This window comes from Plantactinospora mayteni (genome assembly GCF_016862935.1).
Lineage (GTDB): Bacteria > Actinomycetota > Actinomycetes > Mycobacteriales > Micromonosporaceae > Plantactinospora > Plantactinospora mayteni.
In genome coordinates this window covers 1-57,671 of the sequence record NZ_BONX01000019.1, presented here as the reverse complement: position 1 = coordinate 57,671, position 57,671 = coordinate 1, and the positions used below count along the sequence as shown (strand labels likewise).

General features: G+C 70.9%; 51 protein-coding genes and 1 tRNA gene (1 of these 52 running past the window's edge). 20 read left to right on the top strand and 32 right to left on the bottom strand.

Annotation, left to right across the window (positions count from 1 at the left end):
* The 3 genes from Pma05_RS15560 to trpS all read right to left on the bottom strand — a co-directional run.
* A protein-coding gene (locus tag Pma05_RS15560; RefSeq protein ID WP_275414694.1) for a YihY/virulence factor BrkB family protein crosses the window boundary here: on the bottom strand, positions 1-150 show its 5' portion. It extends 759 nt beyond the left edge of the window; 150 of the gene's 909 nt are visible here — the first part of the coding sequence; its start codon is at positions 148-150; its stop codon lies off the left edge, out of view.
* Between the two features lie 225 nt (positions 151-375).
* Positions 376-930, bottom strand: coding sequence for a 2'-5' RNA ligase family protein (locus Pma05_RS15555; protein WP_239312432.1), 555 nt, complete (start codon positions 928-930; stop codon positions 376-378).
* 97 nt (positions 931-1,027) lie between these two features.
* Positions 1,028-2,053 (bottom strand): tryptophan--tRNA ligase, encoded by a 1,026-nt coding sequence (trpS, locus tag Pma05_RS15550; RefSeq protein WP_203858124.1) that lies wholly within the window; start codon positions 2,051-2,053, stop codon positions 1,028-1,030.
* A 206-nt stretch (positions 2,054-2,259) separates the two neighbouring features.
* Between trpS and Pma05_RS15545 the strand changes: the two genes are divergently transcribed.
* Together Pma05_RS15545 and Pma05_RS15540 are read left to right on the top strand one after the other, a co-directional pair.
* A complete protein-coding gene (locus tag Pma05_RS15545; protein ID WP_239312430.1) occupies positions 2,260-3,075 on the top strand; it encodes an RNA polymerase sigma factor in 816 nt (271 codons plus the stop codon).
* Positions 3,068-4,336: a beta propeller repeat protein gene (locus tag Pma05_RS15540; RefSeq protein WP_203858122.1), complete on the top strand. Its 1,269-nt coding sequence runs from the start codon at positions 3,068-3,070 to the stop codon at positions 4,334-4,336. Before Pma05_RS15545 ends, Pma05_RS15540 begins: the two co-directional genes overlap by 8 nt.
* 128 nt (positions 4,337-4,464) lie before the next feature.
* Here the strand turns inward: Pma05_RS15540 and Pma05_RS15535 are convergent, their stop codons facing one another.
* Positions 4,465-5,556 (bottom strand): hemolysin family protein, encoded by a 1,092-nt coding sequence (locus Pma05_RS15535; RefSeq protein ID WP_203858121.1) that lies wholly within the window; start codon positions 5,554-5,556, stop codon positions 4,465-4,467.
* A 213-nt stretch (positions 5,557-5,769) separates the two neighbouring features.
* Here Pma05_RS15535 and galE point away from each other — a divergent pair, with 213 nt between their 5' ends.
* Positions 5,770-6,777, top strand: a complete 1,008-nt coding sequence (gene galE, locus Pma05_RS15530) for a UDP-glucose 4-epimerase GalE (protein WP_203858120.1) — start codon at positions 5,770-5,772, stop codon at positions 6,775-6,777.
* Positions 6,774-7,991 (top strand): galactokinase, encoded by a 1,218-nt coding sequence (gene galK / locus Pma05_RS15525; RefSeq protein WP_203858119.1) that lies wholly within the window; start codon positions 6,774-6,776, stop codon positions 7,989-7,991. Before galE ends, galK begins: the two co-directional genes overlap by 4 nt.
* 23 nt (positions 7,992-8,014) lie before the next feature.
* Here galK and Pma05_RS15520 read toward each other — a convergent pair whose 3' ends face one another.
* Genes Pma05_RS15520 through Pma05_RS15510 form a run of 3 tightly spaced genes read right to left on the bottom strand, consistent with a single transcriptional unit; the run spans position 8,015 to position 9,464 of the window.
* Entirely contained in the window at positions 8,015-8,377 is a 363-nt protein-coding gene (locus tag Pma05_RS15520; protein ID WP_203858118.1) for a YbaB/EbfC family nucleoid-associated protein, read from the bottom strand.
* 47 nt (positions 8,378-8,424) lie between these two features.
* Complete coding sequence (locus Pma05_RS15515; RefSeq protein ID WP_203858117.1) at positions 8,425-9,129, bottom strand: WXG100 family type VII secretion target; 705 nt, start codon at positions 9,127-9,129, stop codon at positions 8,425-8,427.
* Positions 9,129-9,464: a hypothetical protein gene (locus Pma05_RS15510; RefSeq protein ID WP_203858116.1), complete on the bottom strand. Its 336-nt coding sequence runs from the start codon at positions 9,462-9,464 to the stop codon at positions 9,129-9,131. Before Pma05_RS15510 ends, Pma05_RS15515 begins: the two co-directional genes overlap by 1 nt.
* A 69-nt stretch (positions 9,465-9,533) precedes the next feature.
* Between Pma05_RS15510 and Pma05_RS15505 the strand changes: the two genes are divergently transcribed.
* Entirely contained in the window at positions 9,534-10,085 is a 552-nt protein-coding gene (locus tag Pma05_RS15505; protein ID WP_203858115.1) for a hypothetical protein, read from the top strand.
* 95 nt (positions 10,086-10,180) lie between these two features.
* Here Pma05_RS15505 and Pma05_RS15500 read toward each other — a convergent pair whose 3' ends face one another.
* From Pma05_RS15500 to Pma05_RS44405, 3 genes are read right to left on the bottom strand one after another with little or no spacing between them, the layout of a single operon-like run.
* Positions 10,181-12,388, bottom strand: a complete 2,208-nt coding sequence (locus Pma05_RS15500) for a DEAD/DEAH box helicase (RefSeq protein WP_203858114.1) — start codon at positions 12,386-12,388, stop codon at positions 10,181-10,183.
* On the bottom strand, positions 12,385-13,704 hold the full coding sequence (gene brxD, locus Pma05_RS15495; protein ID WP_203858113.1) for a BREX system ATP-binding protein BrxD: 1,320 nt from the start codon (positions 13,702-13,704) through the stop codon (positions 12,385-12,387). The genes Pma05_RS15500 and brxD overlap by 4 nt, the downstream gene beginning before the upstream one ends.
* Entirely contained in the window at positions 13,701-13,796 is a 96-nt protein-coding gene (locus Pma05_RS44405) for a hypothetical protein (protein ID WP_486357911.1), read from the bottom strand. Before Pma05_RS44405 ends, brxD begins: the two co-directional genes overlap by 4 nt.
* Before the next feature lie 14 nt (positions 13,797-13,810).
* Between Pma05_RS44405 and Pma05_RS15490 the strand changes: the two genes are divergently transcribed.
* From Pma05_RS15490 to Pma05_RS15470, 5 genes are all read left to right on the top strand, one after another.
* Positions 13,811-15,418 (top strand): DUF262 domain-containing protein, encoded by a 1,608-nt coding sequence (locus Pma05_RS15490; protein WP_203858112.1) that lies wholly within the window; start codon positions 13,811-13,813, stop codon positions 15,416-15,418.
* Between the two features lie 126 nt (positions 15,419-15,544).
* Entirely contained in the window at positions 15,545-16,042 is a 498-nt protein-coding gene (locus Pma05_RS15485) for a hypothetical protein (RefSeq protein WP_203858111.1), read from the top strand.
* A gap of 21 nt (positions 16,043-16,063) precedes the next feature.
* A complete protein-coding gene (locus Pma05_RS15480) occupies positions 16,064-17,176 on the top strand; it encodes a hypothetical protein (RefSeq protein WP_203858110.1) in 1,113 nt (370 codons plus the stop codon).
* A complete protein-coding gene (locus tag Pma05_RS15475) occupies positions 17,173-17,907 on the top strand; it encodes a hypothetical protein (protein ID WP_203858109.1) in 735 nt (244 codons plus the stop codon). Before Pma05_RS15480 ends, Pma05_RS15475 begins: the two co-directional genes overlap by 4 nt.
* Before the next feature lie 6 nt (positions 17,908-17,913).
* Positions 17,914-18,300, top strand: coding sequence for a RidA family protein (locus Pma05_RS15470; RefSeq protein ID WP_203858108.1), 387 nt, complete (start codon positions 17,914-17,916; stop codon positions 18,298-18,300).
* Positions 18,301-18,320: 20 nt separating this feature from the next.
* Here Pma05_RS15470 and pglW read toward each other — a convergent pair whose 3' ends face one another.
* From pglW to Pma05_RS15410, 12 genes are all read right to left on the bottom strand, one after another.
* A complete protein-coding gene (gene pglW, locus Pma05_RS15465; RefSeq protein ID WP_203858107.1) occupies positions 18,321-22,727 on the bottom strand; it encodes a BREX system serine/threonine kinase PglW in 4,407 nt (1,468 codons plus the stop codon).
* Between the two features lie 360 nt (positions 22,728-23,087).
* A complete protein-coding gene (locus Pma05_RS15460) occupies positions 23,088-23,888 on the bottom strand; it encodes a peptidase (RefSeq protein ID WP_203858144.1) in 801 nt (266 codons plus the stop codon).
* On the bottom strand, positions 23,888-25,177 hold the full coding sequence (locus tag Pma05_RS15455) for a VWA domain-containing protein (protein WP_203858106.1): 1,290 nt from the start codon (positions 25,175-25,177) through the stop codon (positions 23,888-23,890). Before Pma05_RS15455 ends, Pma05_RS15460 begins: the two co-directional genes overlap by 1 nt.
* 83 nt (positions 25,178-25,260) lie before the next feature.
* Complete coding sequence (locus tag Pma05_RS15450) at positions 25,261-26,550, bottom strand: sulfate adenylyltransferase subunit 1 (RefSeq protein ID WP_203858105.1); 1,290 nt, start codon at positions 26,548-26,550, stop codon at positions 25,261-25,263.
* Positions 26,550-27,461 carry a sulfate adenylyltransferase subunit CysD gene (cysD, locus tag Pma05_RS15445; RefSeq protein WP_203858143.1) on the bottom strand — a complete coding sequence of 304 codons (912 nt, stop codon included), beginning with the start codon at positions 27,459-27,461 and terminating at the stop codon, positions 26,550-26,552. Before cysD ends, Pma05_RS15450 begins: the two co-directional genes overlap by 1 nt.
* 197 nt (positions 27,462-27,658) lie before the next feature.
* Positions 27,659-28,522 (bottom strand): inositol monophosphatase family protein, encoded by an 864-nt coding sequence (locus Pma05_RS15440; RefSeq protein ID WP_203858104.1) that lies wholly within the window; start codon positions 28,520-28,522, stop codon positions 27,659-27,661.
* 151 nt (positions 28,523-28,673) lie between these two features.
* Positions 28,674-29,264 (bottom strand): aminoacyl-tRNA hydrolase, encoded by a 591-nt coding sequence (pth, locus tag Pma05_RS15435; protein ID WP_203858103.1) that lies wholly within the window; start codon positions 29,262-29,264, stop codon positions 28,674-28,676.
* A 118-nt stretch (positions 29,265-29,382) separates the two neighbouring features.
* Entirely contained in the window at positions 29,383-30,072 is a 690-nt protein-coding gene (locus Pma05_RS15430; RefSeq protein WP_203858102.1) for a 50S ribosomal protein L25/general stress protein Ctc, read from the bottom strand.
* 303 nt (positions 30,073-30,375) lie between these two features.
* Positions 30,376-31,356, bottom strand: coding sequence for a ribose-phosphate diphosphokinase (locus Pma05_RS15425; RefSeq protein ID WP_203858101.1), 981 nt, complete (start codon positions 31,354-31,356; stop codon positions 30,376-30,378).
* A 51-nt stretch (positions 31,357-31,407) separates the two neighbouring features.
* The gene (glmU, locus tag Pma05_RS15420; protein WP_203858100.1) at positions 31,408-32,922 is read right to left on the bottom strand and encodes a bifunctional UDP-N-acetylglucosamine diphosphorylase/glucosamine-1-phosphate N-acetyltransferase GlmU; all 1,515 of its coding nucleotides are present in this window, start codon (positions 32,920-32,922) and stop codon (positions 31,408-31,410) included.
* Between the two features lie 113 nt (positions 32,923-33,035).
* Positions 33,036-33,107 (bottom strand) — tRNA-Gln (locus Pma05_RS15415).
* Positions 33,108-33,120: 13 nt separating this feature from the next.
* Positions 33,121-33,987 carry a helix-turn-helix domain-containing protein gene (locus Pma05_RS15410; protein ID WP_203858099.1) on the bottom strand — a complete coding sequence of 289 codons (867 nt, stop codon included), beginning with the start codon at positions 33,985-33,987 and terminating at the stop codon, positions 33,121-33,123.
* A gap of 149 nt (positions 33,988-34,136) precedes the next feature.
* Between Pma05_RS15410 and Pma05_RS15405 the strand changes: the two genes are divergently transcribed.
* Complete coding sequence (locus Pma05_RS15405; RefSeq protein ID WP_203858098.1) at positions 34,137-35,108, top strand: acyl-CoA desaturase; 972 nt, start codon at positions 34,137-34,139, stop codon at positions 35,106-35,108.
* A gap of 234 nt (positions 35,109-35,342) precedes the next feature.
* Positions 35,343-35,945, top strand: coding sequence for a TetR/AcrR family transcriptional regulator (locus Pma05_RS15400; RefSeq protein WP_203858142.1), 603 nt, complete (start codon positions 35,343-35,345; stop codon positions 35,943-35,945).
* Positions 35,946-35,993: 48 nt separating this feature from the next.
* Here Pma05_RS15400 and Pma05_RS15395 read toward each other — a convergent pair whose 3' ends face one another.
* From Pma05_RS15395 to Pma05_RS15365, 7 genes are all read right to left on the bottom strand, one after another.
* A complete protein-coding gene (locus Pma05_RS15395; protein ID WP_203858097.1) occupies positions 35,994-36,467 on the bottom strand; it encodes a DUF4383 domain-containing protein in 474 nt (157 codons plus the stop codon).
* A 103-nt stretch (positions 36,468-36,570) separates the two neighbouring features.
* Positions 36,571-37,026: a DUF4383 domain-containing protein gene (locus tag Pma05_RS15390; protein ID WP_203858096.1), complete on the bottom strand. Its 456-nt coding sequence runs from the start codon at positions 37,024-37,026 to the stop codon at positions 36,571-36,573.
* 265 nt (positions 37,027-37,291) lie between these two features.
* Positions 37,292-39,115: an ABC-F family ATP-binding cassette domain-containing protein gene (locus Pma05_RS15385; RefSeq protein ID WP_203858095.1), complete on the bottom strand. Its 1,824-nt coding sequence runs from the start codon at positions 39,113-39,115 to the stop codon at positions 37,292-37,294.
* 23 nt (positions 39,116-39,138) lie between these two features.
* Positions 39,139-40,095 (bottom strand): 4-(cytidine 5'-diphospho)-2-C-methyl-D-erythritol kinase, encoded by a 957-nt coding sequence (locus tag Pma05_RS15380; protein ID WP_203858094.1) that lies wholly within the window; start codon positions 40,093-40,095, stop codon positions 39,139-39,141.
* 148 nt (positions 40,096-40,243) lie between these two features.
* A complete protein-coding gene (gene rsmA / locus Pma05_RS15375; RefSeq protein WP_203858093.1) occupies positions 40,244-41,119 on the bottom strand; it encodes a 16S rRNA (adenine(1518)-N(6)/adenine(1519)-N(6))-dimethyltransferase RsmA in 876 nt (291 codons plus the stop codon).
* A 252-nt stretch (positions 41,120-41,371) separates the two neighbouring features.
* Positions 41,372-42,511 (bottom strand): ABC transporter ATP-binding protein, encoded by a 1,140-nt coding sequence (locus tag Pma05_RS15370; RefSeq protein ID WP_203858092.1) that lies wholly within the window; start codon positions 42,509-42,511, stop codon positions 41,372-41,374.
* Positions 42,498-43,616: an ABC transporter ATP-binding protein gene (locus tag Pma05_RS15365; RefSeq protein WP_203858091.1), complete on the bottom strand. Its 1,119-nt coding sequence runs from the start codon at positions 43,614-43,616 to the stop codon at positions 42,498-42,500. Before Pma05_RS15365 ends, Pma05_RS15370 begins: the two co-directional genes overlap by 14 nt.
* 131 nt (positions 43,617-43,747) lie before the next feature.
* On the opposite strand from Pma05_RS15365, the gene Pma05_RS15360 reads away from it, so the two are divergent.
* The 7 genes from Pma05_RS15360 to Pma05_RS15330 all read left to right on the top strand — a co-directional run bounded on the left by Pma05_RS15360 (position 43,748) and on the right by Pma05_RS15330 (position 51,694).
* On the top strand, positions 43,748-44,956 hold the full coding sequence (locus tag Pma05_RS15360; protein ID WP_203858090.1) for a dipeptidase: 1,209 nt from the start codon (positions 43,748-43,750) through the stop codon (positions 44,954-44,956).
* A complete protein-coding gene (locus tag Pma05_RS15355; protein WP_203858089.1) occupies positions 44,956-46,566 on the top strand; it encodes an ABC transporter substrate-binding protein in 1,611 nt (536 codons plus the stop codon). The genes Pma05_RS15360 and Pma05_RS15355 overlap by 1 nt, the downstream gene beginning before the upstream one ends.
* Before the next feature lie 84 nt (positions 46,567-46,650).
* Complete coding sequence (locus Pma05_RS15350; protein WP_203858088.1) at positions 46,651-47,616, top strand: ABC transporter permease; 966 nt, start codon at positions 46,651-46,653, stop codon at positions 47,614-47,616.
* Positions 47,613-48,533 carry an ABC transporter permease gene (locus tag Pma05_RS15345; protein ID WP_239312424.1) on the top strand — a complete coding sequence of 307 codons (921 nt, stop codon included), beginning with the start codon at positions 47,613-47,615 and terminating at the stop codon, positions 48,531-48,533. The genes Pma05_RS15350 and Pma05_RS15345 overlap by 4 nt, the downstream gene beginning before the upstream one ends.
* A 7-nt stretch (positions 48,534-48,540) precedes the next feature.
* On the top strand, positions 48,541-49,707 hold the full coding sequence (locus Pma05_RS15340; protein WP_203858087.1) for a M24 family metallopeptidase: 1,167 nt from the start codon (positions 48,541-48,543) through the stop codon (positions 49,705-49,707).
* Positions 49,708-49,709: 2 nt separating this feature from the next.
* Positions 49,710-50,600, top strand: a complete 891-nt coding sequence (locus Pma05_RS15335; RefSeq protein ID WP_239312422.1) for an alpha/beta fold hydrolase — start codon at positions 49,710-49,712, stop codon at positions 50,598-50,600.
* A complete protein-coding gene (locus Pma05_RS15330) occupies positions 50,597-51,694 on the top strand; it encodes an Lrp/AsnC family transcriptional regulator (RefSeq protein WP_203858086.1) in 1,098 nt (365 codons plus the stop codon). Before Pma05_RS15335 ends, Pma05_RS15330 begins: the two co-directional genes overlap by 4 nt.
* Positions 51,695-51,793: 99 nt before the next feature.
* Here the strand turns inward: Pma05_RS15330 and Pma05_RS15325 are convergent, their stop codons facing one another.
* Positions 51,794-52,696 carry a TatD family hydrolase gene (locus Pma05_RS15325; RefSeq protein WP_203858085.1) on the bottom strand — a complete coding sequence of 301 codons (903 nt, stop codon included), beginning with the start codon at positions 52,694-52,696 and terminating at the stop codon, positions 51,794-51,796.
* Between the two features lie 241 nt (positions 52,697-52,937).
* Here Pma05_RS15325 and Pma05_RS15320 point away from each other — a divergent pair, with 241 nt between their 5' ends.
* A complete protein-coding gene (locus Pma05_RS15320; protein WP_203858084.1) occupies positions 52,938-54,224 on the top strand; it encodes a hypothetical protein in 1,287 nt (428 codons plus the stop codon).
* A 205-nt stretch (positions 54,225-54,429) separates the two neighbouring features.
* On the opposite strand, the gene Pma05_RS15315 is transcribed toward Pma05_RS15320, so the two are convergent.
* Positions 54,430-55,290 carry an SAM-dependent methyltransferase gene (locus Pma05_RS15315; RefSeq protein ID WP_203858083.1) on the bottom strand — a complete coding sequence of 287 codons (861 nt, stop codon included), beginning with the start codon at positions 55,288-55,290 and terminating at the stop codon, positions 54,430-54,432.
* Between the two features lie 73 nt (positions 55,291-55,363).
* A complete protein-coding gene (gene metG / locus Pma05_RS15310; protein ID WP_203858082.1) occupies positions 55,364-57,196 on the bottom strand; it encodes a methionine--tRNA ligase in 1,833 nt (610 codons plus the stop codon).
* Positions 57,197-57,671: the final 475 nt, after the last annotated feature.

Sequence of the window (57,671 nt, the reverse complement as noted above, 5' to 3'; positions counted from 1 at the left end):
GTAGTAGGCGATCGCCGCCGCCAGCCGGGCGCCGAGCACGTCCGTGTAGCGGCCCACGGCCCGGGCGAGGTGGTCGAACCACGGCGACTGTCGGCGGTACGCCGTCAGCCGGGCGTCGATGCGCAGCACCACCCGCTCGAACGCGTTCACGCCGTCATCCTTGCCCATCGCCGCCCGGCGTGGGGCCCGCTCGACCCGCCACGCCGGATCGACCGTACCGTCGGCGGCTCCCCCGGCCGTGCTACCCGCCGACCGGCCGTGAGCGGCTCCCGACCGCCGGGCCGGACCTTCACCTTCGTGCTGAAGACCCTGCCCGCTGCCCAGGCTGCTGGGTCAACCCTGCTGAAGACCCCCGCCCGCCGCCCGGCTGCTGGCTCAGCCGCCGAGGGGGAAGTCGCGGCGGGGTTGCCAGCGGGCGTCGCCGTTGTGCGAGAAGAGGGTGAACTTCTCGACCTTGAAGAGTGCGGAGAAGTCGGCGAGGTCCTCGTATACCCGGTCCAGCGCCTCCGGTGCGACGTCCTGGGCGACGGTGACGTGCGGGTGGTAGGGAAAGCGGCTCTCCCGGCGCAGCTCGGGTGCCTGCCCGATCGCCGCGGCGAGCAGCTCGCACTCACTGATCCCGGCCGCCACCACCACGAAGACCACCTCGGTGATCGGCCGGAAGGTGCCGGTACCGCGCAGGTGCAGCAGGTAGGGCCGGTGCGCGGCGGCCACCTCGGCCAGGTGCCGCTCCACGGCCGGCAGGCTCGCCAGGGGTACGTCGGTCGGCCCGAGCAACGTCAGGTGTGCCGGCACGTACGCGGCCTGCGGGTCACCGGCCTCCGCCCGCCGGCGGGTGAGGAACCCGCACCACGGCTCCGGGACGTCCACGGCGATCCCGACCCGGGTCACCGGGGTTCCGGGATCCTGCGATCCGTCCGTGACAACCACACTCCGCTCCACTCACCCGCCGGCCGGCAGCGCGCCGCCCGGCGACCAGTTCCCGATGCCCGGCGGACCTGAGCCCCGCCCGGGACATCCGGCGGGCTCAGCCGTTCCGCGTGCCGGGCAGAAACCCCACCCGGTCGTACGCCTCGCGCAGCGTGACCGAGGCGACCGCGCGGGCCTTCTCGGCGCCGATCGCCAGCAGCTTGTCGAGCTGCGCCGGATCGTCGAGATAGCTCTGGGTACGCTGCTGGATCGGCCGGACGAACTCCGCCACCACCTCGGCCAGGTCCTTCTTCAGGTCCCCGTAGCCCTTGCCCTCGTACGCCTCGACCAGCTCGTCGATGCTCCGCCCGGTCAGCGCGGCGTAGATGACCAGCAGGTTCGAGACCCCCGGCTTCTGCTCGGGGTCGAAGAGGATGTCCCGGCCGGTGTCGGTGACCGCCGACCTGATCTTCTTGGCCGACTTCGCCGGGTCGTCCAGCAGCATGATGATCCCGGCCGGCGACGAGGACGACTTCGACATCTTTGCCGTCGGGTCCTGAAGATCGGTGATCTTCGCGGTGTCCCGGACGATGTACGGCGCCGGCACGGTGAACGTCCGGCCGAACCGGGTGTTGAAGCGCTGCGCCAGGTCCCGGGTCAGCTCCAGGTGCTGCCGCTGGTCCTCGCCGACCGGCACCGCGTCGGCCTGGTAGAGCAGGATGTCGGCGGCCTGGAGGATCGGGTACGTGAAGAGCCCGACGCTGGACCGGTCGGCGCCCTGCTTCACCGACTTGTCCTTGAACTGGGTCATCCGGCTCGCCTCACCGAACCCGGTGATGCAGCTCAGCACCCAGGCGAGCTGGGCGTGCTCCGGCACCTGGGACTGGACGAAGAGGGTGGTCCGCTCCGGGTCCAGCCCGACCGCGAAGAGCTGCGCCGCCGCGACCCGGGTGGAGTGCCGCAGCGCGACCGGATCGTGCCCGGCGGTGATCGCGTGCAGGTCGACCACGCTGTAGAAGGTGTCGTGCGTCTCCTGCATCGCCACCCAGTTGCGTACCGCACCGAGGTAGTTGCCCACGTGGAACGAGTCGGCGGTCGGCTGGATCCCGGAGAGCACCCGGGGCCGGGCAGGAGCGTCGGACATGCCGGCAATTCTGACAGCAACCGTGGGAACGTGTCCGCACGCCCCCGTGCCATTCCGCCCCGGTCACACCGTCCGGCCGGATCGCGGTCGAGCGGAAAACCGGGGAACCGGCCGGAACGGTGGCGGCTCGTACCCTGAAACCGGAGTCGGTCGGCGACTCCGGTGTACCCGGGTGCGGCATGCCGCCCGGCCGGGAGGGACAGCGCTTGGCACGGGATCGGGGCGGACGCGGGTCCGGCGGCGGGCAGGGCGCGGTGGACGAGGCGATGGGCGAGCTGTACCACGCCTGCTATCGGCGACTGGTCGCACAGGTCTACGCGTTCACCACGGACCTGACCGAGGCGCAGGACGTGGTGCAGGAGGCGTTCGCCCGGGCGATCGCCAGGCCACAGGGACTGGCCGACGTCGACAACCCCGAGGCGTGGCTGCGTACGGTCGCGGTCAACGTCGTACGGCGACGCTGGCGGCGACGCCAACTGCTGGACACCATCCTGCTGCGGGACCGTCCGGTGACCCGACTGGTCGAGGCCGCTCCCGGACCCGAGCGGACCGACCTGCGGGAGGCCCTGGCCGGCCTGCCGGTCAGCTATCGGGAGGTGATCGTGCTGCACTACTTCGCCGACCTGCCGGTCGAGGAGATCGCCACCGTGCTCGGGGTACCGACCGGCACGGTGAAGTCCCGGCTGTCCCGGGGGCGTACGGCGCTCGCCGCCCGACTCGGTGACTACCAGGGCACCGGCGAGCCCGCCCCGGCGCCGAAGCCGGCCGGCTGGCCGGGAGCAGCGCTCGACCGGACGGAAGCAGTGGTTGACAGGACGGAAGCAGTGGTTGACCGGACGGAAGCAGTGGTTGACCGGACGGGAACAGCGGCTGACCGGACGAAACCATCGGCTGACAGCGCGGACCGGCCGGCCGACAGCGCGGATCGGCCTGCCGGGCGGCGGTCGGATCCGATGGCGGCCAGGACGGGACCACCGGGCCGGGTACGGCCGGCGGTTCGCCCCGGGGTGCGAGATGCCTGACCGCGACCTGTCCGGCCCGGACCTCGACGTACACCTGGCACGTGGCCGGGCGGCCCTGCTGGACGGCATCGACCAGCCGCCACTGGCGCGGATCCGGGCCCGTTCGGCGACCCGGCGTCGTCGGCGGCACGCGGCCGGCGCAGCCGGGGGTGCGACCCTGCTCGGCCTGGCGGTCGTGGCGACCGTGGCGCTCCAGCCGTGGACGGCCGACGGCACCGACCCGACACCACCGCCGGCCGCCGACGCACCCCCCGGCGGACCGGTCTACACCGGGGCCGGGATCACGATCAACGGGCTCACCGCGTCCGCCGTCGCGCACGTACCGGGGGCGATCAGCGACGTCGAGTTCGTCGACCCCGACCACGGCTACCTGCTGGCCCGGTGCGACGCCGCCGAGCCCTGCCCGGCAAACCTGGCCCGTACCGCAGACGGCGGCGCGAGCTGGCAATACAGCGAACTGCCCGCCAGCAGCGCCGGGCAGCGGGACCTGGACCTGGCGGCCTTTCCCGGCGGACGGCTGCTGGTCAGCCACCCCGGCGGGACGTACGCCTCCACGGACGAGGGACGGAGCTGGCGGGAGGTCGGCGCCGGAGACGGTACCGGCCAGGTTCCGGCGGTCCGGGGCGACCTGCTCCGGGCCGGGCCGGGCGGCGGGCGGTGCGGCCTGGACGTGGAGGTCTGGCGGCCGGAGCGGGCCCGGGCCGGTGCTCCGGAGACCCCACCCGACCTTGACGTCTGCTGGGTGGCCCCGGCGGCCGGGGCCGACGGGGCGTGGTGGGTCGGCGGCTTCCGCAACGGCAGCGCCTCGGTCGCGGTGACCCGGGACCGGGGAGCACACTGGCGGACGGTGGAACTGCCGGACATCGGCACCCCGGCCGGTACGGTCGAGGTGGCCAGCCTGGGCAGCCAGGCGTACGCGGCAGTACTCGGCACCGACCGGACCCTGCTGGCCATCTTCCACTCCGCCGACGGTGGTCAGACCTTCACCCGGAGCCGGTCCGGCGGGTCGGCGCTGCCGGCGGGGCTCTCCGGTGCGCTGGTGCCGCTGCTGGACGGGCGGCTGTTGGTGACCGGCACCGACCGGCAGCTCTACCTGAGCGCCGACGACGGGGCGACCTTCCGGCAGGCCGGCGGGAGCCTGCCTCCGCTCGCCCGACTGGAGCGCACCGTCGCCGGCTACGTCGCCTACGACCTCTTCGGTTCCGGCTGGGCGGCCTACTCGGCCGACGGCGCCACCTGGCGCAAGCTCCAGATCATCTGACGGGTCCCGGTCCCCGGCGATCCGCCTCCCTCGCCGTTCCAGGTCGCCGACGGGGTCGAGTGCGTGTTGCTGACCCGCACCACCCCACCCGTCCCGTCGGCGACATTGCCCGAGGCGCCGAGGTCGGCTCAGCCGAGCGAGGGCTCGGGCGCCTCGTCGGGCTCCCCGTCGGTGCGTGCGGCCGGCACGCTGGCGCGCTGCTGCTCCGGCAGGCGGGCCACCGAGATGCCGACCCGGGCCACCCGGCGGCCCTCCACCGCCAGCACCCGCAGCAGCCAGCCCTCCTCGTCGGTACCGTCCTCCGGGTCAGCGCCGTTGCGGAACCCGCCAGCCGAGCGGCCCGGACCGGCACCGTTGCCGACCCCGGCCGGCTCTTCCGCGCTCGACACCGGCACCTCGTCACCGCGGACCGGCAGCCGGCCCAGGGCGGCCATCACGAACCCGCCGACCGTCTCGTAGGGGCCGGGTGGCAGGGCGAAGCCGACCCGTTCGGCGAAGTCGGCGAGGTTGAGCCGGCCGTCCACCTCGGTCGGCCCGCCGGTCGGCACCGGGTCGGGGGCGTTGTCGTACTCGTCGTGGATCTCGCCGACCAGCTCCTCGATCAGGTCCTCCAGGGTGACGATCCCGGCCGTGCCGCCGTACTCGTCGATCACGACCGCGAGGTGGTGCCGCTCGCGGCGCATCTCGGAGAGGGCGGCGAGTACCCGCTTGCTGCCCGGGATCTTCTTCACCTCCCGGGTCAGGTCCCCGATCGTGGTGCAGGCGTCGTCGTCCGGGCGGAGCAGTACGTCGCGCAGGTGCACGAAGCCGACCACGTCGTCGGAGGTGCCGTCGACCACCGGATACCGGGTGTGGGTCTCGACCCGGACGAGTTGGGCCGCCTCCTTCAGGGGCAGTCCGGCGGCCAGGAAGACCACCTCGGTCCGGGGCATCATCACCTCCCGGACCAGGCTGGCGCCGGCCACGAGTACCTCGTCGATGATCCGCCGTTCGACCGGGTCGAGCCGGGTGTTCGCGGCGACCAGGTCCCGGAGTTCCGCCTCGCTGATCTGCTCCCGACCCGCCGTCGGGCTGGCCCCGAGCAGAGCGGTGACCAACCGGGTCGAGCCGTCCGCCGCCCGTACGATGATCCGGGCCAGAGCCCGCGCGAGTGGGCCCGGTTCCCGTCGAGGACGCCCCGGCGATCGTCGCCGGGGCCCGGTACTGCCGCCGTCCCGCATGCCAAGGATGGTAGACACCGGAGGTGCCCGATGTGGGCACGTCCGGACCGCGTCATCCCAGCGGTCCGTGTTCGACTCTGTGCAGAATTGACAGAACATGGTGGAATGCTGGGACTCGGCACCGAACACGAAGACCGCACGGCATCGCCGACGGCGTCAGCACGGCGGTCGTGAGCCATCCAGCCGTCGTATCGAACCAGAAAGGGCACAGGCGTGAAACTGCTCGTCACCGGAGGCGCCGGTTACGTCGGCAGCGTCGTCACCCGGCTGCTGCTCGACGCCGGACACGACGTGGTGGTCCTGGACGACCTGCGTACCGGGCACGCCGAGGCGCTCGCCCCGGAGGTCACCTTCGTCCGGGCGGACATCGCCGACGTCGCCGGGGTGCTCACCCCGGATTCCGGTTTCGACGGCGTACTGCACTTCGCCGCGCTGATCGCGGCCGGCGAGTCGATGGTCAAGCCGGAGCTCTACTGGAAGGTGAACACCGTCGGCTCGCTGGCGCTGCTGGACGCCGCCCGGCTCGCCGGGGTACCCCGGATCGTCTTCTCCTCCACCGCCGCCGTCTACGGCAACCCGACCGAGTCGCCGATCAAGGAGACCAGCACCCCGCTGCCGACCAGCACGTACGGCGCCACCAAGCTCGCCGTCGACCTGGCGCTCACCTCGATGGCCACCGCGCACGGGCTGGCGGCGGTCTCGCTGCGCTACTTCAACGTCGCCGGGGCCTACCTGCGGGCACCCGCCGGGGACCGCCCCGGGGTGGCGCTCGGCGAGCGGCACGAGCCGGAGACGCACCTGATCCCGATCGCCCTCCAGGTCGCCGCCGGCCGCCGGGACAAGCTGCAACTCTTCGGGGACGACTACCCGACCGAGGACGGCACCTGCGTCCGGGACTACATCCACGTCGAGGACCTGGCCCGGGCCCACCTGCTCGCCCTGGAAGCGGCGAAGCCCGGCGCGCACCAGGTCTTCAACCTCGGCAACGGTTGCGGCTTCTCCAACCGGCAGGTGGTGCAGGCGGTCCGCGAGGTGACCGGGCACCCGGTGCCGGTCGAGACGGCCCCGCGCCGCTCCGGTGACCCGGCCGCGCTGGTCGCCTCCGCCGAACGGGCCCGGACCGACCTGGGCTGGATCCCGGCCAAGCCGACCCTGCCGGAGATCGTCGCCGACGCCTGGACGTTCTACCAGGAGCAGATCCTCGGCGGAGCGGCGTCGTGACCAGCCATCCCGACACCGGCCACCACCCGGCCACGACCAACCACCCCGACCGGCCGGTCGGGCCGGTCACCGACCGCGCCACCGCCGGCTTCTCCGGCGAGTACGGCGGACGTCCCGCCGGGGTATGGGCGGCACCCGGTCGGGTCAACCTGATCGGCGAACACACCGACTACAACGACGGTTTCGTGCTGCCGTTCGCGCTGCCGCAGCGCACCGTCGTCGCCGCAGCAGCGGAGAAGGGACGACGCTGGACGGTCTGGTCCGAGCAGGCCGGTGAACGGATCTCGTTCGGCCGGGCCGACGCCGCCGAACCGGGCCGGGTGACCGGCTGGGGGGCGTACGTCGCCGGAGTGGTCTGGGCGCTGCGCGAGGCCGGGCACGACGTACCGGTGGCCCGGCTGGCCATCGCCTCCGACGTACCACTCGGGGCCGGACTCTCCTCGTCGGCGGCGCTGGAGTCCGCGGTGCTGACCGCCCTGGCCGACCTCGGCGAACTGGAGCTGCCGCTCGCCGACCGGCCGGCGCTGGCCCAGCGGGCCGAGAACGGCTACGCCGGGATGCCCTGCGGGATCATGGACCAGTCCGCGTCGCTGCGCTGCCAGCCGGGGCACGCGCTCTTCCTGGACTGCCGGACCCTCGCCGTCGAGCAGGTGCCGTTCGACCTCGACGCCGCCGGGCTCGCCATCCTGGTGATCGACAGCCACGCGCCGCACCGGCACGTCGGCGGCGAGTACGCCGCCCGCCGCACCGCCTGCGAGTACGCCGCCGCCACGCTCGGGGTCACGGCGTTGCGGGACATCGCCGTCGACCAGCTCGACTCCGCACTGGCCCGGCTCGACGACGAGACGGTACGCCGCCGGGTGCGGCACGTCGTGACCGAGAACCAGCGGGTACTGGAGACCGTCGAACTGCTCCGCACCGGCCGGCTGGTCGAGATCGGGCCGCTGCTGACCGCCTCGCACCGGTCGATGCGGGACGACTTCGAGATCACCGTCCCGGAGGTGGACACCGCGGTCGAGGCGGCCCTGACCGCCGGGGCGTACGGGGCCCGGATGACCGGGGGCGGGTTCGGCGGCTGCGTACTCGCCCTGGTCGACACGGCAGCCGCCGAAACGGTGGCGTCGACGGTGACCGAGGCGTACGCGGCCGGCGGCTTCCGTCCCCCGACCGCCTTCACCGCGACCCCGGGCCCTGGTGCCGTACGCCTCGATTGACAACCCGAACCGGTCGTGCTCGGTCAGCCGCTGCCGAACAGATGGCGGGAGGTCTGCCGGATGCGTTCCTCGGCCTCCTCGCTGCCCGGCGTCGTGGCGATGTCCCTGATGTCGAAGCCCGGACCGAGCACCTCGCGGTAGCGCGCGTTCACCCGGTCGTTAAACGCCCCCTGCGCCCGCTCGATGGTTTCCACGATGAGGCGTGCCAGAGTTTGCGGGTCGTACCTCCGGTAGACGGCCGGGTCGAGCCACAACCTGGAGATCTTTCCGCCGGCCACCGTGACCCGCACCAGGCCGTCGACAGTCTCCGCCGAGGCGTCCGCCGCCGCCACCTCGGCCTGGATCTCGCCAAGCTGGTTTCGCACGTCGTGGAACCGTTCGAGCATCTCTTCGAGTCGATGGCCGTACTCGCCTCGAGACATCCGTCCCCCGCTCAGCTATACGGATCTTCGGTCCTGGGTTCCCAGGCAGTATGGTCACCCGGGAAGGCGCCCGGGATGTCGTCGCCGCCAAGTTCGTCGACCGCGGTCGCGGCATGGATGCGGGGACCGATGTTCTGCATCGCCTCGGTCATCGCCTCCAGTCGCGGCAGTATCGACGCGAAACCCGCGATGATCAGAGCGACCGCGCCGATTATGACGCCGACGATCCCGACGATCAGGCCGACCACCGCTCCGACTCCGGTGATGCCGGTGTACACGGCGATCACGGCGCCGACGATTCCCAGGATCAATCCGATGACTCCCAGGATGTATCCGACGATCTCGTACCAGCGGACTTCGAAACTCTCGGCAACATCGACCAACGCCGACCCGACGACCTGTAGCGCGGCAGCCTCGTCGTCGATCGCCCGCTCGATCGTCGCCATGTAGTTGACAAACTGCTCGTACGCCTCGCCCGTCCAGCGATCCTGCACGGATGACAGCAGCATCTCCGTCAAACGCTCCGCATGCTCTTCGAGCATCACCTGGGCGGCGACCTTCTCCCCGCCGGCTCCCCACACGTTCTCGCCTGCCGCCTTGAGCCGATCAGTATCGACCCAGGACAAGTCTTCGAGATATCGGAGCGGATCGTCACATCCCACCGCTCGCGCGATCGACGACAGTTCACGGACCTCGGCGGGAATGACCAGAGCCATCAGATGAACCGCCTGCGGGCGCTGCGGTCAGCCCAATCGTAAGATCGCGCGACCTCGTGCAGGTTGATGTCGGTGATCCGCAACTGCTGAACGATCTTGTTGTTCCGGACTGCTGTGGCCTGGCGGGCCGCATCGTAGACCTGACTGAGTCTCTCCAGATGCCAACCAAGCGCGACCAGATACATCATCTTGCCGCCCCAGACCCGATCTTCGAGCACGGCATCTCCGAGAAAGATCCGCCGATTGAGATCATCGAGATCGTCGGCGACGGCGGAACACCTGACGCCGTACCATCGGAGTGCGTCAGTGTCGGTCACAAAGCCGCTATCTGCCATTGACCCCCCTCACCATCAAGTACGAGTATTCCTCACAGTCAATGTCGATGGAACCCGACAGGAGTAGCTGTGACATCGGCCCGACCCGAACGCATCCCGGAGGACGTGCCGTTCGTCGTCCGAACCGACCGCCGGAAGTTCGCGCTCTGGTTCGGCGGCATCACCCTCGCCGGCTATCTGCTGCTGTGCTGCGTCGTCGGCTCGGTGCTCTACCTCGGTGCCCGCGACCTCGGCACGTCCCCCGGGGTCACCGTGGCACTGGTCGCGATCCCGCTGCTCGCCCTGGGCCTGCTGCTGACAGTTCCGGTGCTGGTAGGACACCACCGGTTCGTCGGGCGTGGTCCGCTGCTGGCCGCCGACCGTACCGGCCTCTGGGTGCGCAACGTCGGCTTCCTGTCGCGTCCACAGTGGCTGCCGTGGGAGGCGGTCCGCGCCGTGTATCCCAGACAACAGGGTCCGGAGAAGCTGATCTGGATCGAAGCCGACAGCCGCTATCCCGGCCTGCCGCCGGGCACCCGACTCGTGGTCACCACGCTGATGTCCGACCATGACGCCCGGCAGATTCTTGTCGCGCTCGCCGGACTGGCGGCCGGACGGACCGTCGTCCACCCACCCGGTTGACCGCCGGCGCGGCCCGAGGGCCATACCGGCGCTGACCACACCACAACCTGGACGCCTCGCTGCTCGACGCGCCGGACGCCTGAGGCCCGCTCAGGTCACGAGATCACGAATCGGCTGGGCTCACGCAGCACGTCGAGCGCGGCGGGCAGATCGGCCAGCCGGGTGGCAAGGGTGGCAAGCGCCAGCCGCTGTGGTAGGGCGGTGTTGAACTTGAGCCCGGTAAGTGCCTTCTCATCGACCTCCGGCAGGCACAGCCGGTCCACAGCGTCGACGACTCCACCACGCCACTGCGCCGGGGTGAGATCCCGGCGAAGCCGAAGGTAGAGATCGTTGTGCTCCTGCACCGGATCGGTAAGACCGGCCAGGGTGCTGGTCAGGGTGGCGTTGGTGCGGAAGCCCGCCCAGGTCCACCAGTGCACGTCACCGGAGGCGAGACGGGTGATCACCGTACCGCCCGGATGCACGGCCGGCAGGTGCAGCTCCCGAAGCTCCGCAAGCTGATCGGTGGCTCGTCGGGTGAGCGCCACGGGTGGGTCCGCACCGAGCACCACCTCGCGCATCGCGCGGCCCAGCTCGAACGAGAGCCCGGCCACTCCCGAGCCGGTCCATCGGGCCTTCCCGCCACTGTCGACAGGCTCGACGAAGCACCGGCGGCGCTTCCAGTCGATGTAGGTGACCTGCCAGCTACGGCCGGCGAGGAGAAGCCGACGTGGCCCATGTACCTGCTCGGTCAGCAGGCTTGGGTCGATCCAGCCAAGCTCGGTACGTCCGGCGAGCACCGTGAATTCGGGTGGTGCGGTGAAGACCGCGGTCATGGCCATGAAGTGACGGTGTCCGAATCGCAGCTCGGCCTCAGGGCCGATGAAGAGCATGTCTCCGTCACGTTGCAGGTACCCCTGTTCGACGAGGTACCTCATGATCACGTCGGCGGTCCTGGTGAAGGGCTCGAGCCCGTTCCACCAGTCGTGCCACACCTGTCCGCCGACCTGGCGCTCCTGGAGACACAGCGCCAGGATCTGCTGTGCGACGATGTGCCGTGGTTCGGGCGGCGCGACGACCGGCTCCACCCAACCCCGCCCCCAGAGCAGCAGCAGGCCGGCCGCTCGGAGCAGGCTTGGCCGGTCGGGCGCCAGGAAGAGGCAGTTGCGGGTCGTGCCAGCTCGCCGACCGGTACGGCCGAGGCGTTGCAGGAACGATGCGACGGATCGCGGTGCGCCCAACTGGATGACGCGGTCGAGGTCACCGACATCGACACCAAGCTCCAGAGTGCTGGTGGAGACGATGACACAGTCCCGGGCCTCGGAGAATGCCTGTTCCGAACGTCGCCGCTCGTCCAGCGCGAGGGAAGCGTGCGAGAGGAACGTGGTGACGCCCTTCATCCGGAGAAGCTGCCCGAGTTGCTCCACCTCCTGGCGGGACTCGCAGAAGACCAGCCGCTTCTCGCCGCGGTGCAGGGCCGCGATCACGGTCGCGGCGTTCTGGAGGGACCCCACGTAGTCCAGCTCGATCTGGCCAGTGGGAACTGTGGCGACAGGTTTAGCGGACGCCGTCACTGCTGAGTGAGGGGACGCCGAGTCGAGGTGGGGCGCCACGACCCGCCCCGGTCTACGCCCCGACCCCGCGCCCTGTAGCCAACCGAGCAGTTCCGGTGGATTGCCGACGGTCGCGGAGAGCCCGATCCGCTGCACCGGCCGGCCGATCGCGTGACTGAGTCGTTCGAGTACGGCGAGCAGATGCCAGCCCCGGTCGTCGCCGGCGAATGCATGGACCTCGTCGACGACGACCGCCCGCAGGTCCGCGAAGAGCCGTGCGTGATCGACGTTGACGCTCACCAGCATCGCCTCGATCGACTCCGGCGTGGTCAACAGGAGATCCGGCCGGTCGCGCAGGATGGCCTGACGGGCCGAGGCCGCCACGTCACCGTGCCACACCGCGACGCGGCGACCGAGCCACGAACTGTAGGTGGTCAACCGCGGTTCGAGGTTGTTCAGCAGCGCCTTGAGCGGGCAGACGTACAGCACCGAGAGGCCGGTCCACTGCTCGTCCGCCATCCTGGACAGCATCGGGAAGACGGCTGCTTCGGTCTTGCCGCTGGCGGTCGCGGCGAGCAGCACCGCGTCGTCACCAGCGAGCAGCGGAACCAGCGCGGCCTCCTGCAACTCGCGAAGTTGCCGCCAGCCGAGCGTGTTGACGATGTGGTGCAACAGCACCGGATGGAGACGCTCGGCTGCCGGACTGCCGTCCTCGCCCGGACCGTCCTCGCCGGATCCGTCGTCCGCCGGATGGCCGGCAGTCGCGGTCACGGCAGGTCCAGGGCGATTTCGTCGGCCCGGGTAGCGTTACGTTCCACCTCGGTCAGCTCCGCGTCGGCCACCGTGAGTGCGAAGTCCCGGCGCGGATCGAAGTCCGGGTGCAACTCGATCGGATCCAGTACCCCGGCCACGAGCTTCTTCAGGAACAGCCGGGGAGCGATCCCGACCTTGCCGCCGAGCCGACCGGCCAGCGCGGTGGCGAGGTCGGCCAGGTAGGCGTCGTCGGCGAGCCGGACCAACCGGTCCCGGGCCGAACTGCCGTCGGCGAAGAGGTCGCGCACCCGAGCGCCGAGTTCGACGAGCGCGTCAACGGTGAACCCGGGCAGGCGCAACTGCACGGCTCGGGGGTTGTCGAAGCGGGGGTCGGCGGGAAAGTCGGTGGCCAGCCGACCGGCGAGCGGCGCCAGCCGGGCCACTCCCTGCGGCCCGTCGTAGAAGGCCGGGGTACCGGTGATCACGAGATACAGGCCGGGGAAGCGGCCGGAGTGCACCTCGTCCACGAGTTGCCGGAGCGCGTTCAGCGCCTTGTCCCGAGCGTCCGAACGGACCCGTTGCAGGGTTTCCACCTCGTCCAGGACCAGCAGCAGGCCCGGATATCCGCAGTCGCGGAGCACCACGAGCAGCCCTTGCAGGAAGCCCAACGCGCCGAAATGGTCGAGATCGCCACGGATCCCGGCGTGTCGACGGGCCGCCGCCGAGACGTGCGGCTGCCCGCCCAGCCAGGCAAGCACGGCGTCCGCACCGGCCGCGTCACCGGCGGCGACGGCGGCCCGGTATCCACGGAGCGCGTTGGCGAACGTCGGCGCGGTCCGACCCACGACACCGAGCCGCTGACCGAGCAGTTCCTCGACGGCCCAGTCGACCGCCGCCTGGTCACCCGGGTCAACCGTCCCGCCGCCGAGGATGTCGTCCTCCAGCGCGTAGAACCAGGCGTCGACGACGGCCCGCAGCGCGCTGGGCGGGAACGTCGCGGTGGTCAGCCGCTCGGTGAGACGGCGGTAAACCGTCTCCAACCGGTGCAACGGAGTCTCGTTCTCCGAGATCTGCACCTCGGCGGTGGCGAGGTTGGCCCGCTTGGCCTGTTCGCCGAGCCAGCGGGCGAAGAAAGTCTTGCCGGAGCCGTACTCGCCCCGGATGGCCTTGAACACCGCGCCACCGGTACGGACCGTGTCGATCTCCTCGGCCACCGCGGCGGAGAACCGGTCCAGGCCGACCGCGAGCAGGTCCAGGCCGGATTCGGGTACGGCACCGCGCCGCAGCGCATCCAGCACCTGGCGACGCCGTGCGCTGCTCACCCGGGTACTCATGACCGCCTCCCCGGCCCCGGCAGTTGGAACTGCTCCCGCAACAACGCCAGGTCGAGCCGGACGGTACGTCCGTCGTCGACCAGGGACAGCACAGGGAAACATCAGGGTGGAGGTGCTACTGCTGGAACAGCTCCTCGACGAGGTCCGCGCCGGCCGGCTCCGGGTCCCCCGCTTCCAGCGCCCCTACGTGTGGCACCCCCACCAGATGCTCGACCTCTACGACAGCATCGAGCGCGGGTACCCGATCGGCAGCATCCTGGTCTGGGAGACCAGCCGGTCACTGCCCACCCTCGACCGGGTCGCCGGCATCGAGGTCCCGCCCGCCCCGGACGGTCCGGTCGCGTACCTGCTCGACGGGCACCAGCGGCTCTCCACCCTCTTCGGCACCCTCGTGCACCGCCCCGAGCCGGCCGGCACCGGCCGGGACCGACAATGGTGGATCTATCGGACCCTCGGCGCCCCGGACCAGCGCGACCTGCTGTTCCAGCACTGGGGCAAGCACGCCCCGCCCGCCGACCTGCTCCCCATGCAGGCGGTACTGCGCACCGTGGACTTCCTGGCCCACGCCCGCCGCCTCGCCCGCGACCCGACCACTGCCGGCAACTCCGACGCCCTCGTCGACGAGGCCGAGCAGGTCGCGCAGCGGATCAAGGCGTACAAGATTCCGGTGATCCGGCTCTTCGGCGGCGACCTGGAACACGCGGTCGAGGCGTTCTCCCGGGTCAACAGCAGCGGCCGGCAGATCAGCCCGGACCAGATGGTCTCCGCGCTGACCTACCAGGCCGAGCACGACGAAACTCTCACCGACCGCATCGCGTCGATCCGGGAGAGCATCGCCGACAGCGGATTCGGAGACGTCGCCGCGGAACCGGTCTTCCAGACCATCGTGGCGATCACCGGCGAGGACGACGTCCAGGGCGCCCGCTGGACCGCCCTCGCCGACCGGGTCGGGAAGACCCTCGACGGTGTCGTCGCGCAGGCAGAGGTCGCCCTGCACCGGGCGGTACGGTTCCTCAGGTACGAGGCGGGGGTGCCGGTGGCCTGGCTGGTGCCGTACCCGCAGCAGCTCGTTCTGCTCGGGCTCTTCTTCCACCACCGGCCCGACCCGGACGGCGCGCAGGGCCGGGCCCTGGTCCGCTGGTTCTGGAGCACCTCGTGGTCGACGGTCTTCGTCGGCGGCAACGCCTTCCAGCTCCGCCGCGCCCTGCACCAGATGCGGGCCTTCGCCAACGGCAAGGCGGAGCTGAGCCTCCAGGGCCAGTACGCCCAGCCACTGCCGGATCGGTTCGACACCGAAGACGGCCGGGTACGCGCCTTCCTGCTCTGGGAGCTGAACCACTTCGGTCAGCGCTATGGGCTCGACGGTGAACCGATCGAACTGGTCGACCTGCTGGCCCGCTCCGGACCCGCCGCCTACCGCCGGATCGTCACCGGGACACGGGACGCCGCCAACATCGCCAACCGAATCGTCCTGCCCACCCCACCCGGCGCCTCAGTACGCGACGCCCTGCGCAACCTTCCGTTGAAACTGCTGCGGCCGGTGACGGTCAGCCACGGCATCCCGCCGGCAGCGTTGGCTCAACTGCTCGCCGATCACCGCGACGGCTTCATCCGGGAGCGCACCGCCGCCCTGGTCGGCCTGGAGCAGGGCTTTATCCAAGAAATTGGCGGCGAGGATCTCACCTGGGACACCACCCCGGAAGACGGATCCTGATCGGAGGGCCGGGTGGTACGAGCATCGAGGTTATCCACAGGTTCCCGACTGTAGGGTGACGAGACAGTCGCGCATCGTGCTATAACCTCCGAGGCAATTTCACCTGTAATCGGGGGTAACGGGATCATGGAGACAACCGAGCCGGGATGGCGGCCGGAGTATCGCGGCGCGGACGGCAGCGTCGGCGATGTCGGCTCGGGTAGGGAACTCGGCGCCCACCTCTACTACCTCTACCGGTCCGGCCGCAACGAGCTACCCCAGATCGCCAAGACCTACGCCGACGTGGCCGTGATGGTGCATCGGACGGCCGGGGCGATGGAAGGACAGTTCGACCTGCCCGAGCGGGGCATCGGCCCGGCCCAGCAGCGTCTGCTGGAGTTGCGCGCCGAGGTGCAGGACGTGCTGCGGCTGACCTCGCTGCGGATGTCGGAGGTCGGCGCCGCGCTGGTCACGATCGCCGACCGGTACGCCGCCACGGACGAGGGGGCTGCCAAGGAGTTCAGCCGGCTCCTGGGCAACAACGCGTCGGACTACGAGCGTCCCGCCCTCGCCCCGCCCGATCCCCCGGCCCCCGGGGATCCACCCCTGGCAGATCCCCGCATTCCCCGCAACGTCGTTGACTGACCTGGCCAGACGGGAGACGCCATGGTCGACAACTCGATCCCCTTCGACTATCGCCAGATGCACCAATACCTGAACGAGATCGGCACCTACCTGGCCGAGTTGCACTACATCGACCAGGTGTTCGCGTACATGCAAGAGATCGAGTCCAGTTCGTTCGACATCTTCGCCGAGGTAGCCGCTCTCGGGAGCGCGCCCGGTTCCTGGATCAATGTGGAGTTCACCGGGACGGTCTCCTTCAGCCGTATGTGGCGCGTGCCGCCGCCGTTCCCGCCACGCCTGATCTGGCAGGATTCGATAGAGGAGGAGATCCAGAAGCAGGTCGAGGAGTACCAGACGAAGGCCGCAGGATGGGCTTCGGACAACATGGACTCGATCAGAACGATGGTCAAACCCCTGGCTCATCCCACCGGATCCGTCTATCTCAACGAGATCATACAACCGGTGCGGGACGCACTGGCACGGTTGGAGGACTTCGTGCCCCACGATTTCGGCAAGCTGCGGTTTAGCCTAGGCAACTGGTCCGGTGAGGCGGCCGAAGATTTTGCCAGCAACTTCTACGACCCGTTCGAGCACACCCTGGCAAGCCATCAACGGATGCTCGCCTCGCTCGTCGCCGGCCTGGAGGCCGCGCACACCACCGTCGGCCTCACCCAGCAGAGCCTGATGAACGTGCTGCACGCCACCCGCGAGGCGCTCCTGGAACAGTTGCACCGACGCCCCCAGCAGGCGGCAGCGCAGCAGCAGGAGCAGTCCACCAAGCACGTCATGATCATCGTCAGCGCGTTCGTACCCATGGCAAAAGGCCGGGATCTCTGGGCCAACAGCCTCGACATGGCCAGCGCCAGCGCCTCCGCAGTGACGAGCGCCGCAGCACCAAACCCCATGGATGAGCATGCCCTGACCGGAGGCACCGCCGAAGAACTACTCCACGCCTTGACCGATGCCATCACGCTGATCGATGAGAACTCGGAGAGGCAGTACTACGCCCTCAACGACGACGTGCAGACCGTCCTCTTCCGGATGGACGTGATCCGGGATGTCCCGGACGGCAAGGACGGACGTCTGGTGCCCCCACAGCCCCGGCTGCTCGACGGCACCAACAGCAGTGACTTCTATCTACCGCAGGCCCAATGAACGGAGTTGTCGGCATGCACGTGCGCCGTCGAACCCGCTATCCCATCGCTCGACGCTGGACAGCACTGGCCGCCGTGGCCGCCCTCGTGATGAGCGGATGCGATTCCGGCCCGGAGCCGACCAAGACCCAAGAGCCACGCGTAACGTATGGGCAGCCAGCCGCAGACATGTGCGAGGGCATGAAGATGGCAGAGGTCGCGGCGGAGTCCGGCCTGAAACTCAGATCCTCCGACGATCCGACAGTAACGTTCGACACGCGTGGTAGCGACGTCTACCTGAACTGCGGCGTCAGTGCCTATGACGAGAGTGATCGCTTCCGCACCGAGATCGGGAAGTTTGAACCGAGGGGTACCGTCAGTCTGCGGACCCACCCGACTCACGAGGATGCCGAACGCGACCACGAGTCGAAGGTGTTCTCGCTGAAGACTCACGAACGAGCCGGCCAGTTCAATGCGTCATCCCAGCAGATCAGTGGCTGGTGGGACGAAGGGGTCTACGTCCAGTTGATGCTCCCGATGGATCCGAAAGAGTACCCGAGCATTGAGAACCTCGACGCTGCTGCCGTAGAGGTGATCTACGAACTCCGGCATGGAAACCTTCTCGTCAACACGGATCTGCATGCTCGGGCACCTACCCCGCAGATCGAGCAGGTTCTCGCCTTCCTTCGTGAGTTCGCGGAAGCCATCACCAAGGAGGCGGTGTCCCACCTCTCCCGGACCGGACCGAACTGATTCGTGATGACAAGGTTCTACAACCCCTCGCCCAACCGGGTGCACCCGCCGATCGCCGGTTTCCACCACCAGGCCGAGGTTGGCTCACCGCGCTGGTTGGTGCTCTCCGGCCAGCTCGGGATCCGACCTGGCGGACATGTGCCGGACGACTCGATCGAACAACTGGTGATCGCGCTCGACAACGTCCGTTGGAACCTGTTCGCCGCTGGCCTGCAGGTCAAGGATGTCGTAAAGCTGACCATCTACCTTGTCGGCGACATCGACATGGATCGGCTGCGAGCAGAGCTCGCCCGCTGGCTCGTCCGCCACAAACCGACCCTGAGCATCCTGTTCGTCGCCGGGCTCGTCGGTCCCAGTTTCCGAGTGCAAGTAGACGCCCTGGCCGTCCACTGAATCGTCAGGGGCCGGCTCGGTCACCGGGGCGGTCGGCCGTTCCGGTGTTCGTTCGCCACCCAGGCGTCCGGCAGCGTGACCCACTCGTCCTGGGCCACCGGCACCACGGCAGCGTCGAGCCGAGGAAGCTGGCCCGGATCCTCCACCGGGCAGAGCAGCCACACCGCGCCCGCCCCGCCCCGGGCCAGGTCCGCCAACTCCTCCAGCAACTCCATCGCGCCGTACCGGGCCAGCGGCGCGGCGTCGAAGAGCAGCAGCGGCAGCCGGCGGTCCGGCAGGGCCAGCAGTTCCGGCCGGAGCTGCTGCCAGGTCCGGGCCGCGAACTCGGCGAGCTTCAACGCGTCCCGGGAGTTCGGGTCGGCCGCGTCGGCGGCGAGCACCGTCTCCCAGGTCGGCTTCGGTCGGGCCTCGACCAGGGTACGCAACTGCGCCAGGAACCGGCCCGCCACATTGCACGCGCGGGCGTTCAGCCGGTTGACCAGTTCCTGCTGGGCGTCCGGATACCGGTCGGTGCGCACCGTCAACGCCCTGAACCCGCCCTCCTCGCCGGTACGGACGAGTTGCTGCTCGGCCCGAAGCGCGGCGGCCAGCTCCGGGGAGGCCGCGTTCCATACCGTCATCCTGGTGTCGGTCGACCGCCGTCGGTGCGACGACATCCTGGTCGACGAGCCGGTCCCCGGTCGGGCGTGATAGGCCCTGTTCCGGTAGATCAGCGGGAACCCGGCCTCGGCAAGGAGATGATCCAACCGGGGATGACTCGGCAACGACGGCATCTCGGGAAACCGTGCCCGGACCCGCTCCTGGATGTCCTTCTCGCGCAGCTCGGCGGGCCGGTTACCGACCGACGGCGGCACCAGGCCGGCCTGGGTCAGCCGCAGCGCCCGTACCGGGTCGAGGTCGCGGGGATAGATCTCCAGCCGGGGTGAGGCCGCCGCCCGCGCCGAAGCCACCGCAGCTAACTGCACCATCCGCCGGTCGTCGAGCCGGAAGCCGCCGTCGCCGACGTTTCCGGTGACGGCGGCCAGCTCACGCAGCACCGTCGCCGGGCTCGGCAACACTTCCAGCTCGGCGAGCCGGTCCGCCGCCTTCCCGAGCGCGTCGGCGAGGTCGAGCAGGGCGGGTGCGGACGGCGTGTCCGGCGATTCGTCGGTCGCCACCTCCAGGGCGATCAGGAGACGGTTCCGATTCCGACTATCCGGCGCCGGATCGCCGTGCCGTCGTGCGGCAAACCTCGGCTCCGCCGACAGCGGGTCGATCTCGACCGCCGCCCGGACCACCGCCAGCGCGACCGCCCGGCGTACCGGCTCCGCCTGTTCTGCCGAACCTCGCCGCATCAACAATGCGGTGGCCAGCTCGGTCGCCTTCATCACCCGGCCGCTCTCGGCGAGCAGGGTGATCAACTCGGCGCGAACGCTGGCCAGCACCGGATCGGCGTACCAGCGCTTGCGCTCGGCCATCAGGTACTGCGCCACCCGGCCCGCGGTCACCTCGATCCGCTTCGCCACCTGGGCCTGCAACGGCCACGGTGGCAGGTCCGACAGGTGACCCGACTCGTCGGGCAGGCCGAGCAGCAGTCGTACCGCCTCTACCTGCTTCTGGTTCGGATGCTGCGGTACCAGGAAGGCAGTGACCGCGTCGAGCCCGACCCGGGCGAGGTCCGCTGACGACCTGCCGTCGTGGCCCGGCTCTGCCTCCCCCCGTATCGTCTCGGCGGCGATCTCAGCCTTTGCCTCCGTGCGGTTCCGCGACGGCAACGCCGTGGAATCCGGCTCGCCTAGTCGGGCGCGCCAGTCCCGCAGCCGTTGCTGCAACTCACCCCGGGTCTTGGCGCCGAGACCCGGCAAGGTGAACAACTGCTTCGAACCCAGCCCGAGCAGGTCGCCGACGGTGGTCGCGTCGAGCCGGTGCGCCGCCGACACCGCCCGAGGGGTGAGGCCGGAGGCTTCGAGTACGGTTGCCCGGGTAGCCTTGGCTGCCGCCTCGTCGCGGTCCGCGACCGTCGTCTCGACTTCGGCGTCCGGGTGGTCCGAGCCGACCGGGGCGGTGTGGTCGGACTGCCGGAACGCCTGCTGCCAGGCGTCCCGCATCTCCTTCAGCGACGCGTGCCGCCGCGTGGCGTCCCGATGCAGTGCCCGGTGGAAGAAGCCGACCAGTGCGTTGCGGATCGCCGGGTCGAACGCCTCGACCGCGAGTACCGGCGGCCCCTCGGTGTGTAGCGGGTTGGTGTGGTCGTCGCCCCAGACCGGAATCTCGCCAGAGGCCATCTCGTGCAGGGTGACCGCGACCGCGTACCGCTCGGCCTGCTCGTCGTAGACCGGCCGCGTGGTGGTGCCGAGGAAAGGGTCGATATACCGGGGCGTGCCCGCCTCGATCTCGTCGACCGGCAGTGCGGCGAGCGAGAAGTCGAAGAGGACGAGTTGCCGGGTACGGTTCGGCCGGATCCTGATCGCGATGTTGTCCGGTTTGATGTCCCGGTGGAAGATCCCCTCGCCCTGAAGGTGGTCGACCGCCCCGAACAGATAGTCGGAGTACGTCTCCAACTCATCGACGGTGAGCCGGCCGTCCTCACGAAGCTTCCGAGCCAGTGTCACCTCGCCAGCGTGCTCCAGCACGATCATCGTGCGTGGCGGCACAGGGATCGGATCCTCCCGGGCCAGCCGGATCACCCGGGAGTCCTTGTGCAGCCCTCGCAGCACCCGGGCCTCGTGCACCAGCCGGTTCGCTTTCTCGTCGGAGAGCGCGACCTTCAGCACCTCCAGGGCGCCGGTACGGGTGTTCTGCGCCAGGAAGGCCCGGGAGGTCGAACCGGTGCCGAGCTTTTTCTTGATCTGCCAGTCGGCTACCGTGTCTCCGATCTTCGCCTCGAGGACGTCGATCTCTTCCTCGGCGACGGACGGAGGTGCGGTGAACTCCTCCTCGACCAGTTGGAGCATCTCCAGCAGCTCGGCCACCGAGGAGAGCCGGCGAGCCGGTATCGGAGTGGTGGCCGCCTGCACCAGCTCGTCCATGAACTCCGAGACCGAGTCGACCATCGACGACGGGCGTAGACCGTCCTCCTTCGCCAGCCGGGCCAGCAGTTCGGCCCGGCTGGCTGCCGGCGGCTGACCAGACAGCAGGAGATAGGCGAGGGTGCCCAAACCGAAGACGTCCAGCGCCACCGGGTCCGGCAACGGTGCGCTCAACTCCGGCGCCAGGTACGCCTCTGCGGAACGTTCCAGGTGCGGCCCGAGCCGCGACGACTGGGAGATGCGCAGCGCGTCCGCGCTCCCGCCGACCGAGTCCGGTCCACGGGTGGCCGCCTGCCAGTCGCTGATCTGGAGGTGTGGGCGCAGCCACGCAGCCTCTTCCGGCTCTCCTCGCTGCCGCTGGCCCGGCATGACCAGCACTCCGCGGGCGGAGAGGCTCCGGTGGTGGAGACGCCGGCCGTGGGCGTAACCGATGGCCTCCACCAGTTGCCGGACCATCCCGATCCGGGTACCCACGTCGAGGCGCTCGCCGTGCTGCACCATGAAGTGGTCGAGCCGGACCGCGCGGGGATCGTGCCGAAAGATGAGTGCCGGGCCGCCCTCGTGCGGCTCCATCGTGTCGACCTGCACGATGCCGGGATGGCTGATCCCGTGCAGGGCGATCATCTCCCGCCGGGCGGCTCGCTCGATGCTGGCCCGTTCCGCCTTGGCGGAGTTGCGTTCCAACAGGTAGATCCGGATCCGGCGGTGCTCGTGCGCGAACTGGGCGTGCTCCGCCAGATGATCCTGCCAGGTCGGGCCGACATCGAACGGCTTGGCCTCGAGCTGCCACGAGCCGACCTGCTCGTACCGGCGGCTTCGCGCGATGCCCACCTCCTTGAGGAGCTTGGGCAGCGCCTTCGACAGGTCCGGCGTCACCTGGCGGCGCTCGTCGCGGGGTAACGCGCCGAGCAGCCCGGTCCAGATCCCCGGCAGTGGCCCGGCCGGCTGTCCTGGATTCGGCTCTGGGCCGTACACCCAGTGCAGCTGATGCTCGTCGAGCTGGACCTGGAGATCGGGTGCGGAGAGGAACACCGCGCCCTGGATGAACGGAAGCCTCACCTTGAGCTTCTGCTTCGCGGCCTGCCGGTCGAGCAGCGAGCGGAGCCGCTTGGCCTTGAGGTCGGCCAGGTGCAGCGGGTTGTCGAAGGTCCGGACGGACTTCTGGTTGTCCGCTATCCAGTTCGGACCGCTGTTGGTCAGCCGGCCGTGCAGGCTCTTGATCTCGATGAGGTAGAGGCCGCTCCGGGCTGCCACCAGCAGGTCGATCTCGTAGACATGACCGGTATCGGCGGTGAAGGTGAAGTTCGACCAGGCCCGGTATGGCTCGGCGTCGGGCAGATGCCGGCGGATGTACTCCAACGCCGCCCGTTCGTGGTCGAACTGCGACGGCGTTATCGTCGTCCACCGGCCGTCCTGCATCGGTGCACGCCCCCTGTCAGGTCCATGCCGCTGTTCCTGGCCCGGGCGGGGCAGCGGCAGGCATCCCAGCGTAGTCTGCGTGTCCATCCGCGCGCCCGGGTCACCGGCGTGTGGCGCTCGGTAGCTGGCTCGTCCGGCGGCCCTTGGGACTCGGCCCCGTGCTACAACCGGTCAGCCGGCCTCGACGATCATTCCGGCCCCGACCGTACGGTTGGTGGCCTTGTCGATCACGATGAAGCCGCCGGCCGGACGGTTGCGCCGGTATGTCGGGTGATGCCGGCGGCATCGCCCGACGGGCAGCGGTCGCCGTCCGTGCCGGGGGCCTTCCCGGGTCGGGGAGGGCCCCGGGCTGCGGACTGCTCAGCGGCGGCGCCAGGTCAGCGAGAAGCCGAACACTCCGGCCACCGCCGCCAGTACCCCACCGATCGTGGTCCAGATCCAACGGGTCGAGAACGCCGGTACCCAGTCGAAGGTGCCGCCGTCGGCGACCGCCGCCGGGCTGGGTGACGCACCGGACCCGTCCGCCGAGGTCAGCACCGCGCCGGGCCGGGCCGGCGGAGCCAGCGGCGCCCGCAGCTCGCCGTCGTCGGCGCTGGACCCAGCGTCCGTGGTTCCGAGCAGCAGGTCGACCTCGACCGGCAGACCGAGGTCCGCCTCCGGCAGCTCGACGACCGACAGCTTGGCGTAGTACGTCCCGGGCAGCGGGTCGCCGGACCACGGCTCGGCCCAGGACCGTACCCGGCGCAGTACGCAGCCGAGGCGTACCTCGGTGGCGTCCTTGGCGGCCGTCGGCGTCTGCGTGCCTGCCGTGCACGCCTGCCTGCGGCGCAGCCCGTCGAACACCTCGATGCTCCACGTCGACGGGCCGGACCGCTTCGCGTCCCCGGGAAAGCGGAGTGTCGCCGCGATCTCCGTCACGTCGCCGGCCTCCCCGGGGAACGACCAGTACAGGTAGTCGCCGGTCGAGGCGTCGAGGCGTACCGGTTGGCCGGCGGTGACCGGTGCGGCGCTGAGGAAGGACGTGCCGGCCCGATCCAGCGGAGTCGCTCCGGGTGACGGGGTGGGCTCGGCAAGTGCGGCGGCCGGGTACAGCACTCCGGCCAGGATGGCCGGTACCGCCAGGGCTGCCGCGACGGCGGCGGGTCGAATCCGGGTACGCATCAGTTCGTCCTCCAGGTCGCGATCCACCACCGGGTCAACCAGCCCACCAGTACGCCACTGACCAGGCCGGCCACGGTCAGCACGAGCAGCAGCAACCAGCCTCGGCCGAGCCCCGGCGCGTCGGGCGTACGCGAGTCGGCCACCACGTCCACGACCAGCTCGAACGGCATCCCGGGCTGGCCGTCCGCCCGGTCCACCGGTGCGAACGAGTTACTGATCACCAGGCAGACCTCGATGGTCCGAACCCCTTCGTCGTCGGCATCGGCGTCCGGCTCGGCGCTCGTCTCCTCTGGTTCGCTCGCCGACCAGCGCAGCCCGGTGGAGAGCACGTCGGTACGCCCGCTGCCCGCGTCCGTACCCCGGACGAGTTCCCGCCCGTCGGCGGCGGTGGCCCGCAGCAGCACCCCGTAGTCGCGGTGGACCGGGCGGTCCGGCGTGACGCTGACCGCCGCCCGCAGTTCCTGCCCCTCGGCCACCGGCACCCGGTACCACCGGTGCTCGGCGAACTTCTCCCGGTCGGTGTAGACGCCCGGCCCGAGCAGCGGCGCACCGGCGCATTCACGGCCACCGGCGACCGGCGCCGGGGCGGGGGTGTTGGTGTCTTCGGCCCGCCGCACCAGTTGTTTGATCCGGTCGGTGAGTTGCTCGGAACTCTGCGCCGCCGCGTAGGTTCCGCCGGTCGCGCCGGCGATGCACAGCAACTGCCGGCGTACCTTCTCGTCGGGTGCGAGGCCGAGGGTGTCGACCACCAGTTTGGTGCCCTGGGCTGCCAGTTCCCGGGCCACGTCGCAGGGGTCCGGTGGGGCGCAGGTGTCCTCGCCATCGGTGATCAGCACGATCCGCCGGTTGCCACCGTCGGTGCCGAGATCCTGGGCCGCCCCGCGCAGCGCGAGACCGATCGGCGTGTGCCCGGTGGGCCGCAGCGTGGCGATCGCCTCCTTGGCGGCGGCGCGGTCCACCGGCCCCACCGGTACGAGCTGCTGGGTGTCCCGGCAGGCCACGGTCTTGTTGTCGCCCTTGTACGTCGCGCCGAGGACCCGGATGCCGAGCTGCGTGCCGTCCGGCAGTGCGTCGACCACGTCGTTGAACGCCTGCTGGGCGACGGAGATCCGGCTCCGGCCGCCGATGTCAGCGGCCCGCATCGACCCGCTGACGTCGAGCACCAGCTCGACGCGGAACGGTTCGGCGGCGGGCTCGGGCTCGGCGGCCAAAGCTGGCGCTGTCGCAAGGGGACAGAGGACAGTGGATAGTCCTATGAGGACAAAGAAGGATCGTGGTCCGTTGATCACCGGGACATCCTAGTGATCAACGGTTGTCGCTGACCGCCGCTCCCCTCACCCGTCCCGCCGCCGGCACGGGCGGGGCCGAGCCGTCAGTCGGCCTCGACGATCATGCCGGCCCCGACCGTACGGTTCGTCGACTCGTCGATCACGATGAAGCCACCCGTCGTACGGTTGCGCCGGTATTCGTCGGCGAGCAGCGGCACCGTGGTACGCAGCCGTACCCGGCCGATCTCGTTGAGCCCCAGCTCGGTGGCGGACTCGTCCCGGTGCAGCGAGTTCACGTCGAGCCGGTACCGCAGGGTGCGGATCACCGCCCGCGCGGACCGGGTGGTGTGCTTGATGGCGTACTTGCCGCCGACCCGCAGCGGCTTCGTCTCGTCCATCCAGCAGATCATCGCCTCGATGTCCTGGGCCACCGCCGGAGCATTGGTCGGCCGGCAGATCAGGTCGCCCCGGGAGATGTCGATCTCGTCGGTCAGTCGCACCGTCACCGACATCGGCGGGAACGCCTGCTCGACCGGACCGTCGGCGGTCTCGATCGCGGCGATCCGGCTGGTGAACCCGGACGGCAGCACCATCACCTCGTCGCCCGGCTTCAACACGCCCGAGGCGACCTGCCCGGCGTACCCCCGGTAGTCGGTCACGGTCGTCGACTGCGGACGGATCACGTACTGCACCGGGAACCGTACGTCGACCAGGTTGCGGTCGCTGGCGATGTGCACGTGTTCGAGGTGGTGCAGCAGGGACGGGCCTTCATACCACGGGGTGTTCTCGGAGCGGGTGACGATGTTGTCGCCGTGCAGCGCCGAGATCGGCACCACGGTCAGGTCCGGCGCCTCCAGCTTCGCCGCGAACGCGGTGAACTCGTCGGCGATCCGCTCGAACACCTCCTGCGACCAGTCGACCAGGTCCATCTTGTTCACACACAACACCAGGTGCGGCACCCGCAGCAACGAACACAGGAAGGCGTGCCGGCGCGACTGCTCCACCAGCCCCTTACGCGCGTCCACCAGGATCAACGCCAGGTCGGCCGTCGACGCCCCGGTCACCATGTTCCGGGTGTACTGGATGTGCCCGGGGGTGTCGGCGATGATGAACTTCCGCCGGGGGGTGGCGAAGTACCGGTACGCCACGTCGATGGTGATGCCCTGCTCGCGCTCGGCCCGCAGCCCGTCGGTGAGCAGCGCCAGGTTGGTGTACTCGTCGCCCCGGGCCGCGCTGACCGCCTCGACCGCCTCCAACTGGTCGGTGAAGAGCGACTTGGTGTCGTAGAGCAGCCGGCCGATCAGGGTGGACTTGCCGTCGTCGACGCTGCCGGCGGTGGCGAACCGGAGCAGGTCCATCGCACGCGTCTCGGTCGGCACCACGGTCGTGGCCATCAGAAGTACCCTTCCCGCTTGCGGTCTTCCATCGCCGCCTCGCTGACCCGGTCGTCGCCCCGCGTGGCGCCGCGTTCGGTGATCCGGGTCGCGGCCACCTCCTCGATCACCAGCTCGACGGTGTCCGCCGCCGACCGGACGGCGGCGGTGCAGGAGGCGTCGCCGACGGTGCGGTAGCGCACCTGCTCGACGAAGGGCTTCTCCCCGGCCCGGGGCGAGATGAACTCGTTGACCGCGTAGAGCATGCCGTCCCGCTCGACGACCTCCCGCTGGTGGGCGTAGTAGATCGACGGCAGCGCGATCTTCTCCCGGGCGATGTAGTGCCAGACGTCCAGCTCGGTCCAGTTGGAGAGCGGGAAGATCCGGATCGACTCGCCCGGATGGTGCCGGCCGTTGTAGAGCGACCACAGCTCGGGGCGCTGGTTCTTCGGATCCCACTGGCCGAAGTCGTCGCGGAAGCTGAACACCCGCTCCTTGGCCCGGGCCTTCTCCTCGTCCCGCCGGGCGCCGCCGAAGAGCGCGTCGAAGCGGTACTTCTCCACCGCCTCCAGCAGCACCGGCGTCTGGATCCGGTTGCGTACGCCGTCGGCCGGCTCCTGCACCAGCCCGGACTCCAGCGCCTCCGGCACGCTGGCCACCACCAGGTGCAGCCCCAGCTCGGTCACCCGCCGGTCGCGGTAGTCCAGCACCTCGGGGAAGTTCTGCCCGGTGTCGACGTGCATCACCGGGAACGGGATCCGGGCCGGCGCGAACGCCTTCTCGGCCAGCCGGAGCATGACGATCGAGTCCTTGCCGCCGGAGAAGAGCAGCACCGGCCGCTCCAACTCGGCCACCACCTCGCGGAAGACGAAGACGCTCTCGGCTTCCAGCGCGTCGAGATGGGAGACCCGGTAGGCCGCCGGCGAGGTCATCCCGTCACCTCGCCGCGGGCGGACGGGCTCCGGCGCCCCGGCGCCGAGCTGGCCGATCCGCTCGCCGTGGCTACCCATGCCGGCACTCCGCACTGAACTGACTGACTCGCTCGCGTCGCTCATGCCGGCACTCGTTCGTGCTGCTCGCCCATGGGATTTCCGGACCCTCCCGGTCGGTTAAGTCGCCATGCCCCGGCTTAGGGTACCCGGAGGTGGCGCTGCAACGCTGCGAGCAGCCGAGGAGCGAGATCCTTTCGGCACACCACCAGATCCGGCAGGCGGGGATCGGCCTGGTTGTATTTCAGCGCGGATCCGTCGATTCGGGAAGCGAAAAGCCCGGTGGCCGTCGCCACAGCGACCGGAGCCGCCGAATCCCACTCGTACTGGCCGCCGGCGTGCACGTACCCGTCGACCTCACCACTGATCACGGCGGCGATCTTCGCGCCGGCCGAGCCCATCGGCACCAGCTCGGCGCCGAGTTCGGCGGCCAGGTCGGTGAGGAAGACCGGCGGTCGGCTCCGGCTCGCCGCCAGCCGGACCCGCCGGCCGATGCCGTCCGGGCCGCCTGATCCGGTGTGCCCGGTCGCCGCCGCCAGCGTCATCGGCGGGTACGCCGGCGGTTGGTCGGTGCCGAGCACCCGGTGCTGGGCGGGCAGCCCGACCGCGGCGCCGACCAGCCCGTGCCCGGTGCCGGCCCGGCGGGCCCAGAGCGCCACGTGCACCGCCCAGTCCGTCCGACCCTCCTCGGCGAACTCCCGGGTACCGTCCAGGGGATCGATGATCCAGACCCGGTCGGCGCCCAGCCGGGGCGCCACCTCCGGCTCGACCTCGGCGGCCCAGGCCAGCCGGGCGCCCTCGTCCTCCTCCGACAGCACCGCGTCGGAGGGTCGCCACCGGGCCAACTCGGTGCGGAGGAGGTCGTGCGAGACCTTGTCGCCGGCCGCCTTCAGCGCCCCCGGGTCGGAAAAGCCCAGTTCGGCCCGGAGTTCCAGCAGCGCCTGGCCAGCCCGACCGGCCAGCCAGCGGGCGAACTCACCGTCGATCACGGGCGGCGCGGCCATCAGCGCACCTCCACGGAGCCGGCGTCGCCGGCCGCCTGACACGGAATCATCATTGTCAGCCTCCTCACCCGCGGCGAAGACTACCGGTCGCGGTGCCGGCGACGGGTGCACCGCCGGCCCGCCACACCGGTCACGATCCGTCGATCGCCGGTCAGGTCCCGTGGTACGCGTTCTGCGCCCACTCCAGGCCACGGGTCACGATCGCCTCCGCCGTGTCGGCCGCCCGGTCCACCAGGAACTCCAACTCCTTGCGCTCCACCGAGGAGAAATCGGAGAGTACGAAGTCGGCCGGGTCCTGCCGCCCCGGTGGCCGCCCGATCCCGAACCGCACCCGCAGATAGTCCTTCGTCCCCAGCGACTTGGACATCGACCGCAGCCCGTTGTGCCCGCCCTCGCCGCCGCCCTGCTTCAGCCGGATCTGCCCGTACGGGATGTCCAGCTCGTCGTGTACGGCGACCACCTGGTCGACCGGCACCTTGTAGAACTGCGCCAGCGCCGCCACCGGGCCGCCCGAGAGGTTCATGTAGGTCATCGGCTTCGCCAGCACCAGCTTCGGCCCACCGAACCCGAGCCGCCCCTCGGCGACCTCGGCGACCGCCCGGCGGTGCCGGCCGAACTTGGCGCCGATCCGCTCGGCGAGCAGGTCGGCGACCAGGAAGCCGACGTTGTGCCGGTGCCGCGCGTACTCCTTGCCGGGGTTGCCGAGACCGACCAGCAACCACGGACGAAGCTCCTCCGTCACGCCGCTCTTCCCCCAGTTCTGCTTCCCGGCCCGGTGGGCGCCACAGTCCCGGTGGGCGTCACAGTACGGAAACAGGCGCCCCCGTACGTCCGGGGGCGCCTGTCAGGTCGGTTGTCGCTCAGCCCTGGGCGGCAGCCTGCGCGGGCGCGCCCTGGTTGTCGCCCTCGGCCTCGGCGGCCTCGGCACCGGGGCCCTCGGCTCCGGCCTCCTCCTCGGCCTCCTCGGTCGGCTCCTCGCCGGCCTCGGCGGCCATCTGCTCGGCGGTCGGCGCCTGGGTGACGAGCGCGAGGATCTGCTCCGGGTCGGCGGCCAGCTCCACACCCTCCGGCAGCCGTACGTCCGCCGCGGTCACCTGCGAACCGACCTCGAGCCCCTCGATGGACACCTCGAAGCTCTCCGGCAGCCGCGTCGCGTCGGCGCTCACCGACAGCGTGTTCTGCTCGTGCACGACCAGGGTGTTCCTGGCCGCCTCGCCGGCCAGGTGCACCGGCACGTCGACGGTGACCTTCTCGCCCCGGCGGACCAGGATCAGGTCGATGTGCTCGAGAGTGTCCTTGATCGGATCACGCTGGATGGCCTTCGGCAGCGCGAGCGCCTGGGTGCCGTCACTGATCTCGATCGCGAACAACTGGTTGGCGCCACCGTGCCGGATGGCGGCGGCGAACTCACGCGCGGGCAGCGCGATGTGCTTGGGCTTTTCGCCGTGGCCGTACAGCACGGCGGGCACCTTACCGGCCCGGCGGGTACGACGGGCACCACCCTTGCCGAACTCGGTGCGGGGCTCGGCGCTGATCTTTACCTCGGACACGGGAAGACTCCTGATACGGTCACTGCGGCGCTACGTCGGCTGGCGTTTGCGGTGCTAGGGCGAGGGGCTCGCTGGGGGCTTGCGTGTGTGGCCACTGCCCGGAGCACCGCGTCGATGACGGTGCATCCGTGCGGCGCTTGCTTCAGCGGCCCGCAGGGCACCCTCGCCGTGGCAACCGCACCAGTCTACCCGAGTCCCGATGCGGGTTCGCGGCGGTCCCCGCCCAGGCAGTTTGGCGCCATTCGCGATCCGCCAATTCCACCTCTGGACACGCCGCCCGGGATCACCCCGCTCGGGCGATCGTCAGCTCAGCCCGCCGAAGAGGGTGGTCACCGAGCCGTCGTCGAAGACCTCGCGGATCGCCCGGGCCAGCAGCGGCGCGATGGAGAGCACGGTGAGCTTGTCGAGCTGCTTCTCCGGCGGCAGCGGCAGGGTGTTGGTCACCACCACCTCGCTGATCCGGCTGTTCTTCAACCGCTCGGTCGCCGGGTCGGAGAGCAGGGCGTGGGTGGACGCCACCAGCACGTCCGCCGCCCTCGCCTCGTGCAGGATCTCGGCCGCCTTGCAGATGGTGCCACCCGTGTCGATCATGTCGTCGACGATCAGGCAGACCCGACCCTCGACGTCCCCGACGACCCGGTTCGCCACCACCTGGTTCGGCTTGGAGGGGTCCCGGGTCTTGTGGATGAACGCCAGCGGGCAGCCGCCGAGCCGGTCGGTCCAGCGCTCGGCCACGCGTACCCGGCCCGAGTCCGGGGCCACCACCGTCATCGGGCGGCCGGCGTACTTGCGCTGGACGTACTCGGCCAGGATGTCCATCGCGAAGAGGTGGTCCACCGGCCCGTCGAAGAAGCCCTGGATCTGCGCGGTGTGCAGGTCGACCGTGAGGATCCGGTTGGCGCCGGCCGTCCGGAGCAGGTCCGCGACCAGCCGGGCCGAGATCGGCTCCCGGCCGCGGTGCTTCTTGTCCTGCCGGGAGTACGGATAGAACGGCAACACGACGGTGATCCGCTTGGCCGAGCCGCGCTTCAACGCGTCGATCATGATCAGGGTCTCCATGACCCACTTGTTCACACCGTGCGTGACGGACTGCACCACGAAGGCGTCCGAACCACGCACCGACTCCTTGAACCGTACGAAGATCTCACCGTTGGCGAACTCGTAGGCGTCGGACGGTGTCGGCGCCACCCCGAGCACCTCACCGATTTCCGTTGCCAGCTCCGGAAATCCCCTCCCGGAGAAGAGCATCAGACTCTTGCGATTTTCGGCGACGATGCTGCCCATCGGCTCGTCTGCTCCCGTTTGTCGGTGGGTCACCCAGCGTTGGGCCAGAGACTATTCGGTTGCAGTATCTCCCGAGGCCGGACGACCTTCACCCGCTACGGAGCCCCCGTGCATTGGCTCACCTTCGCTTGCGCCGGGCGCCCCCTGTCCGGCACGCTCCGCCGCCGCCGCCGACTTCGTGCCGGGGCGACGGCGCAGCACCCAGCCGTCGACGTTGCGCTGCTGGGCCCGGGTGACCGCGAGCGCCCCGGGTGGTACGTCCACGGTCACCGCGCTACCCGCCGCCACGTACGCCCCGGCGCCCACCTCGACCGGCGCGACCAGACTCGTGTCACAGCCGACGAACGCCGCCTCACCGACCACGGTGTGGTTCTTGTTGACCCCGTCGTAGTTCACGAAGAGCGTCCCCGCGCCGATGTTGGCCCGCGGCCCGATGGTGGCGTCGCCGACGTAGCTGAGATGGGGCACCTTCGCCCCCTCGCCGATCTCCGACTTCTTCACCTCGACGAAGGTGCCGACCTTCGCCTTCTCCCGCAGCGTCGCCTCCGGCCGCAGGTACGCGTACGGCCCCACGCTCGCGCCCGGGCCGACCACCGCGCCGACCGCGTGCGCGCGCAGCACAGTGGCCCCGGCACCGACGGTGGTGTCGATCAGCGTCGTGTCCGGGCCGACGGCGGCGTCCGGGCCGATCGTGGTGGCCCCACAGAGCTGCGTGTTCTGGTCGACCACCGCGTCCCGCCCGAGGGTGACCGTGACGTCGATCCAGGTGCTCGCCGGGTCCAGCAGGGTCACTCCGCCGCGCATCCAGCCCTCGTTGACCCGGTCCCGCAGCAGCCGGCGCAGCGCCGCCAACTCGACCCGGTCGTTGCAGCCCAGCGTCTCGGTCGCATCCGCCGCCACGTGTACCGCCACCGTCTCGCCGGTCGCCGCGAACTGGCCGAACACGTCGGTCAGGTATTCCTCGCCCTGGTCGTTGTCGGTGGAGAGTTTGCCCAGCGCATCCCGCAGCAGTACGGCGTCGAAGGCGTAGATCCCGGCGTTGATCTCCCGGATCGCCCGCTGGGCCGGGCTGGCGTCGCGCTCCTCGACGATCTGCTCCAGCCCGCCGTCGGCGCCCCGGACGATCCGGCCCAGACCGGTCGGGTCGGCAACCTCGGCGGCAAGTACGGTCGCCGCCGCCGAAGCGGCCTCGTGCGCGGCGACCAGCTCGGTGACGGTCTCCGGTCGCAGCAACGGCACGTCCCCGTTGAGTACCACCACGGTGCCGCCGGCGTCCGGCGCGCTCTCCAGGGCGATCCGGACGGCGTGCCCGGTGCCGTGCTGCTCGGCCTGGAGCACCGGCTCGGCGTACGGGGCGACCTCGTTCAGGTGCGCGGTGACCTGGTCGGCGCCGTGGCCGACCACCACCAGGGTACGGTCCGCCGACACCGGGAGGGCCGCCGACAGTACGTGCCCGAGCAGGGTACGGCCGAGGATCGGATGGAGCACCTTGGGTAGCGCCGACTTCATCCGCTTGCCCTCACCGGCGGCGAGGACGACAACGGTGCGGAGGCGGGGCTGGGACACGAGAATGCTCCCGTCGTACGACTGGCAGTTTGCGGCCTCATGCTAGCCGCACTCCGCGGAGCGGTTCGGGCGTTCCCGGCCCGACAAACCGCCCAGAGGGGCTGAAGTAGGAGCTCGGCCGCCAGGACTCGAACCTGAAACACAAGAACCAAAATCTTGGGTGTTGCCAATTACACCACGGCCGAAGGTGTAGCGGCCTTAGCCTAGCGCCTCGCCCTCGGCTGACCCCACCCCCTCGGCGCCGCCGCCGAGCGCGGCCACCACGCCCTCAATCCGCCAGTAGAGCTCCCGGCTGCCCGGGACGTCGATGATCAGGCACCCGTGATAGCCCTCGCCGGTGTTGTAGCGGACCGTCTTCGGTCGGTGACGCTTGAGCGTGGGTCGCCGGAACCGGTCGGCCGGCAATCCCAGCGCCGCCTGCCACCACCGGGCCGCCGCTTCGACGTCCGCCGACTCGTGGATGCTCAGCCGATAGCTGGGGGCGCTCCGGTCGATCCCGCAGCTCGCCAGGAAACGCAGGAAGATGTCGAGCAGCCGGACGTCGCTGTTGACCACGACCACCCGGTCGTCGCGACGCCACGGCTTCGACTTGGTGCCCTCGCACCAGTAGAGCGTGGCGCCGACGATCAGTAGATCGCGGCTGCTCACCGGCCCGACCTCCTCGGCCGCCCGGGCGTGCGCGTCCGCCTCGGCGGTGTCCCTGGCGGCGCGATGCCGCGCCCAGCGCGCCTCCGACATCTGGTGTGTGTGTTCCCGACGCCGCGCCTCGGCTTCCGGGTCGGGGTCGAGTGGCAGGTGCCGGACCCAGCGGTAGGCGGTCGACTTCGCCACGCCCAGCTCGACGGCGATCCCCGGCACCGACCGGCCCGCCTCGCGCAGCTCGACGGCCCGGGTCCGCAACTCGTCCTTGGCGTTGGGCCGTTTGGTCCACTCCGGCGGGGGAACATCTCGCAGCAACGCCGACAACCGGTCCTTGCCGATGCCCAGGCGTCGCCGGATCTCCCGCGCGGACAGCAGCTCGACGGTACGCAGGCGACGCGCCTCGGCGGCGAGTGGATCGACCATGACCAGCAGGTTAGGACGGGCGTACGACAAGATTGGTCGATGGCTGACAACGGATTTTCAGGTTCACGTCCATGGCAGTCTACGGCAGCGTAGGTTACGGTGACGTAGGCGTAAGTTACCGATCTTCCCCCTACGCTCAGTGAGGTGCCATGTCCTCCGTCCTGCTCGAACCACCGGCCTCCGGTGCCACGAAGGGTCCCAAGCCGCTCACCGACGGGGTCCAGTCGAAGGGCATTCTCGTCGCCCTCTGGTCCTTCGTCACCATTCCCTTCCTCGCCCTGCTCGCGGCCGTGCCGGTGGCCTGGGGCGGGTGGCTGAGCTGGACCGACGTCGCCATCGCCGGAGTGTGGTACGTGGTGGCGGGGCTCGGCATCACGGTGGGCTTCCACCGGTACTTCACGCACGGCTCGTTCAAGGCCAAGCGCTGGCTGCGGGTCACCCTGGCGGTGGCGGGCTCGTTCGCCGTCCAGGGCAACATCACCCAGTGGGTCGCCGACCACCGCCGGCACCACGCCTTCTCGGACGTCGAGGGCGACCCGCACTCGCCGTGGCGGTTCGGCGCCAGCGTGTGGGGGCTGACCAAGGGGCTGTTCCACGCGCACGTCGGCTGGCTGTTCAACCGGGAACTCTCCAACCGCGAGCGGTTCGCCCCCGACCTGATCGCCGACAAGGACATCGACCGGGTCGACCGGCTGTTCCCGCTGCTGGTGAGCCTTTCACTGCTCACCCCGGCGCTACTCGGCGGGCTGGTCACCTGGTCCTGGCAGGGCGCGCTGACCGCGTTCTTCTGGGCCGGCCTGGTCCGGATCTCCCTGCTGCACCACATCACCTGGTCGATCAACTCGGTCTGCCACGTCTACGGCGAGCGGCCCTTCGAGGTGCGGCCGGGCGACCGGGCGACGAACTTCTGGCCGCTGGCCGTCCTGTCCTTCGGGGAGAGCTGGCACAACCTGCACCACGCCGACCCGACCTGCGCCCGGCACGGCGTACTGCGTGGTCAGGTCGACATCACGGCCCGGACGATCTGGATCTTCGAGAAGGTCGGTGCCGCGTACGACGTGCGGTGGCCGAAGCCCGAGCGGGTTGCCGCAAAACTACTCAAATCAACACCGTCGCAGTGACCTGCGATGCGCCCGGGCACCCGGCCACGAGCGTCTGCCTGGCAGGATGGCCAGGTGACCGAGCGCAACGAGGGCGCCACCAGGGACGACACGAGCCGGCGCGGCATCGCGGGACGGCAGCGGGATGACGAGGTGACCGACGGCCCCCCGCGTACCAAACGGGTCGTCGGGCGCAGGCAGGTCCCGGCCCCGACGCCACCGCCGCCGCCCGCCAAGCCCGGTTCCCGGGTACGCATGTCCGCGGCCCAGCGCCGAGAGCAACTCATCGCCATCGGCCGGCAGGCGTTTGCCGAGCGCGGTTTCGACGCCACCTCGATCGAGGAGGTCGCCGCCCGGGCCAAGGTTTCCAAGCCGGTGGTCTACGAGCACTTCGGCGGCAAGGAGGGCCTCTACGCGGTCGTCGTCGACCGGGAGGTACGCGCCCTGCTCGACCGGGTCACCACGGCGCTGACCGCCGGGCATCCGCGGGAGTTGCTGGAGCAGGCGGCGCTGGCCCTGCTCGACTACATCGAGGAGGAGACGGACGGCTTCCGGGTACTGGTCCGGGAGTCTCCGCTGCTCTCCGCGACCGGCAACTTCAGCAGCGTGATGAACGACGTGGCGCACCAGGTGGAGCACATCCTGGGCGCCGAGTTCAAGAGCCGGGGCTACGACCCGAAGCTCGCCGAGCTCTACTCGCAGTCCCTGGTCGGCATGGTGGCGCTGAGCGGCCGATGGTGGCTGGAGGTACGCAAACCGCGCAAGGAGACGGTGGCGGCGCACCTGGTGAACCTGGCCTGGAACGGCCTGTCCCACCTGGAGGCGAAGCCGAGCCTGCTCACCCGCCGGACCCGCTGAGCGGCCGGCTTCTTCGACGTCCCGGTCGCCGAGCGGTGCCGGCCGGGTTCAGCGGCCGGGGCGGGCGCTGGAACTGCCGCGCATCTCGCGTTCCGCCTCGGCGTGCTCCGGCGGACCGACCTTGTCGTAGAGGCCGGTGGCGAGCAGGACCAGGCCGAACAGCATCGACACGATGACCGTGGAGACCGAGAAGTTGAGGATGTTGGCGTCGGTTTGCAGGACGGTCAGCATCGCCAGCCCGACGACCAGGAAGACCACTCCGGCGGTCAGGTTCAGCAGGTGCCCGAGGTTGCCCCGGTGCACCGCGCCGAAGAGCACCACCAGGCCGAAGATGACCGAGACCAGCGCGAACGCCAGGTTGGTCCGCAGTCCGAGCACCCAGTGGCTGCCCCGGCTGAAGAAGTCGTCCCCGGAGGTCTCCACCAGCCCGAAGACGCCGAAGACCACGATGTAGAGGCCGATCAGCCCGGCGAGTACCCGGTAGACCGGCCGGGCCGGATGGTTGATCGGGATATGCGCCATGACCCCCTCCTCGCTCCCGATGGGCGACTTCCTACCGGATTGTCACCCGGGCAGGAGGGGATTACCCGGCGAACGCCGGATCAGCGCAGGGTGGGCCGTCGGGTCAGAGCACCAGGCGGGCGTCCTGCCAGGCCCTGGCCTCCTCCTCGGAGCCGACCTTGCCGTACATGCCGCACATCACCAGGACCAGACCGAGGGTCATGGTCACGATGGTGGTGGCGACGGTGGAGTTGAGATAGTTGGCGTCGGTACGCAGCACCGCGAGTTCGGCGAGGCCGAGCGCCATCAGGCCGTACCCGAGGAACTTGTCGACCGCCGCGTCGATGTTCCGGCCGACCAGGGTGGCGAGCAGGATGACCAGACCGAGCACGGCCGAGATCGCCGAGTTGCCGAGGTTGGTTCCCTGGCCCAGCACGAGGGTGTCGTCCTGGGCGAAGAACTCGCCGCCGCCGGCCTCGACGAAGCCGAGGGCACCGAAGGCCACCAGGTAGAGGCCGATCAGCCCGGCGATCGCCCGGTAGACCGGCCGCGCGGGATGGTTGACGGGGTTGTGGGCCATGATCAGCAATCTCCAACGCCGGTGCCAGTGGGGTCGGGGCTAGATTCTTCCGCATGGCATCCGGGTGACGCCGCACACCCCCGCTGGGCACGCCGGCCGACCTCCGCGCACCGCCCGCCGAGGGACGCCGACCCGCTATCGCGCACCGCCCGCCGCAAGACACCGACCGCCGCCGCCCGCCAGGAGACGCCGACCGCCGGGGAACACCGACCGCCGCCGGGTACGGCTGGCCGGGCAGGTGCCGCCGTCGTGGCGCTTTCGGTGGTCAGCCCTCCGGTACCTGCTCGGCCAGGGCCAGCCAGGCTTCCTCGGTCTGCTCCCGTTCGGTCCGTACCGCCCGGAGTTGGTCGTCCAGCTCGGCGATCCGGGCGTAGTCGGTGGCGTGCTCGGCCATCTGGCCGTGCAGCGCCGCCTCGCGCTGCTCCAGCTTGCCGATCTGCCGCTCCAGCCGACTCAACTCCTTGCGGGCCGCCCGCAGCTCCCCGCCGGAGCGGGCACCCTCGGCCCGCTCGGCCGGCGCCGCGCCGTTGCTCCGCCCGTCGGGAGGCGGCGTTCCGGGCGTGCCGGGCGTGCCGGGCGTGCCGGCGCGGGCCAGGTATTCGTCGATGCCGCCGGGCAGGTGCACCAGCCGGCCGTCGCCGAACATCCCGTACACCACGTCGGTGACCCGTTCGACCAGGTAACGGTCGTGACTGGCCACGATCAGGGTGCCGGGCCAGGAGTCGAGCAGGTCCTCCAGCGCGGCCAGGGTGTCGGTGTCCAGGTCGTTGGTGGGCTCGTCGAAGAGCAGCACGTTCGGCTCGGCGGCGAGCAGCCGCAGCAGTTGCAGCCGGCGCCGCTCACCGCCGGAGAGGTCGGAGACCGGGGTCCAGAGCCGCCGGTCGTCGAAACCGAAGATCTCGGCGAGCTGGGACGCGTTGACCTCCCGGTCCCCGAGTACGACCCGGCGGGCCACCTCCTCGACCGCCTCCAGTACCCGCAGGTGGCCCGGCAGTTCGGCCAGCTCCTGGGACAGGAACGCCGGCCGGACGGTGGAACCGGTACGCAGTTGCCCGGCGTCCGGGCCGCGTACCCCGGCGAGCAGCCGGAGCAGGGTGGTCTTGCCGGCACCGTTGGCGCCGACGATGGCGATCCGGTCGCCGGGACCGACCTGCCAGGTCAGGTGTTCGAGGATCAGTTTCGGGCCGGCGGTCAGGGTGACGTCGGTGAGGTCGTACACCTGCTTGCCGAGCCGGGCGGTGGCCAGCCGTTGCAGCGACACGGTGTCGCGCGGCGGGGGTACGTCCGCGATCAGCGCGTTCGCCGCGTCGATCCGGAAGCGCGGCTTGGAGGTCCGGGCCGGCGGGCCGCGCCGCAGCCAGGCGATCTCCTTGCGCAGCAGGTTCTGCCGGCGCGCCTCGGTGGCCGCGGCCACCCGTTCCCGTTCGACCCGGGCCAGCGTCCAGGCGGCGTAGCCGCCCTCGTAGGCGCGTACCGTCCGGTCGGCGACCTCCCAGGTGTCGGTGCAGACGGCGTCCAGGAACCACCGGTCGTGGGTGACCACCACCAGCGCGCCGCGCTTGCCGACCAGGTGCCGGGCCAGCCAGTCCACCCCGGCCACGTCGAGGTGGTTGGTCGGCTCGTCGAGGATCAGCAGGTCGGCGGTGCGGACCAGCAGCGCGGCCAGGGCCACCCGGCGCCGCTCGCCGCCGGACATCGGCCCGACCGGCTGGTCCAGCCCCAGGTAAGGCATGCCGAGCCCGTCCAGGATCGCGCGTACGCCCGCGTCGCCGGCCCACTCGTGTTCGGCGCCGAACCCCTCGTCGAGCCAGGCGGTGCCGAGCACCACGTCCCGGACCCGGGCCTCGGGGTCGAGCACGAGGGTCTGCGGCAGCCAGGCCACCCGCAGGTCGCGGCGGTGCGTCACCCGGCCGCTGTCCGGCTCCTCGGTCTTGGTCAGCAACCGCAGCAGGGTGGACTTGCCGGCGCCGTTCAGCCCGACGACGCCGATCCGGTCCGAGTCGTCCAGGCCGAGGGAGACGTCGGTGAGGAGCTGCCCCGCCGCGCCGTACCCCTTGGAGACCCGGTCCAGATTGACGATGTTGGCCATGTACTCAGACGGTAGTCAGCCGGTCAGCCGACCCGGGCGCCGGGGACCGGCCCGTACGCCGTCCGGACCGTACGGCACAGCCCGGAGGCGGTCAGCTCGGCGGCGACCCGCTCGGCGTGACCGCCGTCGGTGGCCAGGAAGACGCAGGTCGGGCCGGAGCCGGAGACGAGGCCGGCGAGCGCACCGGCCGCCTCGCCGGCCTTCAACGTCTCGGCGAGCGCCGGGCGCAGCGAGAGCGCGGCGGCCTGGAGGTCGTTGCCGAGCGCCCGGCCGAGCCGGGCCGGATCCCGGCCGCGCAGCGCGGCGAGCAGCGCGTCGGCGTTGCGCAGCGGCGGCGGGGCGGCCTGCTCGGCGCGCAGCCGGTCGAGTTCGCGGTAGGCGGCCGGGGTGGAGAGGCCACCCTCGGCGATCGCCACCACCCAGTGCCAGGTGACCGGGCGGGCCAGGATCGGGCTGATCGTCTCGCCGTGGCCGGTGCCGAGCGCGGTGCCGCCGTACACCAGGAATGGGACGTCGGAGCCGAGCCCGGCGGCGATCGCGGCGAGTTCGTCGCGGCTCAGGTCGGTGCCCCAGAGCGCGTCGCAGGCGACCAGCGCGGCGGCGCCGTCGGCGCTCCCCCCGGCCAGGCCGCCGGCCAGCGGGATCTGCTTGCGCAGGTGCAGCCGGGCGTGCGCCGGCACCCCGGCGTGCGCGGCCAGCGCCCGGGCCGCCCGGATCACCAGGTTGGACTCGTCCAGGGCCAGTTCACCGGCACCCTCGCCCTCCATGGTCAGGGTGAGGGTGTCACCGCGCCGGGCGGTCAGCTCGTCGTGGATCGAGATCGCCTGGTAGACGGTGTTCAGCTCGTGGTAGCCGTCCGGGCGCAGCGGCCCGACCCCGAGATGGAGATTGACCTTCGCTGGTACCCGGACCTTGACCGGGCCGGACATCCTCCGGCGCAGACGCTCGTCCTCGTCGCCCGGCCGCCATGCCTCGGTCATGCAGCGATGTCCCGGACCCGCGGCCGGGCCTCGACGGTGTGGTTCGCGGGCCGCTGCCGGACCGGGTCGGCTGACCACGGCCGCCGGGACGCGGGATCGACGGGCTCGGCCGTCACGTCGACCACCTCCTGCCAGACACGGCGTCAGCCTACTCGGCGGCCCGGGCGGCCACCGGGGCCGACGCGGCGATCGCGGCGAACTGCGCGGCGGTCAGCGATTCGCCCCGGGCGCCGGGGTCCACCCCGGCGGCGACCAGTGCCGCCGCAGCCCGGTCCGGTCCGCCGGCCCAGCCGGCCAGCGCGGCCCGCAGGGTCTTGCGACGCTGCGCGAACGCCGCGTCGACCACCGCGAAGACCTGTTTCCGGGGTACGTCGGGTCGGGGCGGCTCGCGCCGGGTGAAGGCGACCAGCCCGGAGTCGACGTTCGGGACCGGCCAGAAGACGTTCGGCGGTACCCGGCCGGCGCTTCGCGCGTCGGCGTACCAGGCGAGTTTGACGGACGGCACGCCGTAGGTGCGGGAACCCGGGCCGGCGACCAGCCGGTCGGCGACCTCCTTCTGCACCATCACCAGTCCGTGCCGCAGGCCGGGCAGTTCGGCGAGCAGGTGCAGCACCACCGGCACGGCGACGTTGTACGGCAGGTTCGCCACCAGCGCGGTCGGGGCCGGCTCGGCCAACTCGGCGGCGGTGATCCGCAGCGCGTCGGCAGGGTGCACGGTCAGCCGGGCCGTACCGGCCGGGCCGGCGTGCCGGGCGACCGTTTCGGGCAGCGCCCCGGCCAGCGTCGGGTCGAGTTCGACCGCGTGCACGTGCCCGGCCACCGGCAGCAGGCCGAGGGTGAGCGAGCCCAGCCCCGGCCCGACCTCCAACACGACGTCAGCCGGGGTCAGTCCGGCGGCGGCGACGATCCGGCGCACCGTGTTCGGGTCGTGTACGAAGTTCTGGCCGAGCTTCTTGGTCGGCTGCACGCCCAGCCGGGCGGCGAGTTCCCGGATCTCCGCCGGGCCGAGCAGATCTGCGGCCATGCTGCAAGAGGGTACGGCCCACCGGCACGGTCGTCGGCACATACCCGACGCCCGGCCGACGACCTGCCGCGCGCACCGCCTCGCCGCGCGACACGCGCTCGACCTGGACAACAGATGCGTTAACCCACGCGGATAACGCCCCTGTTGTCCAGGTCAACCGGCCGGACTCCCGGGCGTGCCAGCCGGACTGCCGGGCGTGCCAGCCAGACTGCCGGGCGTGCCAGCCAGACTGCCGGGGCGTGGCAGCCGGGGCTACGGCGTGCCGGCGAAGTGGCAGGCGGCGAGCCGTTGTCCGGCGGCGGTCGGGGTGTCGCTTTCCGGGACGAGCAGCGCAGGTGCGTCCCGGCCACAGACGTCCTGGGCGATCGGGCAGCGGGTGTGGAAGCGGCAGCCGGACGGCGGGTCGACCGGGCTCGGCGGGTCGCCGGCCAGCACGATCCGCTCCCGTCCCCGCTCGCGCGGATGGCGTACCGGCACCGAGCCGAGCAGCGCCCGGGTGTAGGGGTGCGCCGGGTCCTGGTAGACGGTGGCGGCCGGGCCGAGTTCGGCGAGCCGGCCGAGGTACATCACCGCGACCCGGTGCGAGACGTGCCGGACCACCCCGAGGTCGTGCGCGATGAAGACCAGGGCGATGCCGAGCCGCTGCTGCAACTCGGCGAGCAGGTTGACCACCTGGGCCTGTACCGAGACGTCGAGCGCGGAGACCGGCTCGTCGCAGACCACCACCCGGGGTTCGGTGGCCAACGCACGGGCGATGCCGATCCGCTGCCGCTGCCCGCCGGAGAACTCGTGCGGGAACCGCCGCATCATGTCCGGGGAAAGCCCGACCATCTCCAGCAGTTCGGCGACCCGGTCCCGGCGGGCGGTGGCGCCCCGGGCGAGTCTGTGCACGTCGAGCGGCTCGGCGACCACGTCCAGGATCGGCATCCGGGGGTTCAGCGAGGCGACCGGGTCCTGGAAGACCATCTGCACGGCCCGGCGCAGTTCACGGCGGCGGACGCCCCGGGCGGTGCCGACGTCGAGTCCGGCGTAGCGGACCTGGCCGGAATCGGGGCGTTCCAGCCCGACCAGCAGCCGGGCCAGGGTCGACTTGCCGCAGCCGGATTCGCCGACCACCCCGAGGGTCTCGCCGGCCGAGACGGTCAGGTCCACCCCGTCCACGGCGTGCACCCGGGAACGGCCGCCGAGACCGCGTCCGGCCCGGTAGGTCTTGCGGACCCCGGTGGCGACCAGCAGCGGTTCCCCGTTGGCCGGGGAGTCGGCGGTCAGCGGGCCGGAGGTGTTCGGGCCGGCGGAGACGGAGAGCGCGGTCGGCGTACCGACCACGGGAGTGGACCCGGCCGGGTCGGCGGAGGCTGGGCCGGGCCCGGCCGGGTGGTCAGACGGGGGCATCGACGGCCTCCTCGGCGTGGTGGCAGGCGGCGGTCCGACCGGGTACGGCCAGTGGCCGCCGCTCCGGCCGGGTCACCGTGCACTCCTCGGTGACCCGGTCGCAGCGCGGATGGAAGGCACAGCCGGTCGGCAGCGCCAGCAGGTTCGGCGGGCTCCCCGGGATCGGCCGGAGCCGGTCGCCGGGCTGGGCCAGATCGGGTACGGAGCGCAGCAGCGCCGCCGTGTACGGGTGGGCCGGCCCGTCGAGTACCTCGGCCACGGTGCCGGTCTCGACGATCCGGCCGGCGTACATCACCGCGACCCGGTCGGCGATCTCGGCGGCGACTCCGAGGTCGTGGGTGATCAGCAGGACGCCCATCCCGAGTTCCCGGCGCAGCCGGTCGACGAGTTGCAGGATCTGCGCCTGCACGGTCACGTCGAGTGCGGTGGTGGGCTCGTCGGCGATCAGCAGCCGGGGGCCGAGCGCGACCGCCATGGCGATCAGGATCCGTTGCCGCATGCCGCCGGAGAACTGGTGCGGATAGTCGCGTACCCGCCGATCCGGGGCCGGGATGCCGACCAGCCGGAGCAGTTCGGCGGCCTCGGTGCGGGCGGCCCGGCGGGAGAGCCCGCGGTGGAGCCGGAACACCTCGCCGAGCTGGTCGCCGATCGAGAGCACCGGGTTGAGCGCGGAGAGCGCGTCCTGGAAGACCAGCGCCATGGTCTGGCCGCGCAGCTTCCGGACCTGCTCGGGGTCGGCGCTGGTCAGGTCGTGGCCGGCGACCCGGATCTGCTCGGAGCTGACCCGCACGCCGCCGGGGTCGAGCAGGCCCATCACGGCGCGGGCGGTGACCGACTTGCCGGAGCCGGACTCGCCGAGCAGCACGAGTACTTCGCCGGCGGCGATGTCGAGGTCGACGCCGCGTACCGCCGGGACGGTGCCGCGCCGGCCGGTGAAGGTGACGTCGAGGCTCCGGACCCGCAGTGCGGCCGGCAGGTCGGCATCGGGTGACCGTCGCTGGCTTTCTACCCCGCTAGTCACTACACCTCCCGAATTTCCGTGATGTTTCCCGCCGTAACGATTTCTGTCGCCCAGCCCTTGATCTGCGCCGGAGTTGGCCAACATGTTGACACGCTGTGCCTGATCCTGGCAATCTCTGCTCCCACATCGCCGACAATCCACACCTAGATCAGGTCGCGGCGCCGAAATCCACCGCGCGCCCCGGCACCTGGCACCGACCCGAAGGAGGGAGCGGCGTGCTCGACCCGGCCCCGCGCTACACCGGATACACGTCCTACAGCTACCTGGAGGCAGGTACCGACTACCGGGAGTTCAAGCTCGCTCCGGAACTCGGCCGGGTGCCGGCGTACCAGGGCAACTCGCTGACCGACGGAGAGCGAGACCGGGTCCGCCGGCTGCTCACCGACAACGTCGTGATCTCGCTGCACGACCACCCGTCGGTCTTCCCCGAGGAGATCGGCCAGACCGTCGACTACAACCGGACCGCGCGGCACCACACCGGGTACGCCGGACTGGCCCGCTCCGGCATGACCGCCGTCTTCGACAACATGATGGACGGCACCTGCTGCGTGACCAGCCAGATGGGCTGGAAGTGGACCGACGTCATCGCCGACCTCGGGATGCGGCTGTCCGACCTGGCCCACCAGGACTACCTGATCCGGGTGGAGAAGCTGGCCGACATCCACCACGCGCACGAGACCGGCCGGATGGGCCTGGTGCTGGCCACCGAGGCGGCCACGATGATCGAGAACGAGCTGGACCGGATCGACATGCTCTACGGCTTCGGCGTCCGGCAGATGGGCATCGCCTACAGCGAGGCGAACACCCTGGGCAGCGGGCTCAAGGAGCGGGGCGACGGCGGCCTCACCTACTTCGGCGAGAAGGCCGTACGCCGGATGAACAAGCTGGGCATCGCGATCGACGTGTCGCACTCCGGGGACCGTACCTCGGCCGACGTCATCGCCGCCTCCACCAAGCCGATCTTCATCACGCACGCCGGATCGCGTACCGTCTGGCCGACCAACCGGATGAAGCCGGACGAGGTGATCCGGGCCTGCGCGGAGCGCGGCGGGGTGCTCGGCCTGGAGGCCGCACCGCACACCACGCTCTCGCCGGCCCACCCCGAGCACAGCATCGAGTCGGTGATGGACCACTTTGTGCACTGCGTCGAACTGGTCGGCATCGACCACGTGGCGTTCGGGCCGGACACCCTCTTCGGCGACCATGTCGGCCTGCACGACACCTTCGCCGCACACCTGTCCATCGCCGAGGCGCACGGCCACGTCGAGCACCCCCGGGTGCCCTATGTGGACGGGCTGGAGAACCCGGCCGAGTGCTACTGGAACATCGTCTCCTGGCTGGTCGGCCACGACTACTCGGACGACGAGATCGGCAAGGTCCTGGGGGGCAACATCATGCGCGTCCTTGAGGAGGTCTGGCACTGATGCGTACATTCCGGCGCGCCCTCGCCGTGGCGGCGGGCGCGCTCTCGATAGGGCTGGCGGCGACCGCCTGCTCACCCGGTAACCCGGACAGCCAGGCGGGCGGCGGCAGCGGCTCGGCGGACCGGATCACGATCGGCACCACCGCCGACGTGCTCAACTACAACCCGCTGGTCGGCAACAGCCGTACCGACACCTGGGTGACCAACCTGATGTATCCCCGGATGATGAGCATGGGGATGGACGGGGTGCGGTCGCCGTACCTGGCCAGCAAGTGGGAGTACACCGACGGCGGGCGGAAGGCGAAGTTCACCCTCCGGGACGACTTCACCTGGAGCGACGGGGAGAAGGTGACCGCCGACGACGTGGCGTTCACCATCGACGCCGTCGCCAAGGAGAAGATCGGCGTCGTCGCCGGGCTGATCTCGTCGTACCAGAAGTCCACCGTGATCTCCCCGACGGAGATCGAGTTCCAGCTCTCCCAGCCGGACGGCACGTTCCTGGAGAACGTCGGCTTCTGGATGCCGGTCGTACCGGAGCACGTGTTCAGCAAGGTCGGCAGCGTGCAGAAGTTCGCCAACGACAAGGACTGGGTCTCGGCCGGGCCGTACAAGCTGACCACGGTGGAGCGGGGCCAGCGGTACGTGCTGGAGCGGATGGAGAACTTCCCGCTGATCGAGGGCGGTCCGAAGACCAAGGAGGTGGTCTTCCGGGTCTTCCCGGACGTCAACACCGAGGCACTGGCGCTGCGCAACGGCGACGTCGACCTGATCGCCAACGCGCTGCCGCCGCCGCTGGCCAAGACGCTCGAAGGCGACAGCAAGCTCAAGCTGGTCAAGGTGCCGTCGCTGGGCTGGGCGCACATGCAGTACAACACCGCCCGCGAGCCGCTGGACAAGCTGGAGGTACGCCAGGCGCTGGCCGCCGCGGTCGACTACGAGGCGATCCGCCGGGTGGCGTTGCAGGGCAAGGCGGTCTCGTCGAACTCCTCGGTGCTGACCCCGACCCTGAAGCAGTGGCAGGACCCGTCCGCCAAGGAGTACGCGCACGACCCGGCGAAGGCGAAGTCGCTGCTCACCGGGGCGGGCTTCAAGGACGGCAACGGTGACGGGCTCTTCGACGGGCTCAGCCTGCGGATGATCTACGACCAGGCCGACCCGAACATCTCCAAGTGGGCGCAGCTGGTCCGGGACTCCAGCAAGGCGGCCGGGATCGAGATCAAGCTGGAGGGTCTGGAGCGGAACACCTACGTGGAGAAGTACACCGCGCGGGACTACGACATCTACGCCGGCTCGTGGGCGATCATGGAGAACCCGCCGGCCAACCTGGCGCTCGCGTTCAAGTGCAAGGGCTTCATCAACTACGCCAACGCCTGCGACCCGGAGCTGGACGCCCTGATCGACCAGGCCCGGGGGCAGTTGGACCAGGCCGGTCAGAAGGGCCCGATCCAGCAGGCCGCGAGGATGATCACCGACAAGGTGTACGACAACGTGCTCTACGTCGAGGAGTTCACCATCGCGCACTCGGCGGAGTGGTCCAACTTCCTGGTCCAGCCGAGTGAGCTGCTCTCCATCGTCAACCCCGTCTCGGTGGCCCAGGCCACCAAGGGCTGACGCGACCAGTTCGACGACGGTCGGGGCGGGCCCGCCGCACCACAGGGCCCGCCTCGACCGGCAAGCCAAGGAAGGAGAGAGAGCATGCCCGCTGGCGCCCGGTTCGTCACCCGCCGCCTGCTGCGCGGCGTACTGACCATGTGGTTCGCGGTGACCGTAACGTTCTTCCTGCTGCGCCTGCTGCCCGGCGACCCGGCCCTGGCGGTGGCGGATCCGACGATGACCGACGAACTGCGGGCCGAGCTGCTCCGCGACTACGGCCTGGACCGGCCACTGGCGGTGCAGTACTGGGAGTACCTGACCCAACTCCTGCACGGCAACCTCGGGGTGTCGTTCCGGCAGAACCAGCCGGTGCTGGACATCCTGCTGGAGCGGCTGCCCTGGACCCTGCTGCTGGCCGGTTCCGCGCTGGTGGTGACCGTGGCGCTGGGCATCCCGCTCGGCGTGGTCGCGGCGACCCGGGCCAAGGGCACCCTGGACCGGCTGATCCAGGTCGGCGGCATCACCGGCCAGTCGCTCTTCATCCCGAGCATCGGAGTCTTCCTGCTCTACGTCTTCGGGGTGGTCTTCGGCATCCTGCCGATCGGCGGCGCGATGGACGACGACGTCTACGGGCTGGCCGCGTACGGCAGCATCGCGCTGCACCTGATCCTGCCCTGCCTCTCCCTGGTGCTGGTGCAGCTCGGCTCGTACGTGCTGACCCTGCGCAGCACCCTGATCGACGCGCTCGGCGAGGACTACTGCACGCTGGCCCGGGCCAAGGGGCTGCCGAACCGGAAGGTGGTCTGGCGGCACGCGCTGCGCAACGCGCTGCTGCCGACGACCACGCTGGTCGGGTTGCAACTGGGCTTCCTGGTCGGCGGGGCGGTGCTGACCGAGTCGATCTACGCGTACCCGGGGGTCGGCCGGGCCATCTTCGAGGCCGTCGGCCAGCTCGACTTCCCGGTGTTGCAGGGCGCGTTCCTGATGCTCGCCTTCGCGGTGATCGTCGCCAACCTGCTCACCGACCTCGCCTACGGACTGCTCGACCCGAGGGTGAGGACCTCATGACGACGGAACTGGTGATGCCGTCCGGGGGCGACACGCCGCCGCCGGCCGCCGCTGCGACTCCGGCGGCCGGTGGGCTGCCGCCGTCCGAGTCGGTGGCCCGGCAGACCTGGCAGTCGTTCCGACGCAACCCGCTCGGCCTGGTCAGCGCCGGGGTGCTGATCCTGCTCGGCCTGGTCGCGCTGGCCGCGCCGCTGATCGCCGACTACCCGAGCGGGTACGGCGAGGAGGTGCTCGCCGGTCCCGGTGCCGGGCACTGGTTCGGCACCGACGACCTGGGGCGGGACGTCTTCGCCCAGGTGATCTGGGGGACCAGGGTCAGCATCGTGGTCGGCCTGGCGGCCAGCCTGCTGGCGATCGTCATCGGCGTACTGGTCGGGGTCGCGGCGGCGTACTTCCGGCCGGCCGATCTCGTACTCGGGGTGATCGTCGACGTCTCGCTGTCGCTGCCGGTGTTGCCGCTGATGATCCTGGTCGCCGCACTGGCCGGGCCGAGCGTGCCGACCCTGGTGGTGGTGATCGCGGTCTTCAGTTGGCCCGAGGTGGCCCGGGTGGTCCGCTCCCAGGGACTGGCCGTGGTGCCGATGCCGTACGTCTCGGCGGCGCACGTGATCGGCGGCTCGCACCTGTGGATCATCCGCAAACACGTACTGCCCGGCGTCGCGCCGGTCGTCGCGGTCTCGGTGGTACTGACCACCTCCCGGGCGGTGCTCTCCGAGGCGGGACTGTCGTTCCTCGGGCTCGGCGACCCGAACAGTTGGTCCTGGGGGACGATCCTGCACCAGGCGCAGCGCTCCGGCTCGCTCGCCACCGCCTGGTGGACCACGCTCTTCCCGTCGCTGGCCATCCTGCTGCTGGTGGTGGCGACCACCCTGCTCGCCGTGGCGTACAACGACGCCCGCAATCCGAGGACGAGGTGACGAGCCGGTGCGACTGGCTGCTTCCTTCTACTCCAGCCTGCACGAGACCGTCCGAGCCGAACTGGACCGGGCCGGGCTGGACGCGCTGCTGCTGGACGATCCGCTCGACGTGGCGTACCTGACGGGTTTTTCGCACTTCCCCAACGAGCGCCCGGTCGCCGCCTACCTGGCCCGGGACGGCGCCGTGCTGCTGCTGGTCCCGGACCTGGAGCGGGAGTACGCCGCCGACCAGCGGGCCGCCGCCGAGCTGGTGGTCTATCCGGAGTTCCCCGGCGAGCGGAGCCCGTGGGCGGTGCTCCGGGACGCGGTGCCGACCCCACCGGTCCGGGCCGGCTATGCCCCGTCCACCACGGTGGCCCGGGTCGGCGGGATCGGCCGGGCCTTCCCCGGTACCGCCTGGGAGCCGAGTGACCTGGTCGGGGCGCTGCGGCTGCGCAAGACGCCGGAGGAGATCGCCCTGCACGCCGAGGCGGCCCGGATCGCCGACTCGATGCTGGCCGAGGGCGTCCGGCTGGTCGCCGACGCGGTGGCCGGCGGTGCCGAGCTACCCACCGAGACGGAGCTGGCCGGCCACGTCACCCGGTACGGCGCCGCCAGGATGTACGCCGAGCACGACGACGTCGTGGTGGTGCCGATGCTCACCGGCGGCCTGGTCTACGGCGGCCCGAACTCGGCCCAGCCGCACCGGCTGCCCGGCGGGGACCGGCTGCGGCACGGCGAGCCGTTCATGCTCTCCCTCGGCTGTGCGGTCGGCGGCCGGTTCGTGGAGAGCGAACGGACCTTCCTGCTCGGCGAGCCGACCGCCGAGCAGCGCCGCTACTACGAGGTGGTCCGGCAGGCGCAGCAGGTCGGCACCGAGGCGCTGCGCCCCGGCACCCGCTGCGTGGACGCCAACCGGGCCTGTCTGGACGTGATCCGCCGGGCCGGGCTCGGCGAATACCTGCGGCACCGGCAGGGGCACGGGATCGGGCTCGGCTTCCACGAGCCGCCCTGGGTGGCCGACGGCGACGACACGGTGCTGGCGCCCGGGATGGTGCTCTCCAGCGAACCCGGGGTGTACGTGCCCGGCCACGCCGGCTACCGGATCTCGGACACGGTACTGGTGACCGACGACGGGCCGCGCCGGCTCACCAGCTATCCCCGGGACCTCGACGAGATCGTGATCGGAGCATGAGCATGACCGTGACCAGCGAACCGACGATGGTGGAGATCAACGGCAACCGGCTCAACGTGCTGGTACTCGGCGACGACGCGCCGGGGAGGGGCGCCGCGCCGGGGAAGCCGGTGATGATCGTGCACCACGGGGCGCCGGGGCTGGGTTCGATGGCCGAGCCGAGGGCGTCCTTCGCGGCCTTCACCGACGAGTACCGGGTGCTGGTCTTCGACGCGCGGGGTTCGGGGGCGAGCGAGGGGAACGGGCCGTTCAGCCACGAGCAGTGGGCGGCCGACGTGGACGGGCTGCGGGAGTGGATCGGCGCCGAGCGGATCGTGATGGCGGGCGGCTCGTACGGCGGTTTCGTCTCGATGGAGTACGCGATCCGCTATCCGGACCGGGTGACCGCACTGGTACTCCGGGACACCGCCGCCGACAACGCCAACCAGGAGCTGGCGCTGCGCAACGCGCTCGCCTCGGCACGGGTGGAGATCGACCGGGTGAAGTTGGACCGGATCATGTCCGGCACGGTCCGGGACGACGACGACCTGCGGGACTGCTGGGCGGAGATCCTGCCGCTCTACGACCACGACCTAGATTGGGACAAGGTACGGCAACGCGTCGAAAGCACCCCGTACCGGTACGCCACGCACAACTTCGCATTCGCCGTCAACCAGCCCAACTACGACATCAAGTCGTTGCTCCCGGGGATCTCCTGCCCGACCCTGGTCACCGTGGGTCGACATGACTGGATCACGCCGGTGGAATGCAGCGAAACCATCGCCGGACTGATCCCGGACGCGAAACTGGTGGTCTTCGAGCACTCCGGGCACTCCCCGCAGTTGGAGGAGGCCGAGCGGTTCCAGCAGGTCGTCCGGGAGTTCCTGGCCGGCGTACCGGCGCTCCGGGCATGATCCCGGGCGAGACCTACGACCTCGATCCGACCGACCGGCGCATCGTCGCCGCGCTCCAGGTCAACGGGCGGGCGAGTTGGACGGAGATCGCCCAGCTCACCGGTACCTCGGTGACCACCGTGGCCCGGCGGGCGCAGCAACTCTTCGCCGACGGGCTGGTCAAGGTCGCCGCCGCGCCGCAGCCCGGCGGCGGGCCGGCCGACCTGCTGATCGTACGGATCCGCTGCGCGGCGGGGAGTCAGCTCGCCGCCGCGCAGGCGCTGGCCGCGATGCCGGAGATCCGCTTCGTCGCACTGGTCACCGGGGTGTACGACCTGGTGGCCGAGGTGTTGGTGCCGAAGGGGACCAGCCTGCACAGCGTGCTGCTCAACGGCTTGCAGAAGATCCCCGGAGTGCAGGGCAGCGTCGCCGACCTGAACCTGCACACCTACAAGTCGACCCACGAGTGGTCCCGGCACCTGCTCGGTACCGAACCCCAGCTCGTCGCCCCGCCGCCAGTGCACGACTGCCCCCCGGCGCACCTCGACGACCTGGACGAACGGATCATCGCGGCGCTGCGCGAGGACGGCCGGAACAGCTTCCAGGCGGTGGCCGGCGGGCTGTCGGTCAGCGAGAGCACCGTACGGCGGCGGTTCGAGTCGCTGTACACCGCGGGCTGCGTACAGGTGATCACGCTGATCCCGGCGACGGCGCTCGGCTTCGAGGCGGAGATCTTCTTCTGGCTCTCGGTGGCGCCGTCCCGGCTCGACGGGGTGGCCCGGGAACTCGCCGCGCTGCGCGGCGTCCGCTACGTCGCCGCGACGCTCGGGCAGGAGTCGCTGATGTGCGAGGTGATCCTGCCGACCCACGCCGACGTCTTCGAGTTCACCACCAAGACCCTCGGCGGGATAGACGGCATCCACGCGTGGACCGCCGGGGTGCAACTGCTCACCGTCAAGCGGGGCTTCGTGATCACTCCCTGGGCCGCCCGGCGACTCGCCGCCGAAGGCATGGCCGGCGAGCCCATCCCCGCCGACCTGGTCCCCTCCCAGCCAACCGCCGGCACCCCACCCCCCGGCCCCAAGACCACCCGCACCCGCCGCACCTCTGCCTGACCGTGGCGCTGCTTCCCGGAAGTAGTGCCTTCGGACGCTGACGGAGGCCACTACTTCCCGGAACAGCGCGATCTTGTGCCCGGCACGAGCGGGCGGGGGTCACCAGGGGCCGAAGGCCCGGTCGCCGGTGGCCGAGATCGAGGCGCAGAGTTCGTCCAGGTCGGCGCCGGTGGTTTCGGCCAGCGACCGGACGGTCAGCGGGATCAGGTACGACGCGTTCGGCCGTCCCCGGTGCGGCATCGGCGTCAGGTAGGGCGCGTCGGTCTCCACCAGGATCTGGTCCAGCGGGGTGATCCTGGCGGCCTCGCGCAGCTCGGCGGCGTTGCCGAAGGTGACCGTACCGGCGAAACTCAGCAGGTAGCCGCGCCGGACGCACTCGGCGGCGAACTCGGCGTCTCCGGAGAAGCAGTGCAGCACCACCGTCTCCGGGGCACCCTCCGAGTCGAGGATCCGCAGCACGTCCGCGTGCGCGTCCCGGTCGTGGATCACCAGCGGCTTGGCGTACCGCTTGGCGATCGCGATGTGTGCCCGGAAACTCGCCTCCTGGGCCGCCCTGCCCTCGTCCCCGGTACGGAAGAAGTCCATCCCGGTCTCGCCGATCCCGCGTACCCGGTCCTCGGCGGCCAGTGCCTCGATCTCCCGCAGCGCCTCGTCCAGGTCGGCCAGTCGGGGCGCCTCGTTCGGGTGCAGCGCCACCGTGGCGACCACCGCCGGCTGCCGCCGGGCCAGCTCGGCACCCCAGCGGGAGGACGCCACGTCGACGCCGACCTGCACCAGCCGGTCCACTCCGACCTGGGCGGCCAGCTCGACGGCCGCCGCCACCGGATCGTCCGGCCGACCGTTCCACGGCGGGGTGCCGGACTCGGCGAGGGTGATGTCCAGGTGGGTGTGGCTGTCCATCACCGGCCCGGGCAGTGGCTCCGGCACCGGCGGAAACTCCCCCGCCCGGCGGGCGGCCCGCGCACGGCGGCTCTCGGTTGGCTGGCTCATCGCCGCCAGCATCACATATCGGTCCGGCGTCGCGGGCTCGGGAGTACCGGATGGGGTGGTCGCCCGCCCCGATGCCGGTCGCGGGGGTTGGCGGCCGGGGTGGTGGGCGTCGGCCGAACCGGCGGGGAGGGGCGGCCGAACCGGTCCCGCCGGTCGGCCGAACCGCCAGTTAGCGCTCCGCGCCGCCCGGGCAACCCCGGTCGGTAACCCACTGTTCACCGCTCCGGTACGGATCAGTCTTAGCGTCGGCGCGGTGAGCGTGTCCCCGCCGGCCAGTGCGGTGCCAGAGACGCCGGCCGGACTCCGTGTCCGGTACGGCGGAGCCGTGCACCCGGCCGAGGAACTCGCCCGAGGTGCCGCATACGAGCTGTTCAGCACCGATCCCGTGCCCGGCTTCGCACGGGACCGCCGCCCCGACGCCCGCTACCCCTACCACCGGTACGCCCACGCCAGCGAGGTCGGGGTGCTCCCGGACGCCCGGGTGACCGGCGGTGGTGCCGGTCCGGGCGAGCGGGCGAACGGTCTCGGTGTCCCGGACACCCCGCTGACCGCACCACTGCACCGGGTCTGGGGCTGGTCCGACATCCACGGCCTCAGCCAGAGCCCCGCGGCGGCCGAGGACCCGGTGCTGGTCTCGGTACGCGAGTCGGCGACCGTGCAGCGGGGCAGCCAGATGGTCAAGGCGCTCTCCGCCCAGCAGTTCGCCGGGTTCCTGCTGCGCGGCTGGCTGCCGTACGGCTTCTGCTACCGCGAGTACGACGTGGCGCACCTGCGCACGCCGACCGACCAGATGCTGCTGCGTACCGACTCGGAGGCGGGGCGGGCGGTGCCCGAGGTCGCGTACCTGCTGCGCTGGCGGGCGACCGACCCGATCGACTACGTCGCACCGTTGGCCGCCGAACACCACGGTCTGATGACGATGCCGCCGCACGACCGGGTCGGGCCACCGGTGCTCGGCACCGGGTTCACCCCGAGCGGGCGGCACCTGATCCCGGAGTTCGTCACCCGGGACCTCGCCGACCTGCCGCTGCCGGCGAACGCGGCCCTGCTGGCGCACACCCCGGACGGGGACGAGGTGGTGCTCTACACGTACCAGCCGGAGCAGCGCGGCTGGCTGCGGATGGCCGGGCCGCGCTGGCGGCACCTGCTGGCCGTGGTGCCCGGGGTGTCACCCGACCAGGAGTACGTCTCGACCAGCGACGCGATCCGGTCCACCCTGCTGATCGGCGGCTACCGGGGGCAGGAGCACGAGGCGGTCGCCGACCCGCCCGGCGAGTTCCGGGTGCTGGCGATGACCCGGGCGGCCCGCTATCCGGTGGATACCCTCACCCGCCGCGCCCGGTACGTCATCTGGCGCGACAGCCGCTGCCTCGTACTCCGCGAGGAGGGCGGCTGGCTGCGGGTACGGCTCTGTCGACCCGACCCGGACAACGTCGCCGCACTCGGTGCGCAGTGCTACGAGCGCGGGGTCTACGAGTCGTGGGCGCCGGCGGTCGAGGTCACCGACGACCAACTCCTCGACGTGCCGTACACGTTGTAAGACGCCTCACCCGCTCTGCGACGCCTCGGCCCAGACGCGCGCGAAGGTGAGGTCACCTGGACGCCAGATGCGTTACCCAGGCCGCGTAGCGCCTCTGTCGTCCAGGTGACGGTCGTCAGCCAACGGCACCGCCGGAGCGGAGGTATCGGAGGTGGCTGCGTCTGGTTCCACGTCCGATCACCGTGATCCGCGGGGCGGTGGGAGGTCAGAGTTTGCGGAGCACCACGCCGCACTCGGTGGCGCGCGGGTTCTCCGGGGGCGACTCCAGGTAGGGCCGCAGCGGCTCGTCGACCTGCGCCAGTCGCGGCTGGTCGGGGTCGGGTCGCCAGTCGACGACCTTGACCAGCCCTGGTTCCACCGTCTCCACCGGCGCCAGCCCGCGCAGCAGCTCGGTGACGTCGACCACGGTACGGTTCTTCCAGGCCAGGCCGAGACGTTCGGACATCTCGTTGCCCTCCTCGACCGCCGCCCGGTCCACCCCACACACCTGGGAGAACGCGAGATAGCTGCCGGGCGCGAGCGCCGCCCACACCGTCTCGAACATGTTCCGCAGTGACGCGTCGTCGACGATGGAGTGGCCGATCGACAGGAACAGCGCGGCCACCGGCTCGGCGAAGTCGATCAGCTTCCGGGTCTCGGGGTCGTCGACGATCCGCTGCGACTCGGTCATGTCCGCCGCGATCACCGTGGTGGTGCGATCGTCGGCGAGCAGCGCTCGGCCGTACGCCAGCACGATCGGGTCATTGTCCACGTAGACCACGTGCGCGTCCGGCTGGAACCGCTGGGCCACCTGGTGCACGTTGGACTGGGTCGGCAGCCCGCTGCCCATGTCCAGGAACTGCCGGATCCCGGCGTCCCGGGCCAGGAAGCGCACCAGCCGGTAGAGGAACAGGCGGTTGTTCCGGGCCTCGGTCGCCCCCTCCGGAAACTGCTTGTGCACCGCCAGCACCGCCGCCCGGTCGACCGGGAAGTTGTCCTTGCCACCGAGGCAGTAGTCGTACATCCGGGCCGGCGTGGGCACGTCCTGCCGGATCGAGGGCATGCTTCCGTCATTGGGCGCGGTCACGACACCAGCTCCACGATCGACAACCGTCTCTGACTCGGGGGGAGAAGAAGACGAATCGTACCGGCCGGCCGGTTCAGTCGACGAGTCGGGCGAGTTCCTCGTCCACGATGGAGGGATCGAGCTTGCGGAAGACCGGCTTGGGTGCGGCCAGTGCGCGACCGGCCTCGACCGGTACCGACTCCCACTTGGCCCCGACCGTGTAGTCCCCGGTCAACACCGGGTACGCCGGCCCGCCGTCCAGGTCGTCGACCTCCACGATCGACGGCATCGGCGCGTGTACGCCGGTACCGCCGAGCAGCTCGTGCACCCGCTGCGCCGAGTGCGGCAGGAACGGCGTGAGCAGCGTGTTGGCGTCGCTGACCACCTGGAGCGCGACGTGCAGGATGGTGCCCATCCGGGGCTTGTCGGCCTCGCCCTTCAGCTTCCAGGGGGCCTGCTCGGAGAGGTATTTGTTGGCCTCGGCGACCACCCGCATCGCCTCGCCGATCGCCTGCTTCTGCCGGTGCTTGGCGATCAGCTCGCCGACGGTGCCGAACCCGGCCCGCGCGGCGGTGAGCAGCGCCTCGTCAGCCTCGGTCAGCCCGGCCGGGTCGATCGGCGGGATCGCGCCGAAGTTCTTCGCCGCCATCGAGATCGAGCGGTTGACCAGGTTGCCCCAGCCGGCGACCAGCTCGTCGTTGTTGCGGCGCAGGAACTCCGCCCAGGTGAAGTCGGTGTCCTGGCTCTCCGGGCCGGCGACGGCGATGAAGTAGCGCAACGCGTCGGCGTCGTACCGGGCCAGGAAGTCGCGTACGTAGATCACGACCTGCCGGGACGAGGAGAACTTCTTGCCCTCCATGGTCAGGAACTCGCTGGAGACCACCTCGGTCGGCAGGTTGAGCCGGCCCAGGTCGCCGGGCTCGCCGCCCCGGTCACCCTCGCCGTCGTAGCCGAGCAGCAGCGCCGGCCAGATCACCGAGTGGAAGACGATGTTGTCCTTGCCCATGAAGTAGTAGCCCCGGGCGTCTCCGCCGACCCCGTCGGCACCGCCGGAGGAGCCCTGGGCGTCCGTTGGTGTCCAGAAGCGGCGCCACGCCTCGGGGTCGCCGGAGCGCCGGGCCCACTCGATGGAGGCGGAGAGGTAGCCGATCACGGCGTCGAACCAGACGTAGATCCGCTTGTCGCCGCGGTCGCGCCAGCCCTCAAGGGGAATCGGCACGCCCCACTCCAGGTCCCGGGTGATCGCCCGGGGCTGGAGGTCGTCCAGCAGGTTCCTGGAGAATCGCAGTACGTTCGGCCGCCAGCCCTCCCGGCTGTCCAGCCACTTCGCCAGCGCCTGGGCGAAGGCCGGCAGGTCGAGGAAGAAGTGCTCGGTCTCGACGAACTGCGGTGTCTCACCGTTGATCTTCGAGCGGGGGTTGATCAGGTCGATCGGGTCGAGCTGGTTGCCGCAGTTGTCGCACTGGTCGCCCCGGGCGTGCTGGTAACCGCAGATCGGGCAGGTGCCCTCGATGTAGCGGTCCGGCAGGGTACGCCCGGTGGACGGCGAGATCGCCCCCATCGTGACCTTGGGCACGATGTAGCCGTTGCGGTGCAGCGTCTCGAACAGCTCCTGCACCACCGCGTAGTGGTTGCGGGTGGTGGTCCGGGTGAAGAGGTCGTAGGAGAGGCCCAGCCCGTGCAGGTCCTCGACGATCACCCGGTTGTAGCGGTCGGCCAGCTCGCGCGGGGTCACCCCCTCCTTGTCCGCCTGCACCTGGATCGGCGTGCCGTGCTCGTCGGTGCCGCTGACCATGAGCACGTCGTGGCCGGCCATCCGCATGTACCGGCTGAACACGTCGGAGGGGACCCCGAAGCCGGAGACGTGGCCGATGTGGCGCGGGCCGTTGGCGTACGGCCAGGCAACCGCCGCGAGAACGTGACTCATGAGAAGCAAGCCTAGTGACCACGGTCCGAGTACCGCGAACCAACGCCGTACCCCGGGCCGACGGCGCAGCGCGGGGCGGGCCGGCGACCGGGCATCGACGGTTGTTTAGCGGAAAGATCGCCTAACCTGCCAATATTCAGACCGATATCCGACTTTTTTCTCCTTCGACACGCGTGCCGGGCTGCCCGGCCGAGCCGGATCAGCGTTGTCCAATGGACGGGTGACGGGCCACGAGGGTGGGCAGCAAGCAGCGGAAACGCGCCCTTCCAAGGCCGAGCCCGATCCGCCGCCACCGCCCGAACCCGCGCCGCCACCGCCCGGACCCGGGGCCGTATCGACCGGAGCCGCGCCCGCATCGGCTGAGCCCGGGGCCGTGTCGGCCGGACCCAGGGCCGTGTCGGCCGACGAGCCACCACCCGCCGAGGCGATCTCACCGGTCCAGCCCGCCGAGGCCAGCGGCACCGCCCAGCCCGCC

Coding starts and splice junctions, on each gene's coding strand:
- cysD (WP_203858143.1), bottom strand. CDS start 27,461: ATGACCTCGCCGGCGGCCTACCGGGTCTCCCATCTCGACGCGCTGGAA.
- Pma05_RS15350 (WP_203858088.1), top strand. CDS start 46,651: ATGCCCGCTGGCGCCCGGTTCGTCACCCGCCGCCTGCTGCGCGGCGTA.
- Pma05_RS15380 (WP_203858094.1), bottom strand. CDS start 40,095: ATGACCGAGGCATGGCGGCCGGGCGACGAGGACGAGCGTCTGCGCCGG.
- Pma05_RS15460 (WP_203858144.1), bottom strand. CDS start 23,888: ATGCGTACCCGGATTCGACCCGCCGCCGTCGCGGCAGCCCTGGCGGTA.
- Pma05_RS15345 (WP_239312424.1), top strand. CDS start 47,613: ATGACGACGGAACTGGTGATGCCGTCCGGGGGCGACACGCCGCCGCCG.
- Pma05_RS15515 (WP_203858117.1), bottom strand. CDS start 9,129: ATGGCTCTGGTCATTCCCGCCGAGGTCCGTGAACTGTCGTCGATCGCG.
- Pma05_RS15540 (WP_203858122.1), top strand. CDS start 3,068: ATGCCTGACCGCGACCTGTCCGGCCCGGACCTCGACGTACACCTGGCA.
- Pma05_RS15385 (WP_203858095.1), bottom strand. CDS start 39,115: ATGGCCAACATCGTCAATCTGGACCGGGTCTCCAAGGGGTACGGCGCG.
- Pma05_RS15410 (WP_203858099.1), bottom strand. CDS start 33,987: ATGGTCGATCCACTCGCCGCCGAGGCGCGTCGCCTGCGTACCGTCGAG.
- Pma05_RS15395 (WP_203858097.1), bottom strand. CDS start 36,467: ATGGCGCATATCCCGATCAACCATCCGGCCCGGCCGGTCTACCGGGTA.
- Pma05_RS15475 (WP_203858109.1), top strand. CDS start 17,173: ATGAACGGAGTTGTCGGCATGCACGTGCGCCGTCGAACCCGCTATCCC.
- brxD (WP_203858113.1), bottom strand. CDS start 13,704: ATGAGTACCCGGGTGAGCAGCGCACGGCGTCGCCAGGTGCTGGATGCG.
- Pma05_RS15365 (WP_203858091.1), bottom strand. CDS start 43,616: ATGTTGGCCAACTCCGGCGCAGATCAAGGGCTGGGCGACAGAAATCGT.
- Pma05_RS15450 (WP_203858105.1), bottom strand. CDS start 26,550: ATGGCCACGACCGTGGTGCCGACCGAGACGCGTGCGATGGACCTGCTC.
- rsmA (WP_203858093.1), bottom strand. CDS start 41,119: ATGGCCGCAGATCTGCTCGGCCCGGCGGAGATCCGGGAACTCGCCGCC.
- Pma05_RS15440 (WP_203858104.1), bottom strand. CDS start 28,522: ATGGCCGCGCCGCCCGTGATCGACGGTGAGTTCGCCCGCTGGCTGGCC.
- Pma05_RS15335 (WP_239312422.1), top strand. CDS start 49,710: ATGACCGTGACCAGCGAACCGACGATGGTGGAGATCAACGGCAACCGG.
- Pma05_RS15370 (WP_203858092.1), bottom strand. CDS start 42,511: ATGCCCCCGTCTGACCACCCGGCCGGGCCCGGCCCAGCCTCCGCCGAC.
- pglW (WP_203858107.1), bottom strand. CDS start 22,727: ATGCAGGACGGCCGGTGGACGACGATAACGCCGTCGCAGTTCGACCAC.
- Pma05_RS15390 (WP_203858096.1), bottom strand. CDS start 37,026: ATGGCCCACAACCCCGTCAACCATCCCGCGCGGCCGGTCTACCGGGCG.
- Pma05_RS15480 (WP_203858110.1), top strand. CDS start 16,064: ATGGTCGACAACTCGATCCCCTTCGACTATCGCCAGATGCACCAATAC.
- metG (WP_203858082.1), bottom strand. CDS start 57,196: ATGAGTCACGTTCTCGCGGCGGTTGCCTGGCCGTACGCCAACGGCCCG.
- Pma05_RS15425 (WP_203858101.1), bottom strand. CDS start 31,356: ATGGGCAGCATCGTCGCCGAAAATCGCAAGAGTCTGATGCTCTTCTCC.
- Pma05_RS15485 (WP_203858111.1), top strand. CDS start 15,545: ATGGAGACAACCGAGCCGGGATGGCGGCCGGAGTATCGCGGCGCGGAC.
- Pma05_RS15520 (WP_203858118.1), bottom strand. CDS start 8,377: ATGCTCGAACGGTTCCACGACGTGCGAAACCAGCTTGGCGAGATCCAG.
- Pma05_RS15330 (WP_203858086.1), top strand. CDS start 50,597: ATGATCCCGGGCGAGACCTACGACCTCGATCCGACCGACCGGCGCATC.
- Pma05_RS15355 (WP_203858089.1), top strand. CDS start 44,956: ATGCGTACATTCCGGCGCGCCCTCGCCGTGGCGGCGGGCGCGCTCTCG.
- Pma05_RS15470 (WP_203858108.1), top strand. CDS start 17,914: ATGACAAGGTTCTACAACCCCTCGCCCAACCGGGTGCACCCGCCGATC.
- Pma05_RS15510 (WP_203858116.1), bottom strand. CDS start 9,464: ATGGCAGATAGCGGCTTTGTGACCGACACTGACGCACTCCGATGGTAC.
- Pma05_RS15325 (WP_203858085.1), bottom strand. CDS start 52,696: ATGCTGGCGGCGATGAGCCAGCCAACCGAGAGCCGCCGTGCGCGGGCC.
- Pma05_RS15400 (WP_203858142.1), top strand. CDS start 35,343: ATGTCCGCGGCCCAGCGCCGAGAGCAACTCATCGCCATCGGCCGGCAG.
- Pma05_RS15405 (WP_203858098.1), top strand. CDS start 34,137: ATGTCCTCCGTCCTGCTCGAACCACCGGCCTCCGGTGCCACGAAGGGT.
- Pma05_RS15535 (WP_203858121.1), bottom strand. CDS start 5,556: ATGCGGGACGGCGGCAGTACCGGGCCCCGGCGACGATCGCCGGGGCGT.
- trpS (WP_203858124.1), bottom strand. CDS start 2,053: ATGTCCGACGCTCCTGCCCGGCCCCGGGTGCTCTCCGGGATCCAGCCG.